This window comes from Okeania sp. SIO2F5 (genome assembly GCF_010692685.1).
GTDB lineage: Bacteria > Cyanobacteriota > Cyanobacteriia > Cyanobacteriales > Microcoleaceae > Okeania > Okeania hirsuta.
In genome coordinates, this window is sequence record NZ_JAAHGU010000006.1 from 1 (window position 1) to 57,671 (window position 57,671).

48 protein-coding genes and 3 pseudogenes are annotated in these 57,671 nt (G+C 35.8%); 23 read left to right on the forward strand and 28 right to left on the reverse strand.

The features are described 5' to 3' along the window. Window positions 1-338 precede the first annotated feature (338 nt). On the reverse strand, window positions 339-491 hold the full coding sequence (locus F6K27_RS34280; RefSeq protein WP_161564672.1) for a hypothetical protein: 153 nt from the start codon (window positions 489-491) through the stop codon (window positions 339-341). Between the two features lie 373 nt (window positions 492-864). On the opposite strand from F6K27_RS34280, the gene tmpR reads away from it, so the two are divergent. From tmpR to F6K27_RS03160, 4 genes are all read left to right on the forward strand, one after another. Further along, window positions 865-1,584 carry a bifunctional dihydropteridine reductase/dihydrofolate reductase TmpR gene (tmpR, locus tag F6K27_RS03145; protein ID WP_287273869.1) on the forward strand — a complete coding sequence of 240 codons (720 nt, stop codon included), beginning with the start codon at window positions 865-867 and terminating at the stop codon, window positions 1,582-1,584. 72 nt (window positions 1,585-1,656) lie between these two features. Next, a complete protein-coding gene (queD, locus tag F6K27_RS03150) occupies window positions 1,657-2,103 on the forward strand; it encodes a 6-carboxytetrahydropterin synthase QueD (protein ID WP_287273871.1) in 447 nt (148 codons plus the stop codon). A gap of 410 nt (window positions 2,104-2,513) precedes the next feature. Next, complete coding sequence (locus F6K27_RS03155) at window positions 2,514-2,783, forward strand: hypothetical protein (protein WP_287273872.1); 270 nt, start codon at window positions 2,514-2,516, stop codon at window positions 2,781-2,783. A 623-nt stretch (window positions 2,784-3,406) separates the two neighbouring features. Beyond that, complete coding sequence (locus tag F6K27_RS03160) at window positions 3,407-4,009, forward strand: hypothetical protein (protein WP_287273873.1); 603 nt, start codon at window positions 3,407-3,409, stop codon at window positions 4,007-4,009. Window positions 4,010-4,713: 704 nt separating this feature from the next. Here F6K27_RS03160 and F6K27_RS03165 read toward each other — a convergent pair. From F6K27_RS03165 to F6K27_RS03185, 7 genes and pseudogenes are all read right to left on the reverse strand, one after another. Further along, entirely contained in the window at window positions 4,714-5,766 is a 1,053-nt protein-coding gene (locus tag F6K27_RS03165) for an RNA-binding domain-containing protein (protein ID WP_287273874.1), read from the reverse strand. A 201-nt stretch (window positions 5,767-5,967) separates the two neighbouring features. Further along, window positions 5,968-6,090 (reverse strand): hypothetical protein, encoded by a 123-nt coding sequence (locus F6K27_RS03170; protein ID WP_287273875.1) that lies wholly within the window; start codon window positions 6,088-6,090, stop codon window positions 5,968-5,970. A gap of 869 nt (window positions 6,091-6,959) precedes the next feature. Beyond that, window positions 6,960-7,412: a lipopolysaccharide assembly protein LapB gene (locus F6K27_RS03175; RefSeq protein WP_161564674.1), complete on the reverse strand. Its 453-nt coding sequence runs from the start codon at window positions 7,410-7,412 to the stop codon at window positions 6,960-6,962. Continuing rightward, entirely contained in the window at window positions 7,384-7,572 is a 189-nt protein-coding gene (locus tag F6K27_RS33495) for a tetratricopeptide repeat protein (protein WP_124146921.1), read from the reverse strand. The genes F6K27_RS03175 and F6K27_RS33495 overlap by 29 nt, the downstream gene beginning before the upstream one ends. A gap of 195 nt (window positions 7,573-7,767) precedes the next feature. Beyond that, complete coding sequence (locus F6K27_RS03180; RefSeq protein WP_287273877.1) at window positions 7,768-7,869, reverse strand: tetratricopeptide repeat protein; 102 nt, start codon at window positions 7,867-7,869, stop codon at window positions 7,768-7,770. 123 nt (window positions 7,870-7,992) lie between these two features. After that, window positions 7,993-8,202, reverse strand: a pseudogene (locus F6K27_RS33500) (hypothetical protein); the annotation flags it as partial. Between the two features lie 443 nt (window positions 8,203-8,645). Then, window positions 8,646-9,890, reverse strand: a complete 1,245-nt coding sequence (locus tag F6K27_RS03185) for a GTP cyclohydrolase II (RefSeq protein ID WP_287273879.1) — start codon at window positions 9,888-9,890, stop codon at window positions 8,646-8,648. Between the two features lie 275 nt (window positions 9,891-10,165). Between F6K27_RS03185 and F6K27_RS03190 the strand changes: the two genes are divergently transcribed. From F6K27_RS03190 to F6K27_RS03200, 3 genes are all read left to right on the forward strand, one after another. Next, window positions 10,166-11,203 carry an ABC transporter substrate-binding protein gene (locus F6K27_RS03190; protein WP_287273880.1) on the forward strand — a complete coding sequence of 346 codons (1,038 nt, stop codon included), beginning with the start codon at window positions 10,166-10,168 and terminating at the stop codon, window positions 11,201-11,203. A gap of 427 nt (window positions 11,204-11,630) precedes the next feature. Next, a complete protein-coding gene (locus F6K27_RS03195) occupies window positions 11,631-12,203 on the forward strand; it encodes a TerD family protein (RefSeq protein ID WP_124146895.1) in 573 nt (190 codons plus the stop codon). A gap of 356 nt (window positions 12,204-12,559) precedes the next feature. Beyond that, a complete protein-coding gene (locus F6K27_RS03200; protein WP_375339651.1) occupies window positions 12,560-12,955 on the forward strand; it encodes a VWA domain-containing protein in 396 nt (131 codons plus the stop codon). Window positions 12,956-13,115: 160 nt separating this feature from the next. Here the strand turns inward: F6K27_RS03200 and F6K27_RS03205 are convergent, their stop codons facing one another. From F6K27_RS03205 to F6K27_RS03225, 5 genes are all read right to left on the reverse strand, one after another. Continuing rightward, window positions 13,116-13,445, reverse strand: a complete 330-nt coding sequence (locus tag F6K27_RS03205; RefSeq protein WP_287273881.1) for a XisI protein — start codon at window positions 13,443-13,445, stop codon at window positions 13,116-13,118. Next, window positions 13,433-13,849 (reverse strand): XisH family protein, encoded by a 417-nt coding sequence (locus tag F6K27_RS03210; protein ID WP_287273883.1) that lies wholly within the window; start codon window positions 13,847-13,849, stop codon window positions 13,433-13,435. The genes F6K27_RS03205 and F6K27_RS03210 overlap by 13 nt, the downstream gene beginning before the upstream one ends. A 140-nt stretch (window positions 13,850-13,989) precedes the next feature. Beyond that, entirely contained in the window at window positions 13,990-14,628 is a 639-nt protein-coding gene (locus tag F6K27_RS03215; protein WP_287239868.1) for a transaldolase family protein, read from the reverse strand. Between the two features lie 377 nt (window positions 14,629-15,005). Beyond that, window positions 15,006-15,671: a vancomycin high temperature exclusion protein gene (locus F6K27_RS03220; protein WP_287273885.1), complete on the reverse strand. Its 666-nt coding sequence runs from the start codon at window positions 15,669-15,671 to the stop codon at window positions 15,006-15,008. A gap of 287 nt (window positions 15,672-15,958) precedes the next feature. After that, window positions 15,959-17,149, reverse strand: a complete 1,191-nt coding sequence (locus tag F6K27_RS03225; RefSeq protein ID WP_287273886.1) for a quinone-dependent dihydroorotate dehydrogenase — start codon at window positions 17,147-17,149, stop codon at window positions 15,959-15,961. A gap of 544 nt (window positions 17,150-17,693) precedes the next feature. Between F6K27_RS03225 and F6K27_RS03230 the strand changes: the two genes are divergently transcribed. The 4 genes from F6K27_RS03230 (at window position 17,694) to F6K27_RS03245 (ending at window position 25,678) form a co-directional block, all read left to right on the forward strand. Then, window positions 17,694-20,702, forward strand: a complete 3,009-nt coding sequence (locus tag F6K27_RS03230; RefSeq protein WP_287273887.1) for a GAF domain-containing protein — start codon at window positions 17,694-17,696, stop codon at window positions 20,700-20,702. A 483-nt stretch (window positions 20,703-21,185) separates the two neighbouring features. Further along, window positions 21,186-23,363 carry a hypothetical protein gene (locus F6K27_RS03235; RefSeq protein ID WP_287273888.1) on the forward strand — a complete coding sequence of 726 codons (2,178 nt, stop codon included), beginning with the start codon at window positions 21,186-21,188 and terminating at the stop codon, window positions 23,361-23,363. A 329-nt stretch (window positions 23,364-23,692) separates the two neighbouring features. Then, window positions 23,693-23,830 carry a hypothetical protein gene (locus tag F6K27_RS03240; RefSeq protein ID WP_287284096.1) on the forward strand — a complete coding sequence of 46 codons (138 nt, stop codon included), beginning with the start codon at window positions 23,693-23,695 and terminating at the stop codon, window positions 23,828-23,830. An 822-nt stretch (window positions 23,831-24,652) separates the two neighbouring features. Beyond that, on the forward strand, window positions 24,653-25,678 hold the full coding sequence (locus F6K27_RS03245; RefSeq protein ID WP_287273889.1) for a DUF3179 domain-containing protein: 1,026 nt from the start codon (window positions 24,653-24,655) through the stop codon (window positions 25,676-25,678). A 460-nt stretch (window positions 25,679-26,138) separates the two neighbouring features. Here the strand turns inward: F6K27_RS03245 and F6K27_RS03250 are convergent, their stop codons facing one another. The 6 genes from F6K27_RS03250 to fabI form a co-directional block, all read right to left on the reverse strand. After that, window positions 26,139-26,525 carry a hypothetical protein gene (locus F6K27_RS03250; protein ID WP_287273890.1) on the reverse strand — a complete coding sequence of 129 codons (387 nt, stop codon included), beginning with the start codon at window positions 26,523-26,525 and terminating at the stop codon, window positions 26,139-26,141. Further along, window positions 26,516-26,767 (reverse strand): hypothetical protein, encoded by a 252-nt coding sequence (locus tag F6K27_RS03255; RefSeq protein ID WP_287273891.1) that lies wholly within the window; start codon window positions 26,765-26,767, stop codon window positions 26,516-26,518. Before F6K27_RS03255 ends, F6K27_RS03250 begins: the two co-directional genes overlap by 10 nt. Beyond that, window positions 26,718-27,392: an Rpn family recombination-promoting nuclease/putative transposase gene (locus tag F6K27_RS03260; RefSeq protein WP_353735930.1), complete on the reverse strand. Its 675-nt coding sequence runs from the start codon at window positions 27,390-27,392 to the stop codon at window positions 26,718-26,720. Before F6K27_RS03260 ends, F6K27_RS03255 begins: the two co-directional genes overlap by 50 nt. Before the next feature lie 377 nt (window positions 27,393-27,769). After that, window positions 27,770-28,384: a type I restriction endonuclease gene (locus F6K27_RS03265; protein WP_240039146.1), complete on the reverse strand. Its 615-nt coding sequence runs from the start codon at window positions 28,382-28,384 to the stop codon at window positions 27,770-27,772. Window positions 28,385-28,760: 376 nt separating this feature from the next. Beyond that, entirely contained in the window at window positions 28,761-29,402 is a 642-nt protein-coding gene (gene hisB, locus F6K27_RS03270) for an imidazoleglycerol-phosphate dehydratase HisB (RefSeq protein ID WP_124146922.1), read from the reverse strand. A gap of 315 nt (window positions 29,403-29,717) precedes the next feature. Beyond that, window positions 29,718-30,494 (reverse strand): enoyl-ACP reductase FabI, encoded by a 777-nt coding sequence (gene fabI / locus F6K27_RS03275; RefSeq protein WP_124146906.1) that lies wholly within the window; start codon window positions 30,492-30,494, stop codon window positions 29,718-29,720. A gap of 319 nt (window positions 30,495-30,813) precedes the next feature. Here fabI and ntcA point away from each other — a divergent pair, with 319 nt between their 5' ends. Together ntcA and F6K27_RS03285 are read left to right on the forward strand one after the other, a co-directional pair. Then, on the forward strand, window positions 30,814-31,485 hold the full coding sequence (gene ntcA, locus F6K27_RS03280) for a global nitrogen regulator NtcA (RefSeq protein ID WP_124146907.1): 672 nt from the start codon (window positions 30,814-30,816) through the stop codon (window positions 31,483-31,485). Window positions 31,486-31,768: 283 nt separating this feature from the next. Beyond that, window positions 31,769-32,401 (forward strand): DUF3084 domain-containing protein, encoded by a 633-nt coding sequence (locus F6K27_RS03285; RefSeq protein WP_287273893.1) that lies wholly within the window; start codon window positions 31,769-31,771, stop codon window positions 32,399-32,401. Between the two features lie 269 nt (window positions 32,402-32,670). On the opposite strand, the gene F6K27_RS33505 is transcribed toward F6K27_RS03285, so the two are convergent. Next, window positions 32,671-32,769, reverse strand: a complete 99-nt coding sequence (locus F6K27_RS33505) for a DUF4896 domain-containing protein (RefSeq protein WP_353735928.1) — start codon at window positions 32,767-32,769, stop codon at window positions 32,671-32,673. 200 nt (window positions 32,770-32,969) lie between these two features. On the opposite strand from F6K27_RS33505, the gene F6K27_RS03290 reads away from it, so the two are divergent. After that, the gene (locus F6K27_RS03290) at window positions 32,970-33,392 is read left to right on the forward strand and encodes a pre-16S rRNA-processing nuclease YqgF (RefSeq protein WP_287273895.1); all 423 of its coding nucleotides are present in this window, start codon (window positions 32,970-32,972) and stop codon (window positions 33,390-33,392) included. 487 nt (window positions 33,393-33,879) lie between these two features. Continuing rightward, on the forward strand, window positions 33,880-37,125 hold the full coding sequence (locus F6K27_RS03295) for a CHAT domain-containing protein (protein ID WP_287273897.1): 3,246 nt from the start codon (window positions 33,880-33,882) through the stop codon (window positions 37,123-37,125). A gap of 240 nt (window positions 37,126-37,365) precedes the next feature. On the opposite strand, the gene F6K27_RS03300 is transcribed toward F6K27_RS03295, so the two are convergent. After that, complete coding sequence (locus F6K27_RS03300; RefSeq protein ID WP_287273898.1) at window positions 37,366-37,977, reverse strand: hypothetical protein; 612 nt, start codon at window positions 37,975-37,977, stop codon at window positions 37,366-37,368. Window positions 37,978-38,338: 361 nt separating this feature from the next. After that, the gene (locus tag F6K27_RS03305) at window positions 38,339-38,935 is read right to left on the reverse strand and encodes a hypothetical protein (RefSeq protein WP_287273900.1); all 597 of its coding nucleotides are present in this window, start codon (window positions 38,933-38,935) and stop codon (window positions 38,339-38,341) included. A gap of 145 nt (window positions 38,936-39,080) precedes the next feature. Between F6K27_RS03305 and F6K27_RS03310 the strand changes: the two genes are divergently transcribed. Both F6K27_RS03310 and F6K27_RS03315 read left to right on the forward strand, forming a co-directional pair. After that, window positions 39,081-40,277: an FAD-binding oxidoreductase gene (locus F6K27_RS03310; RefSeq protein WP_287273901.1), complete on the forward strand. Its 1,197-nt coding sequence runs from the start codon at window positions 39,081-39,083 to the stop codon at window positions 40,275-40,277. Window positions 40,278-40,854: 577 nt separating this feature from the next. After that, entirely contained in the window at window positions 40,855-41,415 is a 561-nt protein-coding gene (locus F6K27_RS03315; RefSeq protein ID WP_124154215.1) for a hypothetical protein, read from the forward strand. A 603-nt stretch (window positions 41,416-42,018) separates the two neighbouring features. Here F6K27_RS03315 and F6K27_RS03320 read toward each other — a convergent pair. From F6K27_RS03320 to F6K27_RS03330, 3 genes and pseudogenes are all read right to left on the reverse strand, one after another. Then, window positions 42,019-42,306 (reverse strand): hypothetical protein, encoded by a 288-nt coding sequence (locus tag F6K27_RS03320; protein WP_287273903.1) that lies wholly within the window; start codon window positions 42,304-42,306, stop codon window positions 42,019-42,021. Between the two features lie 46 nt (window positions 42,307-42,352). After that, a pseudogene (locus F6K27_RS03325) lies at window positions 42,353-42,652 on the reverse strand (IS1634 family transposase); the annotation flags it as partial. Window positions 42,653-42,658: 6 nt separating this feature from the next. Next, window positions 42,659-43,396, reverse strand: a pseudogene (locus F6K27_RS03330) (IS1 family transposase). 647 nt (window positions 43,397-44,043) lie between these two features. Between F6K27_RS03330 and F6K27_RS03335 the strand changes: the two are divergent. From F6K27_RS03335 to F6K27_RS03350, 4 genes are all read left to right on the forward strand, one after another. Next, window positions 44,044-44,895, forward strand: coding sequence for a M48 family metalloprotease (locus F6K27_RS03335; protein ID WP_287273905.1), 852 nt, complete (start codon window positions 44,044-44,046; stop codon window positions 44,893-44,895). A 200-nt stretch (window positions 44,896-45,095) separates the two neighbouring features. After that, window positions 45,096-47,351, forward strand: a complete 2,256-nt coding sequence (locus F6K27_RS03340; RefSeq protein ID WP_287273906.1) for a hypothetical protein — start codon at window positions 45,096-45,098, stop codon at window positions 47,349-47,351. Window positions 47,352-48,359: 1,008 nt separating this feature from the next. Beyond that, a complete protein-coding gene (gene ilvA / locus F6K27_RS03345; RefSeq protein WP_275670263.1) occupies window positions 48,360-49,952 on the forward strand; it encodes a threonine ammonia-lyase, biosynthetic in 1,593 nt (530 codons plus the stop codon). 706 nt (window positions 49,953-50,658) lie between these two features. Next, window positions 50,659-51,735, forward strand: a complete 1,077-nt coding sequence (locus F6K27_RS03350; RefSeq protein ID WP_287273907.1) for a DUF3474 domain-containing protein — start codon at window positions 50,659-50,661, stop codon at window positions 51,733-51,735. 738 nt (window positions 51,736-52,473) lie between these two features. Here the strand turns inward: F6K27_RS03350 and F6K27_RS03355 are convergent. Then, the gene (locus F6K27_RS03355) at window positions 52,474-53,823 is read right to left on the reverse strand and encodes a protein kinase (RefSeq protein ID WP_287273909.1); all 1,350 of its coding nucleotides are present in this window, start codon (window positions 53,821-53,823) and stop codon (window positions 52,474-52,476) included. Window positions 53,824-54,760: 937 nt separating this feature from the next. Between F6K27_RS03355 and F6K27_RS03360 the strand changes: the two genes are divergently transcribed. Next, window positions 54,761-56,140, forward strand: a complete 1,380-nt coding sequence (locus F6K27_RS03360) for a cytochrome P450 (RefSeq protein WP_287273911.1) — start codon at window positions 54,761-54,763, stop codon at window positions 56,138-56,140. A gap of 97 nt (window positions 56,141-56,237) precedes the next feature. Next, window positions 56,238-56,558, forward strand: a complete 321-nt coding sequence (locus tag F6K27_RS03365; RefSeq protein WP_287274077.1) for a cytochrome P450 — start codon at window positions 56,238-56,240, stop codon at window positions 56,556-56,558. A gap of 107 nt (window positions 56,559-56,665) precedes the next feature. Here F6K27_RS03365 and F6K27_RS03370 read toward each other — a convergent pair whose 3' ends face one another. Both F6K27_RS03370 and F6K27_RS03375 read right to left on the reverse strand, forming a co-directional pair. Continuing rightward, window positions 56,666-56,869, reverse strand: coding sequence for a hypothetical protein (locus F6K27_RS03370; RefSeq protein WP_287273913.1), 204 nt, complete (start codon window positions 56,867-56,869; stop codon window positions 56,666-56,668). A 553-nt stretch (window positions 56,870-57,422) separates the two neighbouring features. Next, entirely contained in the window at window positions 57,423-57,638 is a 216-nt protein-coding gene (locus tag F6K27_RS03375) for a type II toxin-antitoxin system HicB family antitoxin (RefSeq protein ID WP_287273915.1), read from the reverse strand. Window positions 57,639-57,671: the final 33 nt, after the last annotated feature.

The following is a 57,671-nucleotide window of genomic DNA, read 5'->3' on the forward strand; positions in this document are numbered from 1 at the left end:
GATGAGTGTGAAGATTGTCACAAACTAACTTGACCTTGCGTGCATTTGGATAGTCCACTAATAGTAGATTACGTATTTGTTCTGCCCACTCAATACGAGTTCGATGTTCATAGCTTTTAACTCGTCGCCAACCGTGAATCGGGTCTACAAATAGAAATATAGCTCTAGTGCAGGATGGCAGAAATAACTAACCAGTTACAAAATCCTAAAAGTCTTACCAATCAATACTTTTAACTGTCTTGAGTGTGTCTTACATTCTGAGGGGACCTCAGAATTACACACTCGCTTTTGAATGCATGACTTTTGACTTCCGCGTAGCGGCACTAGTATCATTGTGTTCATAGTAATAATCCTATGAACGCATCGTGACCTAGTTGAATAGGAATTAATTGTTTAACATCCCCTTTTAATTCCAAGACTGCTTCATCCATACAAATTAATGGTTGATCATCAGAGTGTTCAGCTATGTAGAAATCTAGAAGTACTTCCATTTGAGCTACAAAGCGGGCGCTGTCTTTTCCCGGGATGCAATATCGTTGTTTCTTCCCAGGCCGCAGTTGGTTTTTTTTAAACTCTGACGTACTGTTTATCTACTGATTTCGGTAACTATTCCACGTCGTTTTAGCTCCGAAACGAGCAAAGTGAGTGTCCATCGCATATGACCAGATGGAGGCTCACTACAGCAAATTGCTACAATCATGAGCATGACATGAGCCATCTAGTTTCCTGGGCACTGGAGGAGTGCTACCTTGGCGACATTTAATTCTGTCCAAGTTACTTATAACATTGGGTGTTGGTTGATGAAATTTTGCCAAAATGATTAACCTAAAATTGACTGGTGATTATATTTAGGTCTTAAAAACAATGCTCAAAAAAGCACTCGTGACAGGTTCAGCAGTAGGAATAGGTAGGGCAATCGCTCTAGATTTAGCCAGTAAAGGATTTGATGTAGCATTTCACTATAACCGCAGTGCAGATGCAGCCAATCAAGCAAGTCAAGAAGCAGCTAACTACGGAGTAAAATCTATTGCCCTACAAGCAGATGTTACCAAACCCGAACAGGCTAAATCTCTAGTAGATAATTCAGCTAAACAACTGGGTGGTTTATCAGTAGTAGTTAATAATGTGGGTAACTACCTCAGAAAACCCATTAGCAAAACATCTATAAAAGAGTGGCAGGAAGTTATTAATTCTAACCTCAATGCCACTTTTTATATTACTCAAGCAGCACTTCCCTATCTCAGAGCAGCTAATGGCGCACGCATAGTTAACTTCGCTTGTGCTCATGCCCAAAATGTGGTAGCACGCCGGACAAATACAGCTTATATAATTGCTAAAACAGGCATCATCATCTATACTAAATCTTTAGCTCAAGAGCTAATTCAAGACAAAATTACTGTTAACGTAGTATCGCCAGGAATAGCCGAAAATTCTTTTGATTTAGAAGAAATGATTCCTAAATTACCAGCTAAACGTCCAGCAACTTTGCCAGAAATTAACCATGCTGTTTGGTTTTTTATTAACCCTAATTCTGATTATATTACAGGGCAAGTTTTAGAAGTTTCTGGGGGCTGGAATTTGTAGTTATAATTTTTTCATCCCTATTTTTGACAATTTATATTTTGATATTACTGATTATTTAAACGCAAAATAAAAATGAGTTCTAATCAGGAGGAAATACCAGAAATTAAAAAAACTGAATCTAACTCAGAAACTTGGATAATAGGCAAAGAATTTAGATTTGAAGCTTCCCACCAACTACCTAATCACGATGGTAAATGTGCAAGATTGCATGGTCATTCTTGGCGTGGTGTTATTTATGTTTCTGGTAATGAATTAGTAAATTCTGGTGGAAAGCAGGGAATGATTATGGATTATGGAGATATAAAAAAACATCTAAAACCCCTGCTTGATGATTATTTAGACCACTATCACTTAAACGAAACTACAGGCTTAGTTAATCCTACCAGTGAAGCGATCGCTAAATGGATTTATGAGCAATTAGAAAATAAAATTCCTGGACTTGTAGCAGTTAGAATTGATGAAACTTGTACGAGTCAATGTATTTATTCAAAAGGGAAAAGTAATTTTTTGATTCTATAAAATTAGGAGTGCTATACTAATTTATTACTCCTAAATTGGTTGTGATAAATTTGAGTGTATTTATTTTTTTATGAAAAAATATTTTTTTTGATGTTATGGAAGTTGCTATTTTATTAGGGGTAATTGGGGGGAAATGATATTAGGTAAAGACACTAAATTATTTGTAGTAGGCAAAAAATATAACCTTAGAAATATATAGTGTTTAGAACTAAAAAGGCTTAAGTCCTGTAAATATTAAATTAATTTTTCACAGGTACTTATTATTGGTAAGATTGCCAAATTATTACTATTAGAACTCTCCGGAAAAGAGGGAGTAGGGAGTAGGGAGTAGGGGGAAATAATTGATGATTTACCTACGATAATTGATTTGATTTTTTATGATTGGAGATGTCTATTAAATAAATAACAAAATGAAATTACTCAGTATACTCATTTTACTTAGTATCACTACTACCGTGTTGGCCTTGGTAATCTTAAGTTTTCCTTGGAGACATCCCTTGCTCACAAACTTACAGATGAAATCTTTATTAGGTGGATTTCGGATATTATGGGGAATTTATTTGCGAGGCAAGTACAGCTATACTCAAGTCACTGTGATAGACTCAGAAAAATATGTTTTACCAACAACATTAAAAGAGTTTGCCGATACTGAAAAAAAGGCGTTGCACAGTGACGAATGATTTTATATTTTTGATGAACATGATTTTGGATTTGATAATTGCTAGAATGACTAATTAATGGTTTTTTTTAGTTAAAGTCTAAACTAATTTTTGGTAATATCATTCCATAATGTGCAACCCCCAAAATTCTTTTGGTGCGCGGGAGTAGGCAGCTTTGCTGTAGGCAGTAGGAAGAAGACAGTAGGAGAATGCTTTGGCCACTGTATCTATATATTTGAAAACCGCTATAAGCACTTTACTGGAAAAAGGCATTGCTGATTTGAGGTATGATATCATGTCCAGATAAGAGGGCGAGCAAAAAACTTTCTCCTTCTACTTCTGTTTCTTCTTCTTTGCTTCCCTCCTGAGGAAGTCCGACTGACTTTCCCTCCTGGGAGGGGCGCGCGGGTGGGTTGACTCCTAAGTTAAGTAATTAATATTAATATCATACACGCTCTTCAGCAACGCCTGGAAAAATTATAGACTTATTTTTCCATTTTTAATTGACAACTGGCAGCATTTTTATTCAATCGACTTTCCAGCAAAATTTGAAAATACACAAAAAACTTACCCATCTACTTGGTTAAATCTAGAGGGAGCAGTATAAGGTATACTAAAAGGTTAGAGGCTAGGGAATTAAAAAAATGGTCAACCAAAAACAACCTATCTTAAATAACGATGAAATTAAACAACTTTTTATTAAGGGCGTTAACATTTTTTTGGCAGGGTCAGCAATTACATTAGTATTTGGATTTATGATTTGGTTTGTCCATGGAACGATTATGGTTTCTGACCTATCAGAGAAAATTGTTGCTAAAGGTTGGGGTGCTTTAATTGCACTAATGGCTGTATTTTTATCTTTTATTGTACCTTCAATTGTTACTCTTTTCGGATTTGCGGTAATGGCATTATTAGTGTGGTGGTTATCTCGCGTTTTTTCCCAATATGAGGAATTTCAACCTACTGCTTTAATTGTTTATCAATTAGTAGCGCCTGTGGGAATGATAGCTGCTTTAATTTTAGCTTCACCAGTGTTGATTTCCTATGCAGTTATTCGCTTATTTAATGGTAGTGGGCAAGCTTTAATTTCTGAGGTTAAAGAAGCATCAAGTATTCTATTGCCACTTGAATCTGATAATAAGTTTATGAGTGGAACTCCAGCAGTTGAATCTCAATATTTAACAGGGGAAAAACTTATGAGTAGAACTCAAGCGGTTGAAACTCAATATTTAGAAGGAGAAAATTAGGAAGTCATACCGTTTCACGGAAGTTAAAAGTCAAAAGTTAAAAGTCAAAAGTAAGATTTTATAAATTCAAGACTTTGACGAAACAGTAGTTTGAGGAAATTATTTCACATTTAAAGTTTGAAATTATTTGTGACATCTTTAAAGTGAATTGGTATCAGAAGTCAGAAGTTATTGGTTACGGGTAAATACGGTTCAGTTAAAGATTTTTTTTTGAGTTCTGTAATCTGAAAATCTTATTTAATGGTTCTATATCATAAGAGTTTTGGTCTTATCTGAACAGTATTGGGTTACGAGTAGAAACATTCTCGCTTATAGGTAAAAAGTTTGCCTAAGCAAAAATGGAATGAAAAGACTAAACCCCTACAGTTTTTTTTCACCAATCATTTCATATTGCTATAGTCGGAAACGAATAATAATTTGTTTCATCTAATTAGGGTTTGCTGAAAAAGTCTTATTGGTGAGGGTAGGAGACAGGAGACAACCCACCCCCAACCCCTCCCAGGAGGGGAAGACAGGAGACAGGATAAATGGGTATTTAGAGGAGGTAGGAGTAAGAATTGTAAGAATGATTTTTCTGCCCAACTATGCGCCTAAAATACTAACTTTTTAAGTGTGAAGAGCTGAAAAACAGGCACTTTTGTTGAACAAAAAAAGGCTAAAACCTTTATCTGTAAATACTTTTAGATTTAATCAGCAAGCCCTAATTAGGAAAAATGATCGTGAATTTCAGGAATAGTTAATCCTCTTGAAGTATTTCCTACTCTAATATAAAATTCTAAACCTTTTTCGGTTTTAAGGAATGACTTTTTTAGCGATCTTTTGACATCAACAATACAAATTTCCTTGGTTTCTAAAGTTTCAATACGGACTTTAATATATTGAGGAAAACCAGCTCTAATGCGGTCATAAATAAAATTAGATAATGTTTGTTTAAATTTGTCTAGAGTTTCCAAGAAAGAAATATCTTTTTCTAAACCAAAAATATTACCATTCTCTTCAACTCCTATTAATAAAGTTCCTCCTTGAGAATTGAGAAAAACAACAATTGTTTTTAAAACATTAAATTTTAACTTTTCATTTTTGTGATATTTTTCAATATCCCATCGTAAAGTACTTTTAAATTCTAAACTATCGCTTTCCCCTTGTTTAATCAATTCATCTATAGGTTTAAACTCGTCTATTTTACGAATAGTCGTTAAAAATCTTCTTAATTTTCGTTCCTCAATTTTTTGATTCAGTTCTTCTTCTGTATCTGCTACTTCTATGACTGTTTGATTAATAACTGCAATATATTTCCCCCAATATTGGTCTTCTAAGTGTTCTCTATTTTTTTCAATCCATCGGTCATTTTTAACGTTACCCCAACTATTAAAATCAGTAATTGCTTCTTTAATAGACTTGTCTAAAATTTCAAAAACATCGCCTTTCATATTCTTGGAAATATAATCCCAAGCACCTTTTTTAAAAGCATCGCGACAGTCAGTTACGCTATCATTTGCTGTTAAGATAATCACAAAAGAAGAAAGATTTCGAGATTGAACTTCCTCTAGGACAGCAAAACCACTATCATCTGCTTCCATACGCATATCAGCAACAATAATGTCAAAAGGATTTTGTAATTTTTCTGTTGCTTCTTTAGCGCTAACTGCTGTTTCAATATTTTGATAACCAAAGTCTTCTTTTAACAACTCTATTAATTCTTCGAGATAATTTTGGTTATCTTCAACTAATAGTAAATGAACGTTTTTTGTTTCCATAGTTAATCCTGTTATTTTTGAATTTTGATTTAACTTTTCCTACCGATAACCATAAGTAATATACATTTCAAACATTACATCATTTTCTCTGGTTTCTTTAATATAACCTCCAATTTCATATAGAGTTCTACGAATAATATGCAATCCTAAACCACTACCTTGACCTTTTTTGGAAGTAGTGATTAGGGGTTTAAATATCCATTATTTTTGATTTTCAGGAATACCTTTACCATTGTCAGAAAATTCTATTAATAAATATTTTTTTTCTCCAGGTATACTCTGACCTATGATACCTTTAGCTTTAATAATATCTTGAGATTTCATTTTGATAATTAAATGTTGTTGGTATTAATTATGTTTTATATCATGTTCCCCCTCCGGGGGAGCTACGCTAACGGTTGAATACTTATAAATAACTATTGTGAGGAGTCAGGAATCAACCCACCCCTCGCCCCTCCCCCTCCCAGGAGAGGAAGTCAGGAGTCAGGAGGGAAGAAAGGAGAAAAAGAGGAAATATTGGTATTGGGGGTATTGATAATTTCAGTATTTATTTGGTACTGTCGGTATTGTCAGTCCTTAAATTTTATTTATAACTGACCTGTCCGAACATGATATTAGAGAATTTTCCACCATTTCATTTAAAAAACTTTTGATTTTTTCTTCATCTCCATAAGATTCTGAGTCACCATTAATAATTGATCATTGAATTTATGTATTTTAAATTTTTGGATTAACTTGCCATTTTTCAAATATTTTTTTCACTAGAAAGTGTTTATTTTTAATAGCTATACCTTTATTTATTGCTTTCAAATCGCTCAAAGCAGCTTCAGTTAATTCTAGTTGAGTTCAAAGTTTTTCAAACTGGGAATAGTTTTGAGATTCACTACCAATTTTACGGATCACCCGACGAGTTTTTGACTTAATAACTGCTAATTCATTATTGAAAAAGTCAGAAATATCATGGGCAGTTTTAGAAATAACAGATAGGATTTCTTGGTAATGACCTTCAGTAATTTTGTATATTTTGTATTGTTGTGTTTATCTCCGTTTGGCAATTTTTTCTACTAATTTTTCAATTTTTTCAATAATGTCATTTAAAATTAAATTTTTGTCTTGATAGTTCCTTAAAATACGGTAAGCAATACTTTTTAAAATAGCAATTTCGTTGCCTATTTTATGATACTATGATACATTTATTCGTTAAGCATTTCCGTATCTTCTAACTTAATTTTGGGATCAATTATATCGAAATATTCTTCTGAGGTTAAGTTAAGAGTTAACTTTTTTAAAGCATCAGCATAACGAGGTGAGTGTTGAGCAATTTCGTCTAGCTTTTCTATAGCTTTTTTGTGATCAGAGTTATTAGCTAAAATACTTTTGGCACTGTAGAGTAAAGTTTTTTCTTGATCGTCATAATTATCAACTGCTTCATCGAAATATTGACCGCCTTTTTTTGGTTGTTTAATAGAATAATATAGTCTTCCTAGTGTTAGTCGAATTACATTGGCATGGTATTGTAATAAATCAGTTAAATTAATTTTTTCTAGTTGTTCAATTGCTGGTTGATATTGGCCTGATTCTTCTAGTGCTGTTGCATATTTGTATCGTATATAGTTATTATCTTCTAACTTTAAATGATTTCTCAAAAAATTTACAAGATTCTTCAAATTTGCCTAATTCTATTAAAGCAATAGCATAGCTAGTAAGAGTTTTAACATTATCAGGTTCCAATTTTAGAGCTTTTTCAAAATAAAGTTTAGCTTGAAGAAGGAGACAGGAGACAGGAGATGGAGACAGGAGGAAAATTACATGGGGATTTCATCCCTGGGAATTTTGAACACCGTGTAGACGGTGGGGTATTAAACCCACAAAGAAAATGATAATTAACAATAATACCATGTCCGGTTGAACAGTTATAAATAAATGATGGAGAAGTCAGGAGTCAGGAGTTAGAAGTCAGGAAGGAAGAAAGGGGAAGAGAAGGAGAAAGTTTTTTTATCACTAATTATCCGGACATGATATAACATCAGTATTATCAGGTTCTAGTTCCAAAGCTTGTTCAAACCAAGGCAAAGATTCTTGGGTTTTTCCTAATTTTATCAAATAATTGGCATCGTCAATAATGCCTTGTAGAGATACTCTTAAAAAAGGAAAAGATTCTACACTTTTGCCTAATTTTATTAAACCATTAACGTAATTATTAATAGTTTTGACATTATCAGGCTCAAGTTGTAGAGATTTTTCAAATAAAGGTAAGGATTTTTCTACTCTTTCTAATTTGATTAAAGCACTAGCATAGTTAGTAATAGTTTTAACATTATTAGGCTCAAGTTGTAGAGATTTTTCAAATAAAGGTAAGGATTCTTCTACTCTTTCTAATTTGATTAAAGCACTAGCATAGTTAGTAATAGTTTTAACATTATTAGGCGCAGAGATTTTTCAAATATAGCAATGTGCGCTGGCATATTTACAAATTACAAGAACTGTCCAATAGCTAAAAGTCTTATATTATAGGTTTTTTATTCCCCCTTCCGGAGCTGTTGCCTGTTGCCTGCGCACAGCACTATAAAGGTAAGGATTTTCTATTCTGTCTGACTTGATTAAACTATTAGCATATTTATTGATAACTTTAATATTATTCGGTTCTAATTGTGTTGCCTTTTCAAACCAAGGTAAAGAATCTTCAACTTTAGCAAAACTTAGAACATTCCTAAATTCTCAAACTCAACCATAGATGATTTTTTGCATTGGTGAATGCGTAATGCTTTTGTCTCAAATATCTATGAAAAAACTATAATTGTACCGTTCATAAATATTTAATGGCATTACCTAATCACCAACCCCTGATTTTTGTCTTTTGCCTTTTTACTTTTGCCTTCTCAAGACAACTCCCTTCCTTTAATTTCTGATAAAATAGTCTCATCCGGCACCTCCCCATCTGTATAATAACCCGCCGCTTTCTTCGCAGCAATTTCCACTTGCGCATCTTCCGGCACCAACTCATCAGGAATAGGTACGCGCTCAACTATTTTAATCCCAGAATTAACAATAGCATTATACTTCATATCGCTCATCGACACGAAACGGTCAATTTTCGTAATGCCCAACCAGTGTAAAACATCTGGCATCATTTCCTGAAACCGCATATCTTGGACTCCCGCAACACATTCAGTTCGAGCAAAATAAGCATCCGCGCGATCGCCACCTTCCTGTCTTTTCCGAGCATTGTAAACCAAAAACTTAGTCACCTCTCCCAACCCTCTCCCCTCTTTACGGAAATAAACAATGACACCGACACCTCCCTCCTGCGCTGTCTGAATACAAACCTCAATGCCATGCACCAAATAGGGGCGACAAGTACAAATATCAGAACCGAAAACATCCGAACCATTACACTCATCGTGAACTCTGACTGCAAGTTTCTTCGTGGGGTCAGCAACATCAGCAACATTTCCCACTATATATACAGTCGTACCACCAATAGGAGGCAAAAATAAATGTAAATCTGGGCGCGTTACCAATTCCGGAAACATTCCACCCATTTGTTGAAACAACACCCGACGCAAGTCACTTTCTTCCACATTCAGTCGTTTAGCTACCCCAGGCAAATGCCAAACTGGGTCGATCGCTGCTTTCGTTACCACCAAGTTGCCATTATCTTTAACAATATTGCCATCAACTTTCAATACACCTCTGGCAACAGCATCCTGTAATTCTGGCATATTAATATTTGCCTTCGTGACTGCAATAGTAGGTCGGATATCGTATCCTTGTTCATAGTAAGATGCAAATACTTCTTCCACCACTGCCCCTAATGGATCGAGACAGACAATTTTATCGGGGTCATACCAGCTTGGATAGGGGCCAATATGTGCTGCCGGAGAAGTATTTGTTAAATCAGCACGGTGATTTGATTGTAGTTTACCAGAGGCGATCGCCAGGGCACGATAAACAGCATAAGAACCGGAGTGAGTACCAATGACATTACGATGGTTAGGGTTACTCAAAGATCCAATCGCAGGTCCTCGCTCTATGGGGTCTTGAGCACCCCACTGCACGGGAATTGGTTTTTTGTCGGCAGGACCAGGATGAGATGTTAATACAATATGTTTATGCTTTGCCATTTTTTCTTAACTTTGAGATAATAATTACGCCATTAATTTTAATAAAATCAAGCATAGCATAATGTAACAAAGAACAACTTCAAGACCTTTTAATGAAAATCAAACAACATGAATTTCTATTGCCATAGTGTTCTATAATTAAGTGAGTATTTATCCAATAATACAGCACTTTTAATTTAAGAAGTGTGAGGCACAGTTTAATCCCTGTCCCCTATTCTCTGGTGACTTTGCTCAACTAAATAACTCTAGTAAAATATTAAGTTAAATAGATTCTGATGAATTATATTAATCGTCGTCAATTTATTCAGTATAGTAGCCTCGCTATTAGTACCAGTATATTAACAAGTTGTGCTACTCCTAATAACTCCAACTCTACTGCTAAAAATAATAAAAATCTTGACAAAGTAACCTATGGAACTAATTGGTATGCTCAAGGCGAACATGGAGGTTTTTATCAAGCAATTGCTACAGGAATTTATGAAGATTATGGTTTAGAAGTTACTATTAGAATGGGAAATGCTCAAGTAAATGGAACTCAGCTATTAGTAGGGGGAGGAATTGACTTTTTTATGGGGTCTAGTCTAGAAGCAATTCGCTCTGTAGAAATAGGAATTCCTACTATTACAGTTGCAGCTATTTTCCAAAAAGACCCCCAAGTATTAATTGCTCATCCAGGAGTAGGAAATGACTCTTTAGAACAACTAAAAGGCAAACCGATTTTAGTATCATCTTTAGCTGAAAAAGGCTATTGGCAATTTCTCAAAACTAAGTTTGGTTATACAGACGACCAGAGACGTCCTTATAATTCTAGTGTAGTTCCGTTTTTAGTAGATAAAAATGTAATTCAGCAAGGTTATCTGACATCTGAACCTTTCACAATCCAGCAAAAAGGAGGCTTTGAACCAGTAGTTATGTTATTAGCAGATGCTGGCTATAAACCTTATGCGACTACTATAGAAACAACAAAAGAAATGTTAGAAAAAAATCCTGATTTAGTCCAGAGATTTGTCCATGCTTCTATCAAAGGTTGGTATAGTTATTTAGAAAATCCCGAACCGGCAAATCAATTAATTAAAAAAGATAACCCAGAAATGAAAGATGATTTATTAGCTTATAGTTTAGAAAAAATGAAAAAATATGGTATTATTATTTCTGGAGATGCTTCCACAAAAGGTATCGGTGCTATGACAGACGAACGCTGGAAATTATTCTTTGATAGTGTAGTAGAAGCAGGATTAATTGAGCCAGATACTAATTATAAAGAAGCTTTTACTTTACAATTTGTTAATCAGGGAGTAGAAGCATATCAGTAATTAAAAAGCAATCAGCAATCAGCAGTCAGCAGTCAGCAGTAAATGTGTGCATTTGCGGAGCATTCCGGAACAGAAAGAGGATTTCAACCCCTAGCTCTAAAAGCTGAATCCTGTTTGCGGAGCATTCCGGTACGGAAATACTAAAAGCTAATAGCTAGTTAATAATTAATAATTAATCATCACCTATCCTGACAGTTATAGGATTGGTGAACAGAGTTTTGTTTGATTAATTTCTTATTTAAAACAGAGGCTTTAAACCTTAATTATCCGGTCAAAAATACTGGATAATTAATATTATATCAACAAATGAATATCACCAAACCCAAAATAGTTAAATACTCAGTTTATCACCTAATATACTAATTTTTATCAATAGTATTTACTGTATAATATAAATGAGCAAATAAGATGACGCAAGAGGTAAATTATGTCTATTAATCTCAGCAAAGGTGAAAGAGTAAATCTTTCCAAAGAATCTCCCAATTTGAAGCAAGCAGGTATTGGCTTGGGATGGGATATAAATACTACAGACACAGGGTCAGCATTTGACTTAGATGCTTCTGTATTTATGTTAGGAGCTAATGGAAAAATTCCAGCAGAAAAATACTTTGTTTTCTACAATAATCTCATCTCACCAGATAGTTCTGTTAAACATTCAGGAGATAGTAGAACAGGAGAAGGTTCGGGAGATGATGAAGTAATAGAAATTGATTTAACAATAGTAGACCAAGCTATTCAAGAAATAGTATTTGTAGTGACTATCCATGAAGCAGATGCCAGAAGACAAAACTTTGGACAAGTTAGAAATTCTTTTATTAGAATCTACGATATTACCACCGAAGAAGAAGTAGCTAAATATGAATTAGAAGAAGATTTTTCACGAGAAACAGCTCTAGAATTTGGCAGACTTTATCGCAAAGATAATGATTGGAGATTCCAAGCTGTCGGACAAGGTTATAACTCTGGTTTACAAGGATTTGTCGATAAATATGCCTCTTAAATCAGCTAATATTATTAAGTAGAACATGGTAAATTTTGGGCGCTATGTATCAAATTGTAAATTAGCTCAAAAGTTTATATTGATTGCCTTTATGGTTTTTTTGATTAAAAATGCAACGTCTTTTTTTTAGCTTGCTCTACTTAGAATAATTTAGGAATTTGGCAATCAATGAAGAATATTTTTTTATTTAATCAAATTTAATCAGGTAAAAAATTATGCCCATATCTCTCGAAAAAATTGAAAGAGATGCTCCTAGATTAATCGATCTTGCTAAAAAAGCAGACATTTCAATCCTCAAGGCAAATCTGACAAATCATTAGGCTAAAGTTGCACTTTGTCTAGGTATTTCTGGCTCCATGTCCTACATTTATTCATCTGGTAAAATTCAAACTTTAGCAGAAAAAATATTAGCTCTAGAGCGTAGGTTCGATGATAACGGTTCTATAGAAATTTTTCTGTTTGGACAACATTCTCATCGGGTAGGAGAAATGACTTTCGGTAACTTCCAAAATTTTATTCCTAACATAGAAGAAGAATATCCTCTAGAAACAGGAACTTATTATGGCAAAGCCATGAAAATGATTAGAAATTTCTATTTTCCGGAGGGAAATGGCGATAGTAGAAATTCTCCTTTTGCTGCAGATAAACCCATTTATGTAATGTTTGTCACTGATGGGGCAACTACTGATGAAGAGGAAACACAAAACCAGTTAAAATGGTCGTCTTTTGAGCCAATTTTTTGGCAGTTTTAGATAGGAATTTTATGACAAGGGTAAAGCAACAGACAACAGGCAACAGGCAACAGGCAACAGGGGTAAAGAGGATGACCTTTTGATCACAGGATTTGGTATAATATAGTCTGGTGTTCAAACCAGGCTACTGCAACTTTTATTGTCTATATAGTAATCATTACTAACTAACAGTAAATTCAGTTAAACTGCGTTTATAGGGGGCATGAAATCCTAAGACAATATCTTTTTTAGGAACCCCAGCAGTTATTAATTGATTAGCAATTCCGATTTCTGTTCCATCTCTTTGAATCCAAATTTTATTATCTCTTAAGTCAACATGAATAATCACACCATAGATTCTTTTTTGTTCTTTCCAGCCAATATTTAAGACTTGGTAATGATGGCGTTTGGTGTCAAATAGAAGTTGAATTTCTGTGTTACTTTTTCCATCATTAACTGAATGTTCGGTGAGAATATCTTGGATAAGTTGAGAGTAATCTATTCTTTCCATAACACGACCTCCTGCTTGATAGAATCAAAAATTAAGAGTTTAATTTTATATTCCGCCAAAGAATCTTGAATAAATTGACGAGAAAAGAAATCTTCATAAGTATCTTGAGGAATCGCTAAATAGAGAATCCTTTCAGAATCTTCCTGTTTTAAGACTAACCTATAATTGAGGATTTGTCCTAATGCAAGATGAAATTCTGTGACTTCTGATGCTCCTAAGAAAGATTTAATTTCTATGGCGATTTTTTGACCTGCTTTTTCGGCTGCAATTAATCTTTCTGCACCCAAGTTAATGTAAAATTCTACGTCATTTACTTTCAAATAAAGTGGATCGTTAGTAATCTTCCAGCCATCTTTTTCAATGGCGATACAAACGGATTGATGAAATATATCTTTGGCTGACACAGAATTTAATGATTAACACAATTACATTAGTATAAATAGTTATTATCTCTAGCCGCAGGAGCAAGCTTTTAAGAAACCTTGAAAATTCAATATTTATCCTCAATATAAACTATCTCCTACAGATATTTTATAATCGCCAATTAATACATAATTCCTCGCCCTTTTTCATTAAACTCTTTAAAAGTTTGCTCTGATAACTCCTGAGTAGTCATTGCTTGTAAAACAGAAAATGGTAATGTCAGATGATTAGCACCTGCCAGTAAAGTGGCCACAGCCTCATCAGGAGATTTTATACTTGCTGCTAAAATTTCTGTACCGCTACCCTGCACTACCTCAGCCATTTCCCGTACCAACTTTAAACCATCTCCCAATAATCTTGTTGCCCGGTTAACATAGGCGATCGCATATTTAGCACCCGCCTCTACAGCTACTACTGCTTGAGCGGGATGATATATTCCTGTCACAGAACAATTAATTTCTCCAGACAGATGAGATAGAGCTTGAAAACCAGTGGCAGTTGCCGGAATTTTCAGAACTATTTTATGGCCAATTAATTTTGATGCAGTTTTCGCTTCTGCCATCATGTCATCAAAATTAGTAGCAGTAAGTTGGTAATATAATTCTCCAGAAACAATTTCTGAAAGTTCCTTTAATGTAGCTTCTGGAGACAAATCGCTTTTTACTAACAAAGTAGGGTTAGTTGTCACACCAGATATCCAACCAAATTTACTGGCAACTCTAGCTTCTGTTACTATTGCGGAATCAAGATAAAGAACCATTTTTTTTCTCCTACAAAAATTGGCGTTGCTGAAGCACGTGTATGATATTAATTTTAATTACGGGGTTGCACATTATGGAATGATTTTGCCAAAAATTGCTTTAGATTTTGACTAAGAAAAACCTAATATTAATCATTCTAGCAATTGATTAATCCACAATCCAATTCAATCAAAAATATCAAATCATTCGTCACTGTGCAACACCTTAATTACTAAGAAGTCAGTCCTCAGTCCTCAGGAGGGAACAAAGGAAGATATATATTTTTTAATTTCTTCCCCCTCTCCCCACATTCCCCTCCTGGGAGGGGTTAGGGGTAAGTTCCCCCAATGCGAAAATGTAGCAAACATTGATCGCGCTTGGTATAACCTACAACCTACTACCTACTACTAATTCCCTCAAAAGGTCCTAAAAAAGTAGGGCGAGGGCGAGTAATATGAACCTCTAACAATGCTTTTAAGACTGCCAAAAGTTCGCGGAGAGAATAACGTCTCATAGAATCATTTCTAAACTTTCCCCAATCTGGTGTACCTAAACCTGTAGCATCTACTCCCAGTTGACGACAGGTATAAACCGCACGAGGCAAATGATAACTTTGAGTTACTAAAACTGCTTGGGTAATGCCAAATATTTCTTTAGCACGATAACAACTTTCATAAGTGCTAAAACCAGCATAATCTAAAGTAATATCATCAACAGGTATACCACGGGAAATTGCATATTCTTGCATTGCTTTCACTTCATTATAATCAGGAGTACCATTGTCACCAGTCATCAAAATTTTTTTAACACTACCAGTTTTGTACAAGTTAACAGCTCCTTGTACTCGGTCAGCTAACATTGGTGTGGGAGTACCATCTTCCCATACTCCTGCCCCAAAAACTATAGCAATAGGTTGCTCTGGCACTTCTTCCGGGTTTTTGTATCGATATTTGCTTGTCGCTATTCTGACATAAACGTTTAAAGCTAGAGGAATTAGTAGTATTGTTAATATTAAAACTAGAAAAATTAAGCGTTGATTGAGTAAAAATAATTTAGGTAACATAATTAAAAATAGGTTGTATATTTTAGGTTTTAGGTGTTATATCAAATCCTGATAAATAAACTTTTAATACAAGGTAAAATCAGGGATAAAAGCTTAGTATTAACTACTATCAGGCATCTTCAATCATCAAAATTAAAATCGATCATCGTATACCAATCATCCATTATTTACCGGAAAATTGTGGTTTAAATTATCCCATTTTAAGGGGATAATAAATATTTTTTTCCTGTTCATCAATCAATTACGTTTTCAAGGAGAGGTAATTAATAATTATTAATTGTTGAACCCTATTCCCTATTCCCTTTGTGTGCCAAACCAATTGCTTCAGAAATAGAATTTAATCCTCTTTCATCTAACTTTTGCAGTAATCCTTGGAGAATTTGTTTGACCATTCCCGGTCCTTGATAGACCCATCCTGTGTAAACTTGAATTAGACTTGCCCCCGCAGTAATTTTATCCCAAGCATCTTCTACAGTAAATATACCCCCTACACCAATAATTGGTAATTTTCCTTGAGTTTCTTGCCAGATAAATTTAATGATTTCTGTTGCTCTTTGAGTTAATGGTGCGCCACTAATTCCACCTGCTTCTTCAGTGACAAGTTTACCAGTTTTGGCAATAATTTTAGTTTTTAATTCATCACGGGAAATAGTTGTATTGGTGGCAATAATTCCAGAGATTTGATATTGTTTAATCAGGTCTAGTATTGAGGCGATCGCTTCTTTTTCTAAGTCTGGTGCAATCTTAACTAAAATTGGCTTAACACCTTTATTTTCTGCTTGTAAATCTGCTAAAATATTACTTAAGTTGTCAGTGTTTTGCAGGGAACGTAGCCCAGGAGTATTAGGAGAAGAAACATTGACTACAAAATAATCACCCCAATCTTTTAACAACTTAAAACTACCTAAATAATCGGTTGCTGCTGCCTCTAAAGAGGTTATCTTGGATTTACCAATATTTATACCATAAGGGAAAAAATTCGGATAAAAAGAATAATTATTCTCCTGTAATCTGAGAACCTCTGGAATATTTTTTCCTTGAGATTGTAATCTCATAGCTAAAGCAGCAGCACCTTGATTATTAAATCCCATTCTATTCAAAGCAGCTCGATCCATTGGCAAACGAAACAATCTTGGCTGAGGATTTCCCGGTTGTTGATGAAGAGTAACTGTACCAAGTTCAGCAAACCCAAAACCTAATTGAGGCCAGGCATTAATGGCCACACCATCTTTATCATATCCTGCAGCTAAACCCACGGGATTTTTAAAGTTTAATCCCCACAAAGTTTGTTCTAGGCGAATATCCTCAAAACATAAAGATTTTTGCATTATTGTCTGCAAGCTACTTATTAGTTTACTGGAGGAGTTAGTATCCATAAAACTGAGAATATTTAGAAGTTGATGATGTACCCATTCTGGATCAGCTTTTAATCCAGAAAATAGAGTCGGAAATATGACAGAACGATAAATATTTAACACTTGATTCTAAATAGTAGTTGACAATTAAAAACTAAAAATTAAAACTCAAATTTTTATCAGGTATAATCTTGGAATGACAAGACTCTTTTTGATCAAAGCACACTAATTAATTCTCGATCATCAATATATCATTTAGATCGAGTTAGCTGGAATACTACTGATAAATAAGGGAAACAGCAGTAAGAGTATAGATATGCAAGGTCTCAACAGGAGAATTTCATACAATCTCTTTTTCTCATCAGCAAAAACAAGATATTTTATTGATAACGGCTTATCTAAAGTTGATATTAAATCGTATTTACAGATTTAGCGGACAAAAAATTAATACTGATTAGTCAAAAATATTGAGAATATGATGTCCAGTTGAATGCTGATAAATAAACAGTAATAGGGGGTGCCGAATATGGGTTATGAGGGCAGAAATAAAACAAGAGACCATAGGAATAGAAAGTTTTTGACCACAAGCTAACTAATTAAGCTGACATACTATAATTTATTTCTTTTATTCTCAAAATAACTATTAAATAATCAGGATAATCCATCGATGTTAAAAAAAAATGAAGCCGAAAAAAATCATAATAATCTGATTGCTTTAGAAAGCATAATTAGAGCAATTAGAGAAGAAGAAGATTTAGATTTTATCATGAAAAAAGTCATAAATTATCTTCAGTCAGAATTTGATTATTGTTTGATTTGGGTCTGTTTGTACGATCGATTAGCAAATAAAATAGTAGGCAAAGGCGGAATTACTCCCAATGGTGAAATTTCTGCTCTCAAACAAAAATTCACCATAAGTCATGGAGATATATTAGAACCAGTATTAATGAAAAGAAAAGCAATTAAAGTCGCTGACTTAAGGGCAGAAAAGCAAGTTGGAGAATGGGTAAAAATAGCACAAACATATGATATTAAAGGTACAATTTTCTTTCCCATACATTACAAAGAAAAATGTTTTGGTATTGCCTTAATGGGTTCACAAGAGTGGGGAAGTTCTTTAGAATCAGAAGAAAAAGCACTACTATCTTTAATCTGGGGTGAACTAGGACAAACATTACAAAAAATAGAAAAAGAATGGCAACATCAACAAGCAAAACGACCTGATGAACCAATACTCTCATTACTATCTCAATTAGGAAAATTAACGACTTTAGATCAACGCCTCGAAACAGTTGTAGAAATAACTCATCAATTTTTACAGCCATCCCGCACAAATATTTACTGGTATTATCCCAATGGACGCTATTTTTGGCGTCGTGCGAGTAATCATCAAGTAATAGTAGAATGGAGCGACTTTAAACGTCCTGCTTCTGGCATTACATTGCAAGATTTAGGTAAATTCTATCATGTACTATTAGCAGGAAAAATTGTTTGCATTGGAGAATATTACACTTCTGTAGACAGCGATATTATTCGCAGATTAATCCGACAAATTAGAGCTGCTTCTGTATTAGCAGCACCAATTATCTTAGAAGACGAACTATTAGGATTTATTGCTGTAGAAGAACAACACAACCGTCCATGGCAAGATGATGAAAAAAACTATTTGCAAGGGGTAGGTCAACTGCTAGCTTTAACTTCTCCCCTCTCAGAAATGGAGGACAAAATTCGTCAAGCTAAACTAGACCAGACTTTAACTGCAGGCATCACTCGCGCTATTTACGGTGATAATGATTGGCAGAAAACCCTAAAAACAACGGCAGAAAAAATATCTCAGCGCTTAGGTGCTAAATATTTTATGTTGGCAATCCGCAACAGAGGGCAGTTTGAAGTTGTTTATCAAAATCATTCTACTCAAAGTCGAACAGTCAAAACTTCTCTACCCACCCTCAGCAAGGAGGATATGACCTTGCTAGAACGAAACACTGAAGTAGTAGGAATTGAAAATTGGTCAGAAAGTCATATATTGAATGCTTGGCAGGAAGATTTTGAGAAACTTGGAGTACGTTCTCTTCTGTTGTGCAGGACAATAGGAGCGGGGAAAAAGGAGCAAGAAGAATTTATTACAAAGAATCAAGGCGATCAATATAACCAACCCGAAGGACTCGTAATTATTGGTTATGAAACCCCTCGCACCTGGAATCGCAATGAACGAGAATTAGTCCAAATTGCCAGTCAACAGTTAGGTTTTCTCCTGCATCAAAGACATATTAATCAGCTCATAAACAAGCAGCAACAATATACGCAATATCTTCAGTCTGGTTTAACTACTTTACAACCAACTACAATAATTCCAAATTCAACAAAAGTATTGATTAACTCTTCCAACTCCTTATTATTACAAGAAGTGAAAAATTTGGAACCAGTCGGAGAACTGAGTGTATTAGGAAATTTATCTCTAGACCGTCTAGAAGGAAACTTTCTCGAATTTATTGCTCAAGCAATTGTGGAAATAGCAGATCTCAACCCGCAAACTATTCCCCTAGTTGCTTTAATTACCTGGTATCCATTATCACAAACAGGTAGAGTTATGAGCTATAGTTATCCTGAGTGTCATATTACTAGCACTGATAAAATTTCGATTCCAGTTCGTACTGATTCTTGGATTCAACAAATAATTTCTACAAATGGTTGGTTGCATCTGAGTGTGAGTGATGTACCAGCAAAAACTTTACGGTGGCTCAATATTCTTGATAGCGGTCAGGTCGTAGCAACTGCTTTGCGTACTGCTATTGAACATCAACCGACGGGTATATTGTTAATTGCAGACCCTCACAAAATTTTATGGCAAAAAACAGAACTGCCACAACCACATTCTCCTACTGAAACTCTGAAAAATTTATTGACTCATTTGGTTTCTCAGTTTGCATGGTCGCGTCGCTATTTAATAGTAAAGACTGCTTTAGAATCTCAGCGAGAAGAACTAGAGTGGTTGAATTGGTATAAACAAAAGCGTTTAGAAGAACTTTACCGTACTGTTGGTTCTGGTTTTAAGCAGTTAAGTGAATTGCATTATACTCCATCAGAAAATCCTGCCCAACAAAAAAATGTATTGACAAATCTACGTTATCAGCAATTACTAAGGCAAATTGGCAATGTGTTATCGTCTACTACTTCATTATTGACACAAGAAAAATGGCATTTACAAGCAAATTTTGATGTTGTCTCTGTAGCTAATTTGTTGAGGCGATCGCTCATTCGCATTGATTCCCAAGTAAAAAAAAGACAACTGCAATTAGAAGTTCATCGGGAAGGAAATTTGAATATTTATGGAGATCTTATTAAATTAGAATTAGTTGTTTACGAGCTTTTGATTAGTGCCTGTAGTCGTTCTCAAACAGGAGGAAAAATCGATATTAAATGCCAAACTTTAGATGAAGAATGGCTTGAAATTTCTATTATTGATGCAGGTAAGATTAGCTCAAAATTAATTGCAGAATTTAACTCCGTTTCTATCCCAGATGTATTAGAACCTTCTCTCTTGGTTTCACCTCCAGGCAAGCATTTAATTATCTGTCGGCGACTAATTCAACAAATGGGAGGAGAGCTAGAGTTAAATTTACAAGAAAGTGGTTTAGTAGAAAGTAAGTTACTTTTACCCTTAGCTCACCTTTGATTTCTACAAATTTTTCCTCCCTTCTCTACAAAATTTGATATTTATATCATGTCCGTTTAATAGGGTGATAAAAAACTTTCTTTTCCTCTTCCTTCTTCTTCCCTACTGACACCTGACACCTGACACCTGACACCTTCATCATTATTTATAAGTATTTAACCGGACATGATATTATACCAAGTGTGAAAAAAGAATGTTACGAATAATAAGAGGAATAAAAAAACAAATGCAGGATATGTCCTTTGACAAAAAGAATGATTTTCGACCTGAAAAATGGTATTGAAGCTATTCATTCTGACTCGGTATTCCTAACTCCTGACTCCTAAGAAATATCCTAGCTATTTGTAGCAAATATTTATTAATTTGGTATTACTTATAATCCTGACAAGTGTTAAAATGAATTAAAATTAAAACTAATTACCATAATTGAAAAAGATCAATTCAGACTCTTTGGCCTGTTAGTAAAAATTAAAAATCTTAGCTATGACTGATAAATACCAAGCAAAAAATGTAGCTCAACTTATTTATACTACAGCTATTAGTGTAATTGAAGACTGTACCAGTAAAATTTTTTCTAATCTTTTAGATTCTCATATTATTCAGTTTCAAAGCAATTCAAATATTCTGAATGCCACAGAGATCCAACAACTAAAAGCAGCAATTGAACAGTTATATAGTAATTATAAAATACAGCCAATATTACCATTACACATTGCCAATATAGATTTTATTCTTGGTCGAGAAGAGTATGCTAATCATCAAATAGAGCAAGGATTAAATAAGTTTAAAAATAGCCTATTAATCTGGGAAAAAAGTACAAAAAATTTACCAGGGGAAGCAGTCACTCAACAAATCAATGAAAGATTAGAAAAAATAGGAATTGTCCTCTTTTATATCGGATTATGTTATGAGCATCAAGGCAATTTAAACATTCCAGTAGAACAAAAAAATAATTATTGGCAACAAGCACAAAATAATTTTCAGCAAAGCCTAGATTTATTTGCTCAAATAGACCGACAAGAATTAGTAGCTAAATTTATCATTCAGCAAGGTGAAGTTCTGAAAAAATTAGAAGCATGGAGCGATTTATACAAGCTTGCTCAACGCGCTTTAGAACTACATTTAACTTACGGTACAGAAGAGCAAATTGCTCAAGATTACGGATTTTTGGCTGAGGCAGCAATGCACGAGTCAAAATGGGACCATGCTAGTCAATTAGCAGAATTAGCAGTTGCCATTCAAAATCAATCTATGGGAAATCCTGTAGAAATTGCACAATATGAGAATTCTTATTTCTCAATTTTAAGTGAATCTCAAAGTAATTTAGAAGAGTGGCAAGCTACTGTTAATCAACTAGAAAAAGCGCGACAACAAACAAGCCCCCATCATAATTTACACTCTTATATTTCCATACTAAAAGCATTAAAAAAACTTTATTTTGACCAAGACAAATATGGAAAATCTGCCAGAATCAAAGAAGAAAAATTACGACTTGAGCATCAATATGGATTAAAGGCTTTTATGGGAATAAATCCATTACAACCACAACAAAAATCTGATAATAGTCCGATAATTCCTAGAGAAATTAAAGTTTCCGGTCGTCTAGAAGATGTGAATAATTTAGTGGCAAGAATCAAAAGCCAGAACCATAAACTAATAATTATACATGGTGTCTCTGGTGTGGGTAAAAGTTCTTTAATTAATTCTGGGTTAATACCTACTCTACTCGCAGAAAATTCAGAAGATAATCAAGCAATTTCACTCATACCACTACGAGTCTATACAGATTGGATGAGAAATTCTGACTCTGCAACTTGGAATCTAGAATATGTACTAGAAACATTGCGTAAAAAACATCAAAAAAATAATTTAAAAGTATTAATTTTAGACCAGTTTGAAGAGTTATTTACTGTCTGCCCCAAACCAGCTCAAAGACTACCACTTTATAAATTTTTATATGACTGTTTAAGCTTGAATTTTGTCAAAGTAGTTTTATCTATCCAAACAGATTACTTACATTACTTATTAGAATGCGACCGCCTGACAAACTTAGAAGCAGTAATTAACTATCAAATTTTATCTAAGGAAATTCTTTACTACATAAGTAATTTTGAGCCAAATCATAGTCAAGAAATTATCAAAAACTTAATTGAACCTGCTCAATTAAATTGGGAGCCAGATTTAATTTCTCAAGTAGTAAAAGATTTAAGTTCAGCAGATAATACAGTAAGTCCGATAGAATTGCAAGTAGTAGGCACTGAACTTCAAGAAGAAGCAATTACAACTGTTGAAGCATACCATAAATTAGGAGATAATCCTATCAAAAAACTCACAATAAATTTTTTAGATGGAGTAATAAAAGATTGTGGCTTTCTGAACGGACGAACAGCAATATCTGTCTTATACTTATTAACAAATGAACATGGTACTCGCCCTCTAAAAACTCGTGCTGAATTAGCATCAGAGTTATTAATGCAACGCCATAAACTAGATTTAGTTTTAGATGTATTAGTTGCTCGAGGATTAGTTTTACTGCTGCCAGATTTACCGCAAGATAGCTATCAATTAGCTCATAATTATTTAATTCCTTTAGTTCGAGCACAGAAACAGGAAGGAGAAAAATCAATTTCTGAATTTGAATTTGAAAGAGATATGATGTAATATCAAGTCCGGTAATATCGGTATAAAATATTTTGAAGGTAGGAGTCAGGAGTCAGGTAGGGGAGCCGTCGGATTGGCGACGTACAGGAGTCAGGAGAGAAAAAATAGGAAGAGAAGGAGAAAGTTTTCTATCACTAATTATCTGGACATAATCTCAGGATAGACAACAGTTATACAGTTATAAAGATTAGGTAATGGTGAAGAAGGAGAATGTTTTTATCGCTAATTAAATCGATTTGATATTATTTGACAAAAGACAAAAATAACAAATAAATTTTTAGATAAAGCTATTACTTTTATATTTAGATAGATGCAAGTTGATTAAATAAATGACTTTCAAAAAGTGTAATACCAGTTTGATAAATCTTTGCTACAAATATTTAGGTTACCGCTTAGGAGTCAACCCACCCCTCGCCCCTCCCCCTCCCAGGAGGGGAAGACAGGAGTCAGGAGTCGTATGGGAATAGGTTTGATACCATTTTTTATTTAGTAATTTATCTTTTTCGTCCAATAGATATTTCCTATAAATTACTTTAATACTGCTTACTATTTGTAACATTCTTTTTTCAAAATGGTCTAATACCAATTGGAAAAAAATAAGATTACCTATTAATTAAGGTTTAAAGCCTCTTCTTTGAAGAAGAAATAAAGATAAAAAATACTTTTCACCAATCCTATCCATTTTCAGGAGAGGTAATTGTCAATTATTAATTGTTGAACATTTATTTATAAGTATTCAAATTGACATAATCTAATTATAGCAATCCTAAATAGGTCGTGACAAATAAAAAAGTAAATAAAAAAACTGAAACTCTTACCTGTTCCCTGTTCCCAGTTAAGTGTTCCCTAAAAAGCAGTAAGATTTTTGACACGAATAAAATAGGATTGCTATATTTATCTTAACTTAATTTTTAACTCAGTTTAATTTAAGGTATATACACCATTCTTAAAATTGAAAATATTGTAATTTGACAAAATAAAGTAAGGTAAAAAATCCTGATAATTATCCAGAAAATATTCAAATTCTAGTATCAATAAACGAACCTATTAAAAATATTATAGCAGTCGCTATTACTGTATTTGACATATAAAAAGCTTAAAACTCAGACAATGCAAAATTTTTCCTTCTTATATCATGTCCGGTAGTATCGTTTGTGTATAGAATCAAGTCACAATTGGAATAAACCTTTCTGTCTTCCTTCCACCAAAGTATAAGTATTCAAGCGGACAATATTACTTCTTACTTCTTCCTTCTTACTTCTTCTTCCTTCTTCCTTCCTTATTGAATTATGAAAAAAGTAGCTAAAATAATTCTCAATACTGCTTTATTTGCTAGCTTGGGTTTGAGTTCTATAGTCTTACAAGCAGGTAGCTGGAATAACTTTAAACTTCGCTATTTTAATCTCACACAATATCTCAATAATCAAGATAGAGAGCTCCAAGATATTCAAGCACAAAATCTCGACCCTCAGAAATATAGTCGAATTAATTTAGCTGAACTTTTGAATGGCGGACCGCCAAAAAATGGTATTCCTTCTATTGATAATCCGAAATTTGATACGGCGACAACAACACCTTTTCCCACTAATGAAACAGTAATTGGTATAGAAATAAACGGTGAAGCTGTTGCTTATCCTTTTGGCATTATGAATTGGCATGAAATTGTTAATGATACAGTAGGAGCAATGAATATTACTGTTTCTTATTGCCCTCTTTGTGACACTATAATCGCATTTGAACGTGGCAATACAACTTATGGAGTTTCTGGGAAACTTTATCAAAGTTGTTTAGTTATGTATGACCGCTCTAATAGTACTCTTTATTCTCAACCTTGGGCTATTGGTATTCTTGGTCAGAATGTTAATAGTAATTTGAATAGAATTTCTGCTATTAAAACTACTCTAGAAAATTGGTTAGCAGTGTATCCTAATAGTAAGATTTTATCTACAAAAACAGGTTATAAACGTGACTATTTTAACTATCCTTATGGCAGTTACTATACCGATAAAATGTTGATTTTTCCAGTCAGAAATCAAGCACAACTTAACCAACATCCCAAGGCTATTATTAGTTATGTTTGGGAAGCAGACCGAGAAACACCTGAAAATTATTTCTCAGGTAGTAGTGTTCAGTTTTTACATTCAGAAATTAAGCAACTAAAAGAAAAAATTGTAGAGTTTAATAGGCGAAAAATACGCGCTAAATGGGACAGTCAAATGCAAACTGTGATTGTTGAAGAATTCGATGGTACAACTATTCCTAGTTCCACCGCTTTTGCTTTTGTTTATCCAGCATTTTTTCCACAAGTCCAGTAGGGTGTGTTAGCGACAGCGTAACGCACCGTCAATAGTCCAGTAGTGGACTGTTTCACTAAAATAGTGCATTAGCCTTTTTCGTAATCATCCCATCATATCAAATCCGGTTAAACAGCCATAGAATGGTTAAGTTAGGAGGAGTCAACCCACCCCTAACCCCTCCGGTGGAGGGGAAGTCAGGAGTCAGGAGTCAGGAGGAGAAAAAATTACAAAAATAAACGTAGTTATGGCGATTGAAGATTTTTTTTATGTCCAATTAAACGGATTTGAGATCACACCCTCACCTCATTCCCCCACCCCCCCCATTTTCTATTGCACCATTTTAGATTTGTCGGTCCAGTAGAGTGTATTAGCGGTAGGGTTAGGGGGGGTTCCCTCCCTGTAGGGACGTTGCATACAACGTCCCTACTACTCAATAAAATGTAGAAAAGTTTTTGAGAAATGATATCAGTAGAGAATACTAAACCCTAAGCTGCAAAAAGTCACGGAAACTCCAATGATACAAACTATAACAAATTTCTCCCCCAATTTCTTGCTGATGTAAAAATTCTACCCAAGTTTCCAGCACTTCTTCTACATCATATTCGTCAGTGTCTATGGATTTGGCGATCGCCTCCACAGAAACTGCTTCTTCTTGCTCGACTAAGACTCTCAGCACTTCTAACTCAATTTCTGACAAACCGTCACCTGCCATTTTTGGCCACAAACTGTGGTAATATTCCTCTAAACCTGCCGTAGAGAAGTCCCAAGGGCGAATGCCATTCGCCCCCTCTTCCCCCTCTTCCCCCTCTTCCCACACTCCTACAACAGTAGGGGGGATACCACCCAACACCCGACTCAAATACATAAAATTATTCCCGCTTGCAGCCACCAACTTTCGTCAAAATTCCAATCTGGATAAGGGCGAAATTCTGGAGATTTAGTCCGCTTTGCCACACGAATAAAAACTTGACCAAACTCTTCTAATTCTGACCGAATATTAATCTGGGATTCTTTTATTTCATCCCCCAAAGCATAAGATTCAATAAAATCATCAACCTTATTCCAGAAACTGAACTTGCTCTCTTCCTTCTTCCCGTCCAATTCCAATTCCTTCTTCCCGTCCAATTTCTCTTCCTTCCCTTTTGGCTAGACTAATTTGTCCTTTCTTATCTCTAATCAACCTTTCCTGTTTTTCTAATTCCTCTAATTCTTCATTCTTTAAATTCGCCTTATTCGCTATATTTAATGCCGCTTCTATTTCTGGTACTTCTCCTAATGAAGAGGGTATTACTTCTAATGTTGGTGCCGATCTAATAAAATATGTCCATTTATCACTGAGGGTTTCTAATTCTGATAATTCTTTAGTGAATTTAGGTAACTCTAGAAACATTAAAGTGAATTCATCTTGATAATTAAAATTTTCTGCTTCTTCTTTCAATCTAAATTTAGTAATAATTTTCTCCGTGTTTTCAAATAAAACAAAATCGGTAATTGTTAAAGCTATAAAAGGTTTTAACATCATATAACCTTCCCCCACATCTAATTGATTTCCATAAGCTTTAGCTAGGTTATATATTACTCGTTTTTCAAAATCTTCTACATTCAATACTTGCATTTCAATGATGACTGTAGAACCATTATCTAAAACTGCCTTTACATCTAAATAAGTCTCCTTAAGACTGTTAGTAGCTCCAGGATTATAAGGGTTAATTATTTTTAGGGATTGAATAATATTTTAGTTCTCATAAACTATGGCATTGAGAAAACTAATCAGGATATTTTAACTGTGAATAGAACCAAAATTTTTTTTAAAAGCAAAGTCAGTTTTAGGGCTGATAAATTTCATTTGATATACTTTCCTGAATATTAACCATTGCTTAGTTTGAGCTTGCCAAACAACCATAAATTCATTGGCTAATAGCTTAAATCTATCGTAAGCATTCTGTATTGTTAGCTATAGTAATCCTAAATATGTCGTAACAAATCAAAAAGTAAATCAAAAAACTGAAACTCCCACCTGTTGCCTGTTGCCTGTTGCCTGTTGCCTAAAAAGCAGTAAGATTTTTGACACGAATAAAATAGGATTGCTATATCAGCTATCAGTTTCATTTAACCGTTAACTGATAACTGATAACTTAAATTACCAATATTTTTGAGAGCTGCTAAAACTTGCTCTAATTCATTTTCTTTCTCAATAGACAAAGCATAAGAACGACTATATATAGGAACATTTGCTTTTTGAAGTTTAACAAAAACAAACTCTCTACCATTAAGCAAAAAAGCAAACGTTGGGCGATGATTTTGGGAATTTTTCAACATATAAACTAAAGCTTGAGGTAGAGCTGCCGTAACATCAAATTTAGTCTTTTTGGATTCAATAACCAATATCCAAAATCTCTGTTGCAGAACTAAAACATCTATTCTACCTCTAACAATTAAATCATTATCTTCATCAGAAATTTCCACAGAAGTTTCAGTTATTATCGAAAAGGGAGGTTTAAAAAATCCAGCTAAATCTAGTAAAGGTGCTAAAATAACCAATTTGACTCCCTCTTCCAATAAAGGGCGACGATTAACTAAATTAAAATAGTTACTTCTAACTCTTTCTAAACTGCGTTTTTCTTCATCAGTTACAGAAGGTAAATTGTCTTGCCATTCCCGAAAAAATTGACTATCAGTTGTTAGTTGAAGTTCAAAGTTTTCTTGTAATTCTTCTAGAGTAATATCCTGAGCTTGAACAGTTTAAACCATAATAAATCATTGCTTTTAGGAAACAGGGAATAGGGAATAGGGAATAGGAAATAGGGACATAGAATAGAAATAAAGAGATAGTAACTGGTTAGTTTAGGGTCATTCTAATTCCACCAAACAAAAATATGAGTGTCCAAAACAATCATAAAACCTCTTCACAACAATTCTCCATATCCCAGTCTTCTATAGGAATAGCTGATTCTTGGGGAGCAGCATAGTGTAGATATGACTGCTTATTTGTCTAATGGATTAGAAAGATATTCTTGTTTAAATTCACTAATACTAACAAATCCAGCCAGCTTATTTTGAATAACTTCATTCTCCTGACTCCTGACTCCTGACTCCTTTCTTACAAAACTCCCTTAGAACTAGGAATTTCCCCAACTCGCCTGGGGTCAATTTCCGTAGCCATCCGTAGAGAACGAGCAAAAGCTTTAAACCCTGCCTCAATAATATGATGAGAATTAATTCCAGCCAACTGTCGAATATGCAAAGTCATCAAACTATTATTTGCCACAGCCACAAAAAATTCCCGCACTAACTGAGTATCATAAGTACCAACCCGTTGAGTAGGCATTTCCAAACCATAACTCAAATGTGGACGACCAGAAAAGTCCAAGGCCACCTGAACCAATGCCTCATCCAAAGGAGCCAAAAAATGACCAAAACGCACAATACCCTTGCGATCGCCCAACGCCTGCTTTAAAGCCTGGCCCAAAGTAATCCCCACATCCTCATTAGTATGATGGTCATCAATTTCAATATCCCCCACAGCATGAACTTCCAAATCAATCAGTCCATGAGAAGAAATTTGATGCAACATATGGTCTAAAAAAGGAATCCCAGTATTAGCCTTACAATTACCCACACCATCAAGATTAAGAGTAACAGTTACATCAGTTTCCCCAGTCGTCCGTTTCACCGAAGCAACTCTGGCAGGCAAATTCAGTTTTGCTGGAGTAGATGAAGAATGGCGATCGCTTATCTGCATAATAAAAATATCAATATAAATTTTGAATTTTAATTTTTCACAGGTAGGTTGAGAATGATGAAAAATATCAAATGACAGTCCAGTAGGGTGCGTTAGGCGCTTACCACAAACTACCATTGAACTGTCAAATATTAGGTTGCGCCGTAACGCACCGTTGAGAAGTCTAGTCCAGTAGTGGAAGGACATACCTAAAATGGTGCGTGACGACGGATTACTGAATCCCTTTCATAGTCTAAATTTAAGCCGTCTAACGCACCCTACCAATTTGGCTATCCTTAACTTTTGACTTTTGAATTTTGAATTTTGACTTAAAAATCACATTCCCATAATTTCATAACCAGCATCCACATAAATAACCTGACCAGTAATGCCACTTGCCAGATCGCTACATAAAAAAGCAGCAGTATTACCAACTTCAATTTGAGTCACAGTCCGACGTAATGGAGCTATCTGTTCCACATGATGAATCATATCCTTGATACCACCCACTGCCGAAGAAGCCAAAGTTTTAATTGGACCAGCAGAAATAGCATTAACCCGAATATTTTTCTGACCAAGTTCCGCAGCTAAATAACGAACATTCATTTCCAAAGCAGACTTAGCAATGCCCATCACATTATAATTAGGAACTACCCGCACGCCCCCTAAATAAGTGAGAGTGACAATACTTCCTCCTTCAGTCATCAGTTCCTTCGCCTCAGAACTCAAATCAATCAGAGAATAAGAACTAATTTCCAAAGCACGAGTAAAACCTTCACGAGTAGTATTACTAAAATCCCCAGATAATTCCTCCTTACCAGCAAAGGCCAAACAATGAATCAAAATATCCAACTTACCCCATTTTTCCCCTACTCCAGCAAAAGTAGCCTTAACCTGTTCGTCGTCCTGAACATTACAAGGTAAATATAAAGAAGGACTCAAAGGTTCTACCAACTCCCAAACCTTCTTTTCAAATCTACCCTTATCATCTGGCAGAAAAGTAACCCCCAAATTTGCCCCAGCTTTGTGAAGTTGTTGAGCAATTCCCCACGCAATAGAACGATTATTCGCAATACCTGTTACTAGAGCATTTTTTCCTGTTAAATCTAACATAATACCTTGATTTATTGAGAAACTATAGTAAAATTTTCAATCAAATAATAAAGTCTAAAATTTAATTTCATACTTAGAAGCTATAATACATAGCATCTTTGACATTAGGCAAATTTATAGATAATATTAGCACCTATGGCCATAATGAGAAATTGAATTTCTCGGTTTCACTGCCCTAATATATATGAATATAAAAGTAAAGTAAGTATTAAATATATTAAATATATATATAGCAATATGTAGAAACTTAATAGTATATTTCAGGAACTGAGCTATTAAGGTTAAGAGACGTTTAGTTAGTTATTAGAGAGTAAGGAAATTGGTCGTGACGCATGATAGACCGCTAGCAGCAGTTTTCCGTAATATATCTGGTGGGTCATATCCGCCAGTTGTAGAAACTTTTGAACGGGGCAAGACAATATTTTTTCCAGGAGACCCTGCAGAGCGCGTCTACGTTCTAATTAAAGGCGCAGTGAAGCTATCGAGGGTGTATGAAGCAGGAGATGAAATTACAGTGGCCTTACTCCGGGAAAATAGTGTATTTGGAGTATTGTCTCTAATTACAGGCCATAAGTCTGACCGTTTCTACCATGCAGTAGCTTTTACCCCTGTAGAATTAATATCTGTGCCAATTGACCAAGTGGAGAAAGCTCTCAGAGAAGATCCAGATTTGTCAGTTGTTTTATTGCGTGGACTTTCATCTCGAATCTTACAGACAGAGATGATGATTGAAACTTTGGCACACCGGGATATGGGGTCTAGACTGGTTAGCTTTTTGTTAATCCTTTGTCGAGATTTTGGAGTTCCTAGCAAAGATGGGATTACCATAGACCTGAAATTATCTCACCAAGCAATTGCAGAAGCAATTGGGTCAACAAGGGTGACAGTTACTCGTCTGCTTGGAGACCTTCGGCAAGATGGAATGATATCTATTCACAAGAAGAAAATTACAGTACATAACCCAGTGGCTTTAAGTCAACAATTTACCTGATTTAGAGACACAAATATCTGTAAAAATCAAGATGAAATAACTGTTGAGGGTAAACTGAAATAATTGTATAATGGCAATCTGAGGAGATCATATTATTTTATCTTCAAATATTAATTAAGTAACAAAGATTGCCTTATAAAAACCATAAAATATAATATTTATTAGCCAAATAAATAATTACTGTCTATAATAATTACTGTCTATAATTTTTGATATTAGGCATATAGTCTGAGACAATAAACTAAAGGCAACCTCATAATTAAACTACTACCAGCAGCCATTAATGACCGCCGGTATTATCTTAGTATTAGCAATTCTGGTGTTAGGCGGTGTCATCGCTACTATTAGCGATCGCCTGGGGACAAAGGTAGGTAAAGCAAGACTACGACTTTTTAATCTTAGGCCGCGGGATACTGCCGCATTGGTTACTATGCTCACTGGCAGTATTCTTTCAGCTTTAACTTTAGCTATCCTATTTGCAACTAGCAAACCATTAAGAAAAGGTGTTTTCAGAATAGATGAAATCCAAAGCAAACTTAATGAAACTCGCAAGGAAGTGACAAAAGCTGAATTTGAAACCACCCGAATCAAAAATGAATTACAAAAAGCAAGAACTGATTTAGAATTAGCTCTAACTCAATTGAATCAAGTTAATCAGTCTTTGGATAAAGCTTTAGTCCAAAAAGCAGAAACAGAATCCCAACTCAAAATAACCAAAGAGCAATTAAATCAAGTTCAAGCAGTAAAAATCCGTACTCAAGAAGAACTAAAGCAAGTTCAAAAAGCAAAAGCTAGAACTGAAGCTGAACTTAATTTAACTCAAAACCAGTTGAATAGTATAGTACAACAAAAAGAAACTCTGAGACAAGAAATTGAACAAATGCAAATAGAGCGTCAAAAAATATTAAAAGATTAAAAATATAGCATTTTATAGCAGAAGGAAGAAGGAAGAAGGAAGAAGGAAAAGTATTACTTTGTCTGAGTTTTAAACTTTTGAACTGTCCTAACCTTTCCTTCGACTGCTATACCTTGCCTTTTATGTACTCCCTAAAAAAAATTACATTTTTTTTACCGAATTAATGAATAATTAAGGTTTAAAGCATTTTTTTTATAGAATAAATAATATTAAATTCGGTTACCACCACCCTTATTTTAGTAGATAAAATTTTTTATATAATATGGAATTTAGTTAACTACGATAAAGGGGTTGTGTTCAATAATTGATAATTGATAATTACCTCTCCCTAAAAGGAAGAGGATTGAATAAAAGGAAAATTCATTCATTGTTTCTCCTTTAAAGGAGAGGATTTTTACCTTAATTATTCAGTAATAAGATTTAGTATAAAAAAACTTTTAGCCAATCCGATATTTTTCAGGAGAAGTAATTATTAATTGCTTAATTTCTGCAACGGAGAAAAACTACAACAACAAGTAAAATTTCAATAAAAAAGATTAATCTAGTCAGCAAATAAAGATATCCAAACATGATTTTAGGATTTGACCCAGGTAGCCAAAAGTGTGGTATTGCACTTATGGATAGAGCAAAAAAACTACACTACCACCAAGTTATAGAATCTCTAGAAGTTGTCAAAACAATTAAAAACTTATATCAAAAGTTTGACATTGATTTAATAGTGATTGGCGATCAAACTACCTCAAAAATTTGGAAACAAAGCCTCACAAAAATTATTTCAAAAACAGTACCAATCATCAAAATAGATGAACGTTATTCTAGCTTAGAAGCTCGCGATCGCTATTGGCAAATGTATCCTCCTCAAGGTATTTTTCGTCTAATTCCTCCAGGAATGAGAATTCCACCTAAACCAGTAGATGATATTGTCGCGATAATTTTGATAGAAAGATACTTAAAAAATGACTCACTCTATAGCAGGGCTATTTCATTCTAAACTTTGCCATTTTGTGTATTGACGAAATAACGTTATTTCAAACTTTAGGAAATTTATTTTTCGCTGTCTGAAAATCAATAAATTCATTTTTTCTTGATTTGAAAAATTAACTGACAAGATCGATTGATTTGAGTTAATTGAACAATGTTCCTACTTATTTTCCCAGACTTGATATTACGATCGGAAAAATTATCCTCTCATACTCATAATTGTTCAAACAGATATAATATTTATAAATTTTTAATTTTTAATTTTAAAAAAATCGACAAAAATCGTAATCTGCTGAAAAATCAGAAAATAATGATATAGTTGTTCTATAAGCGTAACTATGCCTACACACTTGACTTTTTATTCAATATAGATTCCCCACTACCACTAGGTCAACCCAAACCAAAAGTTTTAAGCATAACAATAGATTCTACGGATTTTAGAGCTACTTAACCGTACTACCTAAGTATTAGTAGGTAGACAAAAAGTATATATAAAAATGAATCAAAACCGCATCCAAGCCTATATAAATCTAATTCAACAACTGTTAAATAGCCCCACAGAAAGAAAAGATAAAATCCTAGCAACTAACCAAGAATTACTAGATCAAGGATTCCTCCAAACAATAATAATGATGGCACAGACATCAGCAGAAAAAGGGAACCAGGAAGCTCAAGAACTATTACTCACCTTTGCAGTAGAACTATCAGAAAAATTAGACATTTCAATTACAGAAAACACCTCAGCAACAGCAACCCCATTAGAATATTTAGAATTCTTAACCCAGGTATTACAAGCAACCCACGAAAGCAAAAACAATCCTCAAATTATTCACCCTATTTTGCAAGAAAACCTCAACAAACTAGACCAAGGTTTAGTGGAAACCTTACAAACTTGGGCGACCTCAACCTTAGTAGAAATTAAACCAGAAGAAGCTCATAGTATTGCTGCAGATATAGTTAACTTCAGTAACCAGATACAAGAGTTTACTCTTGGGGATAAAGCAAATAATTTAGAAATAGCAATTACTGGATATAAAACAGCATTAACTGTATACAATAATGCTTCAAAAACTCATCAGTGGGTAAGCATTATTAACAATCTTGGTACTGCTTATCTCAACAGAATTTATGGAGATAAATCTGTAAATATTGAGAAAGCAATAGAAATTTATCAATCAGCATTAAAATTAATAGATCGAGAAGATATCCCCCAAGACTGGGCAAGAATTCAAAGTAACTTAGGCAATGCTTATAGTCATAGAATTGAAGGAGATAAAGCCAAAAATATTGAACAATCAATAGTAGCTTATCAAAGAGCATTGGAAATTATTACCAAAGAAAATTATCCCCAACAATGGGCAACTATTCAAAATAATTTAGCTAATACCTACTTAACGCGAATTACAGGAAAAGTCGGCGATAATATTGAATTAGCAATAGATGCTTACCAAAAAGCATTACAAATTATCGATCGGGAAGAAAATTCTCTAGACTGGGCAGTAACTCAAAGCAATCTTGGTAATGCCTATCTAAATAGAATGACAGAAAATGTAGAGAAAAATATTGAGCAAGCAATTGCAACTTATCAGCAAGCATTAAAAATTATTAATAGGGAAAATCAACCTTACCAGTGGGCAAATATTCAAAAAAATCTGGGCATTGCTTACTTAAATAGATTCACAGGAAAAAAAAGCAAAAATATTGAATTAGCTATTACCGCTTATCAACAAGCATTAACAGAAATTACTCCCATCGATCATCTATTAGATTGGGTAATAATTTCCATAAATCTTGGCACTGCTTACCTCCACCGAGACACAGCAGAAATAATTGAAAATATTGAATTATCAATTGCAGTTTATCAACAAGTGCTGCAAGTTATTAATCCAGAAAAATTTGCTTTATGGTGGGGAATTATTCACAAAAATCTTGGTGATGCTTATAGTTATCAAGTCAGAGAAAATATAGAAAATATTACTGATTTTTATCAAAATATTGAATTAGCTATTACAGCATATCAACAAGCATTAAATATTTTTACTGTAGAAAATTTTCCACTTGAATGTCTACAAATTTATCGTAAATTAGGCGATTTAGGATTTCAAAAGGAAAATTGGCTACTTGCTATTGAAAGTTATCAAGTAGCAATTAAGTTGCTAGAAATAACTCAAAGTTTGGCAAATACTGAAGTATCTTACCAAGAGATGTTAGCCGAATCAATTTATATGTATGGCAACATAGTAGAATGTTATGTCAAGATTGAGGAATATGAACAAGCATTAGAATATGTAGAAGCTTCTCGCTCTCGTCGTTTAGTAGAGTTAATGATGATAAATGACATTGATAAAAATGAGGAAAAGCCAGCAGAAGTAGAAGAATATTATGATTTACAACAACAAATTAATCAGCTCAATTTTGATACTACTAGAATTAATAAACCAATTACAGTGGGAAGTCAGTTTAGTATCAAAGAGATTAAATTAGAGAATCAAGAAAAGATTTCTTTATTGAAAGAAAAACAGCAAAAAAATTGGCAAAAAATTTGGAGTAGCGATCGCGTACTAGCAGAACAGTTACAAGTGACATATCTGACTTTTTCAGATATTCAGCAGTTAGTAAAGGATGGACAAACTGCAATTATAGATTTTTATTCAACCAGAAATAATACCTATATATTCCTTCTGACTCAGCAGCAACTTACTGTTCATATTTGTCAAGGAGAAGGAGTTGATAAATTACAAACTTGGATACATGATAATTGGTTGAAACTCCATACAGAAAATAGTAGTGAATGGCAGAATCAAATGGAGGCTTTTCTTTCAGAATTATCAGAAAAATTAGAATTAAATCAAATAATAGAACAACTGAATGAGATAAAAGAATTAATTATTATTCCCCATTTATATCTACATCAAATACCTTACGCTGCTTTACCAGTTACTAGAGAAAAAGAAACAAAGTATTTGTGTGATTATTTCCGTTTAAGAATTTTACCTAGTTGTCAAATTCTTAATTATTGCTCAGAGCGAACGCTCATTAATAATTCCCGTAAAATAGGAATTGTGGAAACTCCTATAACAAATAAGTTTTATACAAGATATGAATGTGAAACTCTAGCAAATATGTACTTAATTTCTCCCCAAAAACGTCTGCAATATAGTCAGGCAAAAATTAATAATTACCACAATTTTATTCAACAAGTACAAGTGCTGCATTCTAGTCATATTTCTCAAGTAAATCTTGTCAATCCCTTAGCATCAAAACTAAAATTATTTGATGGAGATATAGTTCTTAGTAAAGTTTTTGCTTGGCGTTTACCAGAATTATTTGATGTATTTCTTTCCAGTTGCGAAATTAATCTCAATCAAACTAAAATTTCTGACGATATTCTCACATTTGCTAGTGCTTTTATTAGTGCAGGTGCCCGTCATGTAATTAGTTCATTATGGTTAGTAGAAGATTTAGCTACAGCATTATTTTGCATTTTCTACTATCAACATCGCCAAAAAAATAACCGTTCGGAAGCATTTAAAAAAGCACAAAATCAACTTCGTTATTTAACAGGAACTCAGCTTAGTAGTTATAAAAAGCAGCTAGAAGGATATTTAGAACAATACATGAAACACGAAAATTCAGACAAAATACAACAAAAAAAAGAACTCTTATCATGGTTTTGTCAACAAAGTCTTCCATTTACTCATCCTTACTACTGGGCAGGTTTTATTTCCCAAGGTATTTCTTGAAGAAGGCAGAAGGCAGAAGGCAGAAGGCAAAAGGCAGAAGGAAAAATTGCTTATGGATAGTCTTCGACACGCCACTTCATGTCTTATACCAATTTGAAAAAAAGAATGCTATGCTTAAGTGATACTTCAACTATTAAGTAATTAACACAGGCTGAATAAATTTTTTGATAATTAGCACGCCAGTTATTGTTAATTATTCTTATTTTTACTTCTCCCCTACTCCCCTGCTCAAGAAAATAATTAGGTTGTTATCCGTTGATAAAGAATAGCCTTACCTTGTCTTTTTCCAGAATCTTTCCACCCTCTTTGTTCCAGATCGCCTAATCTATTAAGAGTAGTTATATACGCAGGAGAACAACCTAAAACTTTCCCTAGTTCCCGCGCAGTTTTTAATTCTTCAACATCATCATTCAACAAGCTTTTTGTCATTTCTTTTTGTTCGATAACTGTTGTCATTGATGATTGTTCATATTCATATTTATCCCTAAATACAAGGTTTTCTTTTTCTATACTTTGTAATCTATTATTTTTTGTAGCAGTTACTATATCTTCATTCTCATCTATTTCTTTAACTTCTTGAATCAATTTTTTTTCTATGTATTTGTCTATATAACTATCCAATTTGTTTCCAATATACTTTCCTATTTCTACATTAATTTTAGTTTCTAAACTAAGTGATAAAATACTTTGATTGCTATCTATTTCTTCTCCTAAATAAAGATCGATAAACAAATTTAAAACTTCAAAAGCTGTAGTATCATTATCATTACATTTTACTTGGAAGCGTTGCCATTTACCACGAGTTAATTTCAGATTTATCTGAACTTTATCTTCTCTATCATTGCTATACATATTAACTAAATACCTAGATAAGGGACGAAATTAAAGCATAAATTACCCTTGAAAGCCTAAAGCTATTTATCTACCACTTATGGTATTGTCTATAATTATATACAAAAAATCAAATGATTTTGGCAATTTTATTGATTGATAAAAATTTAATTCATCTTGACAAAATAATTGATAATTATCATCAATAATTCACTATAATTTACTTAATCTGGAAGTTTAAGATTGTAAATAGGAATACAGGAGACTAATCGAGATTTAGTGATTTTCTGTTTGTTTTTTAGAAAAAAATATTGAGGAATTTTATTATTAAACTTATTCAAGAAACAAAATAATTGAAAAAAAGCTAAAATATGAACGTCCTCTAATTTAAAAATACATTTCCAGTTTCTTCAATTAATAAACTAGATTTATCCAAATTAAAATTATTAGTCTCAGTCATATTTAATTTCAAAAGACTATTTTCAACAATAAACTGAGGTTGTATCAATAAAAAACCTCCCTTATCCCGATAAAAAGTAATATTGACAGGAACTTTTAATTTCCTTAAAATCACTTCAGACTTTCCTGACAACTGGCGTTGTGTAGTATCTCCAATTATCTCATAAGAAATTGTAGCAGCAGTATTATTTGCAAGTTTGATATTGACCACACCATTTACAGGTTGAATAATGCCAATAGGCAATTGTCTTGTTCCAGGTAAAGGAGCTGTAGAGTCATTAACAATTAATTGTTTTGGGGGTTGACTAGGCTGAGTTTGAACAGTATTTGATGGTGATACAGTCGAAGACGGTTTTTCTGGTGAAGGGTTTTTTGAGGGTTGACTAGGCTGAGTTTGAACAGTATTTGATGGTGATACAGTCGAAGGGGGTTTTTCTGGTGAAGGTTGTTTTAAAGGTTGAGAATCAAAACGAGGCAACTGTGCTAGGCTAAGATTAGGTAAAGTTATACTTGATAGCAATATAATTATTAGCCCACAAATTTGCTTCTTTAGTCTAGTATTTATGCTGAATAACTGATTCAAAAACTGCATAATTATTTGCCTAAATAATCTAATTAGTTAAATACCTATTATGATATCAGGAAAATGTTAGGGTAAATAGTTTATGAAAAGTTACGATTGGATTGTAGTTGGTGGTGGAATAACAGGAGCAGCTCTCAGTTATGAATTGGCAAAAAAAGGTTTTACCGTACTCCTGTTGGAAAAATATCCTACTTTAAAAGGTGCAACCCGTTATAGTTATGCTATTTTACCCTACTGGTCTGGTACTACAGATTTGACCAATCAACTTTTTCAGGAAGCAAAAGAACGTTATCATTGCCTATCTGAAGAGTTGGAAACAAATACCCAATTTAGAGAGTTAGATTCATTGCTAACTATCGCTCTAAAAGATGACCCAGAAAAAATAGCTGCTGCCTTCAAGCACTACAATACCGTACCTCGCCTAATAAGTGTCCAAGAAGCCTGTGAAATGGAACCCTTACTAAATAAAGAAGCGATCGCAGGAGCTTTAACTATTCGTAACGGTCATGTTTCTCCAGAAGCTATAACTTTAGGATACTCTCAAGCATTGACCAGGTTAGGAGGTCAAATTGAAATTGCAGAGGTAACGGGGTTAGTCAAAACAGGCGATAATGCTCCGCATCGCTACCGCGAACGTATAACCGGAGTCTACACCACAGACAAAACTTATCACGCTGCCAATGTAGTTATTTGTGCAGGTGGAATTTCTCGTCATTTCCTAAAATCAGCAGGCATCCCCACCCGTGTTTACTTCACCCATGCCGAGATGTTAGAAATTCCTCCTGTGGAATTGCAACTAAATACTAGCGTTTTAACAGCAGTACAAAAACGTTTTCAATGTGAAGCTGCTACAAGTACAGTTGAGTTTGAGCAAATGTGGGATGAACCTGGTCACGAATTTGTGCCATTTAGCTTAGATGCTGGTGCAATTCAATTTAAAAACGGTAGCATCAGAATAGGTCAAATTTCCCGCGTACTCACGGACCCCTACACTAAAATCGATCCTACTCAAAGTGAAGTTGCTATGCGATCGGAGGTCGGAAAAGTTTTACCTGCATTAGAAAATTTACCTGCAACCTGGTATCACTGCTTAGTAGCATACAGTGCTGACGACTTACCCCTCATCGGAGCTATTCCTCATCTAGAAGGAATACATATTTTTTCTGGGTTCAGTAGTCCCTTTGCATTTGTACCTCCCCTAGCTAAAAGATTCGCTAACTATGTAGCTGGAGAAAATGATGAAATTGTCAAGCAGTTATCTCCTCATCGCTTTGTCTAAATAATTATGGTTTGCGCTCAAAAGTCTTTTAGTAGGAGTAGGAGACAGGAGGAACGGGGAATGAGCGAGGAGGTAGGAGTAAGAATTGTGCCAAGATTGTTCTGCCATAGTCAGCTCAAAAAGCTAGTATTTTGAGCGTTTTCAATTATTAATTATTAATTGTTGAACTATAGCAATGAGCGCTGGCATCTTTACATATTACATAAATATTGATAATGTAACATAAAAGTAACTGTATGAGCTGTATTTTTCATAAATTAGGCGATCGCTAAAGGTTAAAGTTTTAAGGATGCGTGTAAACAATTTCAAGCTATAAACTGTAAATTATCAATACCATTACAGACATCCTTAAAACTTTAAGGTTTAGCGATCGCCTAATTTATGAAAAATACAGCTCATACAGTTACTTTTATATTACATTGCAAATATCTATGTAACATGTAAAGATGCCAGCGCTCATTGCTATAGTTTCAGACGAGAAGACATCGTTGAGTATAATCTAACTGACCAGAGTTTCAGTAAATTCTTCGATGGTTCAGATGTTGGTCTTAAAGGTTTTAGGATTGATGCTTTTGAAGTGATTGACGATAATGAAATTCTGTTTTCTTTTGAGAGACCTAAAAATATAAATGGCATCCAAGTAGATGACTCTGACATTGTTAAGTTTACTCCCACATCATCTGGAGACAACAGTAGCGGTTCTTTCGAGCTATACTTCGATGGTTCAGATGTTGGCTTAACTGAAGGTGGTGAAGATATTGATGGTCTGAGTGTCGATCCTCTTACTAAAGACCTTCTAATTTCCACTCGAGGGAGCTTTAATGTCTCAGGAATTAGCGGTAAAGATGAAGATATACTACGTTTCAATCCTGATACTGGAGCTTGGTCTATTGAATTCGACGGTAGTGATGTAGATCTTACCGGGCATAGTGAAGACATTGATGCTATTGGTATTAATGGAGAGCAACTACTTCTGTCCACAACCGGTAGCTTTTCTGTAACTGATGTATCGGGTCAAGACGAAGATGTATTTATCTTTAACCCAAATACCCTGGGTATTTCAACATCAGGTACATTTGAAGAATTTTTTAGTGAATTGAATAGCAGTGATATCAGTGGCGTTCATTTTCTTGCATAGACTTGATAGACATAGGACTTATAGAACCCATTTGAGATCTATTTAAAAAGAGATGGGGAAATAGGGAGATGGGGAGATGGGGAGATGGGGAAATAGGGAAATGGAAGCATTTTTCTACCTGCTTAGCGCCCTACCTGGTACCCCGAAGGGCGGTGAGTGCAGTACGCCCTTCCTTAGGGTTCCCAAGGTACTGTGGGCAGAACCTGCCACCACCCAATAGGCGCCCCGCCGAATTGAAGCAACTGCCCTAGGCAAAGCGTTTCTGTTAGCGTAGCTCCTCCTCCGGAGGAAAGAAATACCCGAAGGACGCGGGGTCCCATCCGCTTTTTGCCCTATTCTCGTTCCTGAATCTCCTGACTTCACCAGAACTAAGTTCTGAGGACGGCAGCCAAAAGCACATACCCCGTGCAAAGATACGATCGGGGGTTCTATATCATGTTCGGTTGAATACTTATATTAAATCCGGTTAAACAACCATAGAATGGTTAAGTTAGGAGGAGTCAACCCACCCCCGCCCCTCCCAGGAGGGGAAGTCAGTCCTCAGGAGTCAGGAGAAGAAAGAATTACAAAGATGAGCGTAGTTATGACGATTGAAGATTTTTTTTATGTCCAATTAAACGGATTTGATATTATAACCCACATTCCGCACTTCATAATGTAGTACAAAAAAACATGAATCGCGTTCGGAATTTCAGCCAACTCCCAATTGTATAAAACATCAAAAAAGTGAGGGTTCAAGTATTGTTGAGCAACCAGAAAGTTATGATCATCAGTAGAAAATACAGGAGCAACTATACTCCCATCGAGAGCATCAATCAGTTTTCTCAATTCAGGTAGTGCGATCATGTCCCGGAGGGTGCGGAACATCATTGCACACCCGAAGCGCATCACTGATAATATCTTATCTTTGGCAAGGGGAGGGTAAAAACTGTAAAATTCAACTCCGTTCCTCTGTGAGATTAACTACTTGTTGGCGTTGATTTATGGTTAACAAATGAACTCCTTGAAAGCATTGAAATATCCATCTTAATGTGGGAGTAGTTGTCATATTTTCTAACTGATTTTTGAGGAGATTACTGGTACTTTTTCAAGTATTTATCAACTCTCTTTGGCCGAGATTATATACTAATAAACACAGTGACATGATAAATAATATTGTTTCGACTCTTTGCGGTTTTTCCACAAAAAAACTATCGGCAAAAAATTGTGGGTTTTTGAGGAATCTAAAGCCCCTCTGGTAGTGCTAAACAAGTAATGATTGATTATAGTGATGGATCAAATACCAAATAGCGCCAATGTGATTTTCAATCTTATTTGGAGAAGGACAAAGTTTTTCGTACTAACCTGGATACCCTTTGTCTTAAGGTATTATTGAATCGTTCAATGTCAGAAGTCTTCCCTGTTTTTTTTCCCACCGCTTGATGTCGTTTACTGGGTAAAACACCACGCTCTTGCAGCCCAAAAATCAGTGTATGCGATACCGCTAGAGCAACGCTCCGCAAAGGCACATTGACGATCAACCCCAGGTAAGGACTGCCACAAATGTCTAGCTGCTTCTTCATCCCGTGAGCTGATATCAACACCAATAATTTCACGAGCTTCTACTTCCATCGCTAACCACACCCACTGCTGATTACCTTTGTTGTCCACAAATGACCATAATTCATCACATTTAATTGTGAGCTTCTCCTTTTTTTTTGGCTGAACCTTAAGCTTTCTGGGCACTTGTGCATATTTCTGGTTGACAGCCAGCTTGTAGCCATTAGTCCGAAACTTGGACTACACGAGCAATGCCAGCCAGTGAAATCCTTTCTGATAACAGTCGGTCAATCAGCTGGCGAGTAGGTTGGTCAATCATTTTCTAGGTAGGGTTTTACACAAATTGTCGTCCACATTCGCAGCACAAAAACCGCTGGTTATCATTATGGATATGGCCATTTTTGACAGTTTTTGAAGATGCACACTTTGGACAGGTAGGCATGGATGGACAACAGTAACTTTTACTGCTTCATAAAACTGATACAAAGCGTCACATAACGTAACAAATTGATGTTTACTTCCTGCTTCTACTGAGGCCGTCGGCGGTTACTCATCCACAGGCATTAACGGTCAAGCCAACCGCATCTCTACACTCTATACTTACATTTAAGTCTTTGTCAATTAACATAACTAAAAAAGTCCTCAAACCCTTACTACGCCGTTTTAGCGTAGGGAGCGGGATTTCAGAATAGGTCTACGTCTATATAGATAGACTGCCAGAAATGCGAATAGCAGGGATTAGTGCAGAAGATACAAAGCGTCACCCTCGTTACTACTTGCCTGTGAGAACTAGCGTATTATGTCAATAAATTGCGCAAATTGTTAACTAAGTCGAAACTCCTCTACCATTACATATTGAGCACTACCCGTCCCTACTGCTGCCTAATAAATGTTATTTGTGGGTATTTAAAGAGAGACGAGCTGAGTATTAATAGCTATAAAATTTCACAAAAACCGAACCTTTTGTCATGATTTCCGACCATAAGTAAACCAATCGTAAAAGCTACAATGAAAAAAATATCATAAAAGAGCGATCGCCACCTGAGAATAAAATATAGAAACCATTGGCCTTAACAGGAGGCAACCTTTATGAACATAGTAAAAACTGTGGCTTTATTAGGAATACTTAGCGGTTTATTAGTAGCAGTTAGTTATTGGTTGATCGGTGGCCCAACAGGTGCTACAGTGGGGTTAGTATTAGCAGCAGTAATGAACTTGGGTTCCTGGTTTTTCTCAGACAAAATAGCTCTAGCAGCTTATAATGCCAGACCAGTAAATCAAGCAGAAGCACCAGCACTCTATGATATGGTAGAAAAAATGTGCGATCGCGCACGTCTACCCATGGCAGCAGTTTATATCATTCCCACTGCCGCAGCTAATGCTTTTGCCACAGGTCGAGACCCCCATCACGCAGCAGTAGCAGTTACCGAAGGTATTATGAGAATTTTACCAGAGGACGAACTTGAAGGAGTAATTGCCCACGAACTCAGTCATATCAAAAATCGCGATACTCTCACCCAAGCAGTAGCAGCAACCGTTGCAGGTGGGATATCTTGGTTAACTCAAATAGCTAGTTATTCTATGTGGTTTGGTGGGGGTTCCCGCGACAACCGATCTAACCCAATTGTGATGTTATTGACGATCATGTTAGCTCCGGTTGCTGCTAGTGTTGTACAAATGGCAATTTCCCGGACTCGTGAATTTGCTGCTGATGCAGGTGCTGGCGATTTAACTGGCAACCCCCGCGCCCTTGCTCAAGCTTTGCAGAGGTTAGACCAAAATGCTAGACAAATGCCATTGAATGGTAACCCAGCTTTTGAGCCATTACTAATTATGAATGGATTTTCCGGTAAATTCATGGCTAATTTATTTTCTACTCACCCATCCACAGAGGCGCGAATTGAAAAGTTGCTACAATTAGAGCAAAAATTACTGGGATAGTAAATTTTGAGGAGTCAGGAAGGAAGAAGAAAGAAGGAAGAAAGAAGAAGGAAGAAGAGAATAAATTGTAGTATAATAGACGTATATGGTGCCGCACCGCGCACCGGAAACTACATTTAGCTTTAGAACCGACTTGAAAGCGTAAGTCCAGTGAATGTAAAGTCTTGCTGAGTTAAACGTTCTAGGAGGAAAGCAATATCGTGCTTCAAAAAATTATTTTATGGCTGGTGCTTGTAGGGGTAGTAGTTACGGGATGGCTGCTACTGCCTAGCGCCTTTTGGCAGTATGTCTTTTTTCTACGCATACCTCTGCTCATGGGTGTATTGCTTATTGCGCTCCCTTTCCTCGCAACAGGTGCCCTGAAATCTATGCTCAAGAATCTTTTTGTCCTGCGTGGCGCTGGTCAAATTGCGTTGACAATTTTGGGTGCAACTGTGGCGGGAACAGCCGTAACCTTTGTCGTTGCAATAATCCTTGGTGGTGCGCCAGCTCGTTTTGGGGTTCCGGAACTGCCTGGAGTTTTTTCTTCTAAAGTTTGGTATTATGTATTAGCGATCGCCCTGGCATTACCGACGACCCTGACAGTATTTGAATTATCCCAGGAAGAAATGGATAATAACAAAAGATGGTCTGGATTGTTTTTGGGGGTGTCATTTGGCGTTATCTTTTTGTTTCTTTTCAAACTGATTCAAAACTTTCTCTCGGTCGATAAAATTCCCGGTATTAATAAGGTTTTGGTGAAAGCAATTTCCTTTTTGACCCAACACTCTTCCAAAGCAGCAGGCTATATCGATAATGGTATTTTAAACAACAATCATTTTGACGCTATTGTTTTCTTCATCGTTCTTGTTGTTATCTATATAATCGCATTTAAGCTTTTTATGCCAAGTTCGTTGCCCCCCGATAAGAAGATACAAGAACCGCCAGCACTTTTATATGTAATGTTGTTAATTTCCGTATCGGTGCTTTTGTTGGGCAGTCTTACCTTCTTCTTCGATTACTCGCGTATTTCTGTCTTGTTCTTCTGGGTGCTGATTGCTGTAGCGCTCTATAGGCTTTTGAATGTCGATCACTATTTTACATTAAAGGATGCTCCAGAACAGCCAGAAGAGCAAAAAAATTTGACGGCCTTATTACAAAAGCGTCTGGACAAACAAGATCTAGAAGAGCCTCTTGCAAAACAAACTGTAGTTGTTGTCTGTGCTAGTGGAGGTGGAATTCAAGCCGCTGGATGGACGGCTCAAGTATTGACTGGCTTGCAAGAAGAGTTAGGGGAATCATTTACTAAAGCAATTGGATTAATTAGTTCCGTTTCTGGTGGCTCAGTAGGTGCAATGTATTATCTGGATCGCTTTACATATAAAGGTTTTCCACCGACTTCAGAATCAGAAAAAATATTTGAGGGCGCTACCGCAAACAGTTTAGATGCAGTAGGTTGGGGATTAGCCTATCCTGACTTGTGGCGCGTGATTTTCCTCCCGTTCCTACCAGACATTCTCACTCCCAAAGTCAGAGATCGAGGTATTGCGATCGAGAAGGACTGGCAAGGACGTATGAAAACCCCAGAGTCTCCAAAAACCTTAGCCGACTGGCGAGGGGAAGTTGAAGAAGGTAATATTCCGCTCCCTGTATTGAATGCAACTCTGGTTGACAATGGCTGGCGGTTGCTAGTTACACCAGCGAAATTTCCCAACAACTCTCAGAAAAAATTCTTCGACTTTAATAGTCTTTATCCAGGAAAAGATATTGATGTTGTCACAGGTGCAAGACTTTCTGCCACGTTCCCTTACATATCTCCCATTTGTCGAGCCGACGACCGCGTCGCTGATGGTAAAGATCGCAAGATAGAAAATTATCACGTCGCTGATGGTGGCTATTTCGACAATTCTGGTTTTGTGACAGCATTAGAATGGCTTGAGGAGCTTCTTCGTGAAAGACCTACCCAAAAAGGTGAAGAAACTACCCCAGAAATAAAAAGAATTCTGATCTTACAAATCAATCCTTTTCCTGAAACCAAACCTAATGAGCAACCTAAAAAGGAAAAGAAGCGAGGTTTGTTTATGGCAACTATTGGTCCGTTGCTAGGCTTATTCAAGGTTCGCAGGCCAATTCTTACTTCCCGCAATTTAACTGAGGTAGAATTGTTGCAGGAATGGGAGAGCGCAAAACAGAATGATGGAAACGTAGAAATTGAATATTTCCCCATCTTCTTCCCTTCTATTACTGAGGAAGCAAAACTAGGACTAAAGACTGCAGAGCAAGAAGTTACTCCAGATCTAAAAGCAAAACAATCATTTTATAGCGCAGAAGGTGAATACGAGCCACCACTCTCATGGAAACTAACAAAGAAGGAAAAGGACGCGATCCGAGCAGGCTGGAAAAAGATAGTGAGAGACAAGGAAAGCACAATTGAAAAACTTAAGAATCTTTGGCTAGATCAATGGAATATGAAATAAACGCCAAGCATATTGTCTAAGAGCGATCGCGCTCTTGTGGCTCAGTAATATCATGTCTGGTTGAATACTTAACACTTTGGAGGAGGTAAGGCAGAAGGCAGGAGGCAGGAGGCAGAAGGAAAGAAAAGGTTAGAAGGGAAAAGGTTTTGATCACGCTCTTATCCGGACATGATATAACCCGATGAGATCAACCGAAATCTCGGTTTCCTATTTTCAAGAAAAACTATCACTCTGTCACTTTCTCCAATAGCAGGCAGAACGATCGCTTTTTTTGAGATTTTGTGCGATACCGGAGGTATAAAAAAATATCAAAAACTGGAAGAATTAACATGATATAAGTCCTGTAGTGGACTGACACGCCTAAAATGGTGCAATAGTAGGGGCGGGTTCCGCGTTAAGTTAATGGTGTCACCTACGACTAAGTAAACCCGCCCCCGCCCCAATAATCTAATGCATAAAATTAGATGTGTCGGTCTAGTAGGTAATGATAAGATGAGCGAAGGCAGCCATGCTCAGAGCAAAGGGTAGAAGGAACAACTGGATAGGATTTTATACCAATTCCCATGCATTATTGTTATACTTGGGCAGTACTTCAGTTGTCAACTGATCGGTACAAACAAAATCACTTTTTTGCTAATTTAAGCTTGCGTTAATGTTAATTATTCTTATGTTTGCTTCTCCCTGTACGGACGTTGCATGCAACTACCTATTTCCCCTCCTGGGAGGCAGGGCTGTTTTAAAGTATTGTAGATTAAGGATGAGCGGGAGAACAGGAGATGAGGGGATAGTGGAACAGTGAAATTTGCCAAAATTTGCCGATTTTGAGCGCCAATAAGCGTCTTTAAGCTCTGAGAGGATATTGGGTTCAATGGCGCTTAAAAGCCTCCATCCCGGTGTTGACCTGTCTCCGTGTCCCTGTGTCTATCGAGAATGAAACAGCCCTACCCTCCACCGGAGGGGTTAGGGGTGAGTCCCCTGCTCAACAAATTGTAGAAAAGTTTTTGAGAAATGGTTTTATACCCTTCTGCCTTCTGCCTCCTGGCCTCTGCCTTTCCCAATAATCAAGCATTTACTAACCAAATAAAACCTATGTATTGTGACTATCTAGTACAAATTCTCACTGCCCGCGTCTACGACGTAGCCCAAGAATCACCACTTGAAACCGCTCCCAACCTTTCAAAACGCCTCCAAAACAACCTCCTACTCAAACGAGAAGATATGCAGTCAGTCTTCTCCTTCAAATTACGCGGAGCTTACAATAAAATGGCTCAACTGCCTCCAGAAATTCTCTCCCAGGGAGTCATCGCAGCGTCCGCTGGAAATCACGCTCAAGGAGTTGCCCTAGCTGCAGGTCGCCTCGGTACTCGCGCCATCATAGTCATGCCTGTCACTACCCCTCAACTAAAAGTTAATGCTGTCAAAGCTAGAGGAGGGGAAGTTATTTTGTATGGCGAAACCTATGATGAAGCTTCTAGTTACGCCCATCAACTGGAAGCAGAAAAAGGTTTAACTTTTATTCACCCCTTTGACGACCCCTACGTCATCGCCGGACAAGGAACAATTGGTATGGAAATTCTCCGCCAATATCAAAAACCCATTCACGCTATTTTTGTTGCCATTGGTGGTGGGGGTTTAATTTCTGGTATTGCTGCTTATGTTAAACGGTTGCGTCCGGAAATCAAAATTATTGGCGTTGAACCTGCTGATGCTGATGCTATGTCGCAGTCTCTCAAAGCTGGACACCGAGTCCGCTTACCTCAAGTAGGATTATTTGCCGATGGTGTTGCAGTGCGAGAAGTAGGAGAAGAAACACTTCGTCTATGTCAGCAATATGTAGATGATATTATTCTCGTCGAAACAGATGATACTTGTGCAGCTATCAAAGATGTATTTGAAGATACTCGCTCCATTGTCGAACCTGCTGGCGCATTGGCGATCGCTGGTGCAAAAGCTTATGTTGAGCGAGAAAAAATTCAAGATGAAACCCTGATCGCCGTTGCCTGTGGTGCCAATATGAATTTTGACCGCCTCCGTTTTGTGGCTGAAAGAGCAGAATTTGGGGAACGTCGCGAAGCCATATTTGCCGTTACTATTCCCGAAACTCCAGGTAGTCTCCGTAGATTTTGTGACTGTCTGGGCAAACGTAATATTACTGAGTTCAACTATCGCATTGCTGAGGAAAAAGAAGCACACATTTTTGTAGGAGTACAAATAGAAAACCGCGCTGATGCAGCCAAAATAGTAGAAACTTTTGAAAATCAAGGCTTGAAAACCCTAGACTTAACTGACGACGAACTGACAAAACTACACCTGCGCCATTTGGTTGGGGGTCGTTCTCCCCTCGCCCACCACGAATTACTTTACCGTTTTGAGTTCCCCGAACGGCCAGGAGCATTAATGAAATTTGTCGCCTCCATGAGTCCCAACTGGAATATTAGTCTTTTCCACTACCGTAATAATGGGTCAGATTATGGACGCATTGTGGTCGGAATGCAAGTCCCTCCTGATGAGATGGCCGAATGGCAAAGTTTTGTCCATAATTTTGGTTATCGCTATTGGGATGAAAGCCAAAACCCAGCCTACAAGCTATTTTTAGCCTAGTGCCGCTACGCTTCAAGAATTTAGAATTTAGAATTAAGAATTTAGAATTACCTCTCCTTGAAAAGAAGAGGATTGATTCAAAGGGCAATTTTTATTTATTATCCCCTTAAAAGGGGAGGCTTTAAACCACAATTTTTTGGTAAATAAAAAATTAAAAATAAAATTTCTTGAAAGTATTGAAAGTATTGAAAGTATTGATTGTTAAGGCTTTTAGGATTTTGTAACTGGTTATATCATGTGCAGATAAGAGCGCTCTGGAAAAAACTTATCATGAGTGCTTCAACAGTAAATCTTTCTATTTTCCCTACTCCCCTACTCCCTATGAGGAAACGGAGACACACCGGACACGGGGACACGGCGTGTCGGTGACACTCTATCTCCGCGTCTCCCTGTCTCCCCCTCTCCGTGTCCTCAAAAACCCCCCGCTCCCCTACTATCTTAATAATCTGCCATCCTGCACTAGAAATATAAAATTTTTGTCAAAAATTACCCCTAGATAATATATAATAATGGTCGTTTCATCTCTCACTAGCTTTTGTTCTATAGCTGATGAGATTCGTCCTAATGCAGTGAAAGTTCCATAAATTTATACCCCTTTTCTCTCTGTTAGTTCAGAAGAGTTAGGGGTAGTTGATGGAAGCTAAATCTGCAAAATGTGACTTGTGAGGATGAAATATCAGACATATTACACAAAGTTGAAAATTTAGTGCAATTAAACACTGTTCTCGATCAAGCAACTAATACAAATTTAACTCCCTCAAAAATAGAGTTACCTTTTACTCTTCAAGAAGTGAAAGCAGCTATTCCTCCACATTGTTTTGAGCGTTCCCTCTGGAAGTCTCTGAGCTACTTTTTTCTTGACATTGGCATTATTGCTGGTCTGTATGCAATCGCCTATAATTTGGATTCATGGTTCTTTTTTCCCATCTTCTGGTTAATGCAAGGAACTATGTTTTGGGCATTATTTGTAGTGGGACATGACTGCGGTCATGGCTCTTTCTCCAAATATAAATGGTTTAATAACCTAATTGGGCATTTGTCTCATACTCCCATTCTCGTACCTTACCACGGTTGGCGTATTAGTCATAGAACCCATCATGCTAATACTGGAAATATTGATACTGATGAAAGTTGGTATCCTGTTTCTGAAAGTAAGTATAATATGATGCCTTGGTATGAAAAGCTATTTCGCTTTTACTTGCCATTATTAGCTTATCCACTCTATTTATTTAGGCGATCGCCTAATCGTGCTGGCTCTCATTTTCTGCCCAACAGTCCATTATTTCGTCCTTCTGAAAAGTGGGATGTCTTAACAAGTTCTGCACTCTGGATGTTAATGGTAGGTTTTCTGGGATGGCTCACCTATCAGTTTGGTTGGGTATTTTTAGTAAAATATTACCTAGTTCCTTATGTAATATTCGTCGTCTGGCTAGATTTAGTCACCTACTTACACCACACTGAAGCAGATATTCCCTGGTATCGTGGAGACGACTGGTATTTCCTTAAAGGTGCATTGTCTAGCATTGACCGCGACTATGGTTTTATCAATTCTATTCATCACGATATTGGTACTCATGTAGCTCATCACATTTTTCTGAATATGCCACACTATCATTTAAAGACAGCTACGGAGGCAATAAAACCTATTTTGGGTGAATATTATCGGTATTCAAGCGAACCTGTATGGAAGAGTTTTATCAACTCTTATTTGACTTGTCATTTTGTCTCAGACAAAGGTTCTCAAGTATATTATCAATCACCTTGGAAAAAATCTTCAAACTAATTAGGGTTTGCTGAATAAAGTCTTTTAGTAGGGGTAGGAGACAACCCACCCCTAACCCCTCCGGTGGAGGGGAAGACAGGAGGAACGGGGGATGAGCGAGGAGGTAGGAGTAAAAATTGTAAAAATGATTTTTCTGCCCAACTATGAGCCTAAAATACGCTCCATGCATGAGCATGAAGGGCTGAAAAATTTGCACTTTTTTCGACCCCAAAAAGGCACTTGTCTTTATCTGTCAATGCTTTTAGATTTAATCAGCAAGTCCTAATTAAATTAATTTCATTTCGGTAGACTACAGTAGGGGCGTTAACGTAGTTGTGCGTAGCTAATGGCCATTGATCAGGCAAAGCTGCCGTTAATGTCCCTAAGGGATTTTGGTTGTGACGACGTAGTTCAGAGACCGGCAAAAGTGCTGTAAAGTTATTAGAGTTTTGTCAAAAGTACTTTGTTGTAGATGGATTTGGTATATAGCAGAAGGAACAAGGAAGAATGACCGAAGTTGGAACGTGCCGAAAGCTGAGTGCTGTTTGCGGAGCATTCCGGTACGGAAAATAGCGATCGCTAGTCATATCATGTCCGGACAATTAGTGAAAAAAAACTCTCTCCTTCTTATACCTTAAAACCACCTCTTCTTCCCTCCTGACTCCTAACTCCTCCCTGATTATTTATAACTATTCAACCGGACATAATATTAATGCTTTTAGCGTCCTGAAAGCTGACTGCTGTTTGCGGAGCATTCCGTTACGGAAAATGCTGATAGCTAGTTAATAATGCCTGTTTAAATTCTTTAGCTGTTTTAAAATAAATTTCTGGTTCATCAATTAATGCTAAATCAATTACCTCTGCTAAAGATCTAGGAATAGAAAGATTTCTTTGTCTAATTGGCACAGGTTTAGTTTGCAATACAGTTAAAATTGGGTCTTTACCAACAAAATCACGAGGATATACACCAGTTAACATATTGTATAAAGTTGCTGCCATTGCCCAAACATCTACTTCCGGTTTTACATATTTAAAATCAATCATTTGTTGTCTGGGCATAAATGGAAAAGTACCACCTTTATTTCCTGTAATTGTCTGCCCACTTAAACCTGCTAAATCAAAAGCTTTTGCTAACCCATAATCTGCTATTTTAACTACTGTTGAATTATCTACATTATTACTCAGAAAAATATTAGCTGGTTTAATATCGCGGTGAACTAAACCTCGCCCCATACTCAAACTACCATCTGCTTTTTTTACATAAGGAATTTCTGCATTATGGGCATATTCTAAACCATCTAAAGCCTGTAGAATAATTGGCACTGCCACATCAACAGATAACTGATAACCATGACTTTGCATCAAGTTCCAAATACTACCACCATTACAATATTCTAAAGTAAAAAAAAATAGGTGCTCACAATAATAATAATCTTTCAATTTAACAACATTCGGATGATTTAAAGCTTTAGTATTTTCTATTTCTCTTAAAAAACGATTTATGGCATTAGGATTATTTGTGACTTCTGGCAACATTGTTTTTAAAGCTATTAACTCTTGAGTTTGATTATTTTTAGCTAAATAAACTTCCCCACAGCCGCCTTTCCCTAATAAATTAAGCGTCGTATAACCAGGAATTGTAGTGAGGGTATAATCTCCTAAACTTGGTGGTAAAGTTGATAATTCAACTGTTTTTACTTGCCAAGTTTTTGGTTGTTCGAGCATTTCAGGAGGCATCTCTGTTTCTTCTTCAAGACTAACCTGAAAAATAGTATTTCCCAATTGAATTTGGTCTCCTGATTTTAATTCATATTCAGGGAAATTATTTTTTTTTGTTGTTTCAGAGAGATGCTCAGATTGACGCTGCCCAATTTTTTTACCATTAACATAAGTACCATTTTTACTAGCAAAATCACGCACTCGTATATCTGGAGGATTAATATCAAGTAGACAATGATAACGAGAAATTGTACGATGTTGTTCATCACTAGGTAGTCTGGGTCTACAGTCTCGATGACGACCGATAATACAGGTAGTTCGTTCTTCAAAGATAAATTCTTTGCCGAGCATACTTCCTTGGATAATAGTAAGTTTGACTTTAGCAGACATGAGGGAGTTAAAATTTTTGATATTTGTGCGATGATTTATATCAATTATCTAGGAAATTTTATTTTGATTTTTTATCTGATGATAAATTGTGAAGTATCTCTAGCATAATTTTGATAATATTTAAGTATAATTATCTTGATTATACAGTAAGAGAATATCAAAAATGTCGGGTGGGCAAATCTGAAAAGATTTACGGTTAATCTAGACAAATTAGTACATCTATAGAGTTAAAAATTTGTAAGGGAAGCTTTTGTCAGATTTGATAACTTTTCCTGATAGTTTATCATTTTCTTTGTGGGTTTAATACCCCACCGTCAACGGGGGTGTTCACGCATTACTTGGGGGAGCGAATCCCCATGTAATTTTCCTTCTGTCTCCTGTCTCCTGTCTCCTGTCTCCTTCTTCAACCTATTTTATTCCAAGGTAATATATAGCGTATTTGCGTAAGTCCCAATCTAGTGTATTTTGGAGTTAAGAATCTGGCTTTGCTAGAAGCTACATAATAAACATCTCCAATAATAAAAAATAAAATCAATTATCGTAGATAAATCATAAATTATTTCCCTCTAATCCATCTTTTCCGGGGAAGTCTAATGAATGTAGTAAAAATGCGATCGCAAATACAGATATACAGGACTTACGCATGAGGTACAAAAAACTAGGGTTTGAGATTGCTTTCTGTTCCGGAATACTCCCCAAACCCTATCGGTCGCTTAGGACGACAATACGTTGCAGGTGCGTAAGTCCTAATTTATACAGGACTTACACAGAATAACCTTGAAAACACCGTATGTAGGGGCGTTTTGCTCCGCAACATGTAAAGCGGAGCTTTGTGGAACGCAAATCGTATTCGCTCTCAGTCAATATAGTGTCTATGGGTAAGTCCTAATATAGATAGAGTATATTAGTAGAGTAGCAATCAAACTCAGAAAAAAAAATGGTCACATCCCAACTCCCTAAAGGCCCACAAAATCTGTCATTCCTGAATAAACTGCAAAGAATAGTCAAACCCTTGGAATTCCTGGAAAACAATGCTAGACAATATGGTGATATCTTTACCCTTCCTGTTTTATTAGGTGATACTAAACAGTCAATGGTAATCATAAGTAATCCCCAAGGAATTCAAGAAATTTTTGCCACCAACCCAGAAAAATTAGATGCAGGCGGAAATGGGGCAAGGTTGCCTTTTTTAGGAGAACAATCTCTGATAGCACTTTCAGGCGATCGCCACAGACGACAACGGAAACTCTTAACACCACCATTTCATGGCCAAAGGATGCTAGCTTACGGCGAGCTAATTCGTGAAATCATTCAGCAAGTTACGTCTCAATGGATAACAAACAAAACTTTTTCCATTCGTTCCTCTACTCAAAGAATCTCATTTCAAGTAATTTTAAAAGCTGTATTTGGTTTAGAAGAAGGTCAACGCTTACAAGAAATGGACCAATTGTTAACTACTAGATTTGAGGGAAGAGAATCTATCTTCAGATCTATCTTATTATTTTTCCCTGCACTACAAAAAGATTGGGGTCCGTTAAGTCCTTGGGGGTGGTTGATGCAGAATGAGCGAGACATTGATAAACTAATTTATGCTGAAATTGCTGAACGTAGGGAAAATCCCGATCCATCTCGCACCGATATTTTGTCTTTGATGATGGCAGCGCGGGATGAAGAGGGGCAACCTATGACAGATTTAGAATTGCGCGATGAGTTGATTACTCTGTTAGTAGCTGGTCACGAAACTACTGCAACAGCTTTAGCATGGGCATTTTACTGGATTCACCGTCAACCAGAAATTCGAGATCAACTGCTGCAAGAACTTGATGCACTCGGAGATAAACCAGATCCGATGGAAATTTTAAAATTGCCCTATTTGGATGCTGTGTGCAAAGAAACTCTGCGAATTTATCCAGTAGCGATATTAGCACTTCAACGACAGGTGAAGTCACCCCTAGAAATTATGGGTTATCAGTTTCAACCAGGAACTTTTCTGAGTCCCTGTATTTATTTAACTCATCATCGGGAAGATTTATATCCTCAACCGAAGCAGTTTAAACCAGAGCGTTTTCTAGAACGTCAATTTTCCCCTTATGAATATTTGCCTTTTGGTGGAGGCAACCGTCGCTGTATTGGTCAAGCTTTTGCCTTGTTTGAGATGAAATTGGTATTAGCAACCATACTATCTAGTTGGGAGTTGGCATTAGCAGATCAAAAGCCTGTTAAAGCAGTGCGTCGTGGTTTGTTGATGGCTCCAGCAGATGGGGTTCGGATGGTGGTTAAGGGAAAGCGTTATCAAAATCAGCTAGTACCTGTTTAAGAATTAGCTCCTCTTGTGACGTTTTGTATCAGTTTGATGAAGCAGTATAACAATAAAACAAATTGATAAACTTAAAACTCCTAAATTTATCCAAAAAATCCAATCAACCCTAAAACTATTAGAGTTTTTGGATAATTGTGCCCAAAATTATGGAGAACTTTTTTTACCAATTCCTTTTCCTTTTGGCAATTTAGAGACTTTAGTTGTCAGTCATCCCCAGGATCTTCAAGAGTTATTTAATCCTAAAAACAAAATTCTTGATGCTCCAGCTGCTCCTAATGAAATATTCAAACCTCAACTTGGAGAAAACTTATTAATTGTACAAGATGGAGAACGCCATCGAAAACAGCGAAAGCTAATGATGCCTCCCTTTTTTTCTATAGGTAGTATTTTGTTTTTTGTCGGAAGATCAAATTAATTTTTGGAGTTCTAGCTCTCACTTTTAGCCAGTGATATAACTCTACGCGGAGCTTTGCGTTGGCAAAATTCCCGGTTTCCAATAACCACCAGTTTATATTTTTTTAATCACTGTAAAACTGGTTTAATAAGTGCCTTTTGCTCCGCTAAATTAGTAGAGCCTTTTTGGAGCAAAACTTGCCAGTAAATAGCTAATGCTCTTTTTTTGTAGATAGTGGCCATCACGAAGATATGATGATTTTTCCATTGTCTTCTATCTATAGTTAAAATTAATTGACTACCATCAACAAATTCTCGACTAATAATCATCATGATCATCGGAAACCAAAACAATGGAAGGCTCAAAGAAAATAATGTTAAAAATCTTTGTATATGTTTTCGACAACTTTCATATGTGATTGGTAAAGGAAAACAACCAGAAATACCTTTCTATTTTGACAGTTTTCTGTACCGTTAATCACCAAACTAAAATTTTTAAAGTTTGGACTTGAGTATCACTGATAAAAATTGCATTTGGTTGGTCTATTTATGTAAGTGGATCGACTTTTTCTACCATAAAATTTGAGTGATGGCTACCATCAACAATTGAGATAAAAATCAACTTGAATTGGGGGAGAAGGGATTGGTAAGCTCAACGTGCCAACCCCTTCTCTAAAAATGATGATCATTATCATTTTCTTTGTGGGTTTAATACCCCACCGTCAACGGGGGTGTTCAAAATTACTTGGGGGAGCGTAGACGCGGAGCGGCCCTTCGTTGACTATCCCCATGTAATTTTCCTCCTGTCTCCTGTCTCCTGTCTCCTGTCTCCTTCTTCAATATTGAGGAAAAATCCAGATTTTATACAGAGGTATAATTCTTGAAACTATTGTGGGGCAATAGTTTTGAGGTGCTTGTCTCCCCCTGAGGGTTTTCCCATTTCTTCATAAGCAGATACTAAGTCTTCCAAAACTTCCTTCGCATTTTCTAGCGCTTCATCATAAGATTCACCGTGAGTTTGAGCGTACTTCCCCCATTCAGGTAAACTAGCAATATAGGTTTTATCCTTTTCAGACCATTGAATTAAAATACTATATTTCAATGGAAATTATAAATTAGGTGCTTAGGTGTACAA

What these genes read in the sequence shown, in the direction of transcription:
- F6K27_RS34280 (WP_161564672.1), bottom strand. Translation starts at nt 491, where the DNA reads ATGGAAGTACTTCTAGATTTCTACATAGCTGAACACTCTGATGATCAA.
- F6K27_RS03195 (WP_124146895.1), top strand. Translation starts at nt 11,631, where the DNA reads ATGTCTATTAATCTCAGCAAAGGTGAAAGAGTAAATCTTTCCAAAGAA.
- F6K27_RS03170 (WP_287273875.1), bottom strand. Translation starts at nt 6,090, where the DNA reads ATGAAATCTCAAGATATTATTAAAGCTAAAGGTATCATAGGTCAGAGT.
- F6K27_RS03310 (WP_287273901.1), top strand. Translation starts at nt 39,081, where the DNA reads ATGAAAAGTTACGATTGGATTGTAGTTGGTGGTGGAATAACAGGAGCA.
- F6K27_RS03230 (WP_287273887.1), top strand. Translation starts at nt 17,694, where the DNA reads ATGTTAAAAAAAAATGAAGCCGAAAAAAATCATAATAATCTGATTGCT.
- F6K27_RS03360 (WP_287273911.1), top strand. Translation starts at nt 54,761, where the DNA reads ATGGTCACATCCCAACTCCCTAAAGGCCCACAAAATCTGTCATTCCTG.
- F6K27_RS03160 (WP_287273873.1), top strand. Translation starts at nt 3,407, where the DNA reads ATGGTCAACCAAAAACAACCTATCTTAAATAACGATGAAATTAAACAA.
- tmpR (WP_287273869.1), top strand. Translation starts at nt 865, where the DNA reads ATGCTCAAAAAAGCACTCGTGACAGGTTCAGCAGTAGGAATAGGTAGG.
- hisB (WP_124146922.1), bottom strand. Translation starts at nt 29,402, where the DNA reads ATGCAGATAAGCGATCGCCATTCTTCATCTACTCCAGCAAAACTGAAT.
- queD (WP_287273871.1), top strand. Translation starts at nt 1,657, where the DNA reads ATGAGTTCTAATCAGGAGGAAATACCAGAAATTAAAAAAACTGAATCT.
- F6K27_RS03220 (WP_287273885.1), bottom strand. Translation starts at nt 15,671, where the DNA reads ATGTTACCTAAATTATTTTTACTCAATCAACGCTTAATTTTTCTAGTT.
- F6K27_RS03165 (WP_287273874.1), bottom strand. Translation starts at nt 5,766, where the DNA reads ATGGAAACAAAAAACGTTCATTTACTATTAGTTGAAGATAACCAAAAT.
- ilvA (WP_275670263.1), top strand. Translation starts at nt 48,360, where the DNA reads ATGGTTTTATACCCTTCTGCCTTCTGCCTCCTGGCCTCTGCCTTTCCC.
- F6K27_RS03250 (WP_287273890.1), bottom strand. Translation starts at nt 26,525, where the DNA reads ATGTATTTGAGTCGGGTGTTGGGTGGTATCCCCCCTACTGTTGTAGGA.
- F6K27_RS03200 (WP_375339651.1), top strand. Translation starts at nt 12,560, where the DNA reads ATGTCCTACATTTATTCATCTGGTAAAATTCAAACTTTAGCAGAAAAA.
- F6K27_RS03205 (WP_287273881.1), bottom strand. Translation starts at nt 13,445, where the DNA reads ATGGAAAGAATAGATTACTCTCAACTTATCCAAGATATTCTCACCGAA.
- F6K27_RS33505 (WP_353735928.1), bottom strand. Translation starts at nt 32,769, where the DNA reads ATGAATGAATTTTCCTTTTATTCAATCCTCTTCCTTTTAGGGAGAGGT.
- F6K27_RS03190 (WP_287273880.1), top strand. Translation starts at nt 10,166, where the DNA reads ATGAATTATATTAATCGTCGTCAATTTATTCAGTATAGTAGCCTCGCT.
- F6K27_RS03245 (WP_287273889.1), top strand. Translation starts at nt 24,653, where the DNA reads ATGAAAAAAGTAGCTAAAATAATTCTCAATACTGCTTTATTTGCTAGC.
- F6K27_RS03240 (WP_287284096.1), top strand. Translation starts at nt 23,693, where the DNA reads ATGACTTTCAAAAAGTGTAATACCAGTTTGATAAATCTTTGCTACAAA.
- F6K27_RS03290 (WP_287273895.1), top strand. Translation starts at nt 32,970, where the DNA reads ATGATTTTAGGATTTGACCCAGGTAGCCAAAAGTGTGGTATTGCACTT.
- F6K27_RS03235 (WP_287273888.1), top strand. Translation starts at nt 21,186, where the DNA reads ATGACTGATAAATACCAAGCAAAAAATGTAGCTCAACTTATTTATACT.
- F6K27_RS03370 (WP_287273913.1), bottom strand. Translation starts at nt 56,869, where the DNA reads ATGATGATTATTAGTCGAGAATTTGTTGATGGTAGTCAATTAATTTTA.
- F6K27_RS03355 (WP_287273909.1), bottom strand. Translation starts at nt 53,823, where the DNA reads ATGTCTGCTAAAGTCAAACTTACTATTATCCAAGGAAGTATGCTCGGC.
- F6K27_RS03155 (WP_287273872.1), top strand. Translation starts at nt 2,514, where the DNA reads ATGAAATTACTCAGTATACTCATTTTACTTAGTATCACTACTACCGTG.
- F6K27_RS03300 (WP_287273898.1), bottom strand. Translation starts at nt 37,977, where the DNA reads ATGTATAGCAATGATAGAGAAGATAAAGTTCAGATAAATCTGAAATTA.
- F6K27_RS03285 (WP_287273893.1), top strand. Translation starts at nt 31,769, where the DNA reads ATGACCGCCGGTATTATCTTAGTATTAGCAATTCTGGTGTTAGGCGGT.
- F6K27_RS03185 (WP_287273879.1), bottom strand. Translation starts at nt 9,890, where the DNA reads ATGGCAAAGCATAAACATATTGTATTAACATCTCATCCTGGTCCTGCC.
- F6K27_RS03335 (WP_287273905.1), top strand. Translation starts at nt 44,044, where the DNA reads ATGAACATAGTAAAAACTGTGGCTTTATTAGGAATACTTAGCGGTTTA.
- fabI (WP_124146906.1), bottom strand. Translation starts at nt 30,494, where the DNA reads ATGTTAGATTTAACAGGAAAAAATGCTCTAGTAACAGGTATTGCGAAT.
- F6K27_RS03295 (WP_287273897.1), top strand. Translation starts at nt 33,880, where the DNA reads ATGAATCAAAACCGCATCCAAGCCTATATAAATCTAATTCAACAACTG.
- F6K27_RS03215 (WP_287239868.1), bottom strand. Translation starts at nt 14,628, where the DNA reads ATGGTTCTTTATCTTGATTCCGCAATAGTAACAGAAGCTAGAGTTGCC.